This is a genomic window from Taklimakanibacter lacteus, assembly GCA_003576695.1.
GTDB classification, from domain to species: Bacteria; Pseudomonadota; Alphaproteobacteria; order Rhizobiales; family Aestuariivirgaceae; genus Taklimakanibacter; species Taklimakanibacter lacteus.
This window is the reverse complement of the sequence record QOZQ01000017.1, coordinates 1-56803: the sequence shown is the minus strand read 5'-3', so window position 1 is coordinate 56803 and position 56803 is coordinate 1. Positions and strand designations below refer to the sequence as shown.

52 protein-coding genes are annotated in these 56803 nt (G+C 64.2%); 18 read left to right on the top strand and 34 right to left on the bottom strand.

The genetic code is table 11. The features are described 5' to 3' along the window. Position 1: 1 nt before the first annotated feature. The 4 genes from DT068_RS27035 to DT068_RS27020 form a co-directional block, all read right to left on the bottom strand. A complete protein-coding gene (locus DT068_RS27035; RefSeq protein WP_162914493.1) occupies positions 2 to 451 on the bottom strand; it encodes an EF-hand domain-containing protein in 450 nt (149 codons plus the stop codon). Positions 452 to 739: 288 nt separating this feature from the next. Next, positions 740 to 3616 (bottom strand): bifunctional [glutamine synthetase] adenylyltransferase/[glutamine synthetase]-adenylyl-L-tyrosine phosphorylase, encoded by a 2877-nt coding sequence (locus DT068_RS27030; RefSeq protein ID WP_119393016.1) that lies wholly within the window; start codon positions 3614 to 3616, stop codon positions 740 to 742. A gap of 30 nt (positions 3617 to 3646) precedes the next feature. Continuing rightward, positions 3647 to 4441, bottom strand: coding sequence for a class I SAM-dependent methyltransferase (locus DT068_RS27025; protein ID WP_119393015.1), 795 nt, complete (start codon positions 4439 to 4441; stop codon positions 3647 to 3649). Positions 4442 to 4622: 181 nt separating this feature from the next. Beyond that, the gene (locus DT068_RS27020; protein ID WP_119393014.1) at positions 4623 to 5615 is read right to left on the bottom strand and encodes a substrate-binding domain-containing protein; all 993 of its coding nucleotides are present in this window, start codon (positions 5613 to 5615) and stop codon (positions 4623 to 4625) included. A gap of 248 nt (positions 5616 to 5863) precedes the next feature. Between DT068_RS27020 and DT068_RS27015 the strand changes: the two genes are divergently transcribed. The 3 genes from DT068_RS27015 to DT068_RS27005 are packed head-to-tail and all read left to right on the top strand — an operon-like array spanning position 5864 to position 8427. Further along, positions 5864 to 6604, top strand: coding sequence for an ATP-binding cassette domain-containing protein (locus DT068_RS27015; protein WP_119393013.1), 741 nt, complete (start codon positions 5864 to 5866; stop codon positions 6602 to 6604). Positions 6605 to 6629: 25 nt separating this feature from the next. After that, complete coding sequence (locus tag DT068_RS27010) at positions 6630 to 7628, top strand: ABC transporter permease (protein WP_119393012.1); 999 nt, start codon at positions 6630 to 6632, stop codon at positions 7626 to 7628. 1 nt (position 7629) lies between these two features. Then, complete coding sequence (locus DT068_RS27005) at positions 7630 to 8427, top strand: FadR/GntR family transcriptional regulator (RefSeq protein ID WP_119393011.1); 798 nt, start codon at positions 7630 to 7632, stop codon at positions 8425 to 8427. Positions 8428 to 8442: 15 nt separating this feature from the next. Here DT068_RS27005 and DT068_RS27000 read toward each other — a convergent pair whose 3' ends face one another. The 9 genes from DT068_RS27000 to DT068_RS26960 form a co-directional block, all read right to left on the bottom strand. Beyond that, positions 8443 to 9450 carry a sugar-binding transcriptional regulator gene (locus tag DT068_RS27000; RefSeq protein WP_119393010.1) on the bottom strand — a complete coding sequence of 336 codons (1008 nt, stop codon included), beginning with the start codon at positions 9448 to 9450 and terminating at the stop codon, positions 8443 to 8445. Further along, positions 9440 to 10966 carry an FGGY-family carbohydrate kinase gene (locus DT068_RS26995; protein ID WP_119393009.1) on the bottom strand — a complete coding sequence of 509 codons (1527 nt, stop codon included), beginning with the start codon at positions 10964 to 10966 and terminating at the stop codon, positions 9440 to 9442. The genes DT068_RS27000 and DT068_RS26995 overlap by 11 nt, the downstream gene beginning before the upstream one ends. 36 nt (positions 10967 to 11002) lie before the next feature. Further along, a complete protein-coding gene (locus DT068_RS26990; RefSeq protein WP_119393068.1) occupies positions 11003 to 12019 on the bottom strand; it encodes a galactitol-1-phosphate 5-dehydrogenase in 1017 nt (338 codons plus the stop codon). Positions 12020 to 12059: 40 nt separating this feature from the next. Next, positions 12060 to 13205: a glycerol dehydrogenase gene (locus DT068_RS26985; protein ID WP_119393008.1), complete on the bottom strand. Its 1146-nt coding sequence runs from the start codon at positions 13203 to 13205 to the stop codon at positions 12060 to 12062. 2 nt (positions 13206 to 13207) lie between these two features. Beyond that, a complete protein-coding gene (locus DT068_RS26980) occupies positions 13208 to 13966 on the bottom strand; it encodes an SDR family NAD(P)-dependent oxidoreductase (RefSeq protein WP_119393007.1) in 759 nt (252 codons plus the stop codon). Between the two features lie 22 nt (positions 13967 to 13988). Beyond that, positions 13989 to 15494, bottom strand: coding sequence for a xylulokinase (locus DT068_RS26975; protein WP_119393006.1), 1506 nt, complete (start codon positions 15492 to 15494; stop codon positions 13989 to 13991). Between the two features lie 20 nt (positions 15495 to 15514). Further along, on the bottom strand, positions 15515 to 16525 hold the full coding sequence (locus DT068_RS26970; RefSeq protein ID WP_119393005.1) for an ABC transporter permease: 1011 nt from the start codon (positions 16523 to 16525) through the stop codon (positions 15515 to 15517). Continuing rightward, entirely contained in the window at positions 16522 to 18033 is a 1512-nt protein-coding gene (locus DT068_RS26965; protein WP_119393004.1) for a sugar ABC transporter ATP-binding protein, read from the bottom strand. Before DT068_RS26965 ends, DT068_RS26970 begins: the two co-directional genes overlap by 4 nt. An 85-nt stretch (positions 18034 to 18118) precedes the next feature. After that, positions 18119 to 19084 (bottom strand): sugar ABC transporter substrate-binding protein, encoded by a 966-nt coding sequence (locus tag DT068_RS26960; protein WP_119393003.1) that lies wholly within the window; start codon positions 19082 to 19084, stop codon positions 18119 to 18121. 242 nt (positions 19085 to 19326) lie between these two features. Here DT068_RS26960 and DT068_RS26955 point away from each other — a divergent pair, with 242 nt between their 5' ends. Genes DT068_RS26955 through DT068_RS26935 form a run of 5 tightly spaced genes read left to right on the top strand, consistent with a single transcriptional unit; the run spans position 19327 to position 23654 of the window. Continuing rightward, positions 19327 to 19947, top strand: a complete 621-nt coding sequence (locus DT068_RS26955; protein WP_119393002.1) for a glucose-6-phosphate isomerase — start codon at positions 19327 to 19329, stop codon at positions 19945 to 19947. Positions 19948 to 19952: 5 nt separating this feature from the next. Then, on the top strand, positions 19953 to 20918 hold the full coding sequence (locus DT068_RS26950; protein ID WP_119393001.1) for a shikimate dehydrogenase family protein: 966 nt from the start codon (positions 19953 to 19955) through the stop codon (positions 20916 to 20918). Continuing rightward, complete coding sequence (locus DT068_RS26945) at positions 20915 to 21844, top strand: phosphoglycerate dehydrogenase (protein ID WP_119393000.1); 930 nt, start codon at positions 20915 to 20917, stop codon at positions 21842 to 21844. Before DT068_RS26950 ends, DT068_RS26945 begins: the two co-directional genes overlap by 4 nt. Before the next feature lies 1 nt (position 21845). Continuing rightward, positions 21846 to 22709 (top strand): MBL fold metallo-hydrolase, encoded by an 864-nt coding sequence (locus DT068_RS26940; RefSeq protein WP_119392999.1) that lies wholly within the window; start codon positions 21846 to 21848, stop codon positions 22707 to 22709. A gap of 39 nt (positions 22710 to 22748) precedes the next feature. Beyond that, positions 22749 to 23654, top strand: coding sequence for an SIS domain-containing protein (locus DT068_RS26935; protein WP_368905288.1), 906 nt, complete (start codon positions 22749 to 22751; stop codon positions 23652 to 23654). A gap of 2 nt (positions 23655 to 23656) precedes the next feature. On the opposite strand, the gene DT068_RS26930 is transcribed toward DT068_RS26935, so the two are convergent. The 8 genes from DT068_RS26930 to ccmI form a co-directional block, all read right to left on the bottom strand. Beyond that, on the bottom strand, positions 23657 to 25090 hold the full coding sequence (locus DT068_RS26930; protein WP_368905287.1) for a HAMP domain-containing sensor histidine kinase: 1434 nt from the start codon (positions 25088 to 25090) through the stop codon (positions 23657 to 23659). Continuing rightward, positions 25080 to 25754: a winged helix-turn-helix domain-containing protein gene (locus DT068_RS26925; protein WP_119392997.1), complete on the bottom strand. Its 675-nt coding sequence runs from the start codon at positions 25752 to 25754 to the stop codon at positions 25080 to 25082. The genes DT068_RS26930 and DT068_RS26925 overlap by 11 nt, the downstream gene beginning before the upstream one ends. 204 nt (positions 25755 to 25958) lie before the next feature. After that, positions 25959 to 27455, bottom strand: coding sequence for a Do family serine endopeptidase (locus DT068_RS26920; protein ID WP_119392996.1), 1497 nt, complete (start codon positions 27453 to 27455; stop codon positions 25959 to 25961). A gap of 103 nt (positions 27456 to 27558) precedes the next feature. Further along, complete coding sequence (locus DT068_RS28235) at positions 27559 to 28035, bottom strand: hypothetical protein (protein ID WP_162914492.1); 477 nt, start codon at positions 28033 to 28035, stop codon at positions 27559 to 27561. Continuing rightward, the gene (locus DT068_RS26905; protein WP_119392993.1) at positions 28032 to 28493 is read right to left on the bottom strand and encodes a cytochrome c-type biogenesis protein; all 462 of its coding nucleotides are present in this window, start codon (positions 28491 to 28493) and stop codon (positions 28032 to 28034) included. The genes DT068_RS28235 and DT068_RS26905 overlap by 4 nt, the downstream gene beginning before the upstream one ends. Before the next feature lies 1 nt (position 28494). Continuing rightward, a complete protein-coding gene (locus tag DT068_RS26900) occupies positions 28495 to 30474 on the bottom strand; it encodes a heme lyase CcmF/NrfE family subunit (protein WP_119392992.1) in 1980 nt (659 codons plus the stop codon). After that, positions 30471 to 30932, bottom strand: a complete 462-nt coding sequence (ccmE, locus tag DT068_RS26895; protein ID WP_119393066.1) for a cytochrome c maturation protein CcmE — start codon at positions 30930 to 30932, stop codon at positions 30471 to 30473. The genes DT068_RS26900 and ccmE overlap by 4 nt, the downstream gene beginning before the upstream one ends. 11 nt (positions 30933 to 30943) lie before the next feature. Continuing rightward, on the bottom strand, positions 30944 to 32038 hold the full coding sequence (gene ccmI / locus DT068_RS26890) for a c-type cytochrome biogenesis protein CcmI (protein ID WP_162914491.1): 1095 nt from the start codon (positions 32036 to 32038) through the stop codon (positions 30944 to 30946). Positions 32039 to 32192: 154 nt separating this feature from the next. Between ccmI and DT068_RS26885 the strand changes: the two genes are divergently transcribed. Genes DT068_RS26885 through DT068_RS26870 form a run of 4 tightly spaced genes read left to right on the top strand, consistent with a single transcriptional unit; the run spans position 32193 to position 37461 of the window. After that, positions 32193 to 33446: a sarcosine oxidase subunit beta family protein gene (locus tag DT068_RS26885; protein WP_119392990.1), complete on the top strand. Its 1254-nt coding sequence runs from the start codon at positions 32193 to 32195 to the stop codon at positions 33444 to 33446. Between the two features lie 28 nt (positions 33447 to 33474). After that, positions 33475 to 33846, top strand: coding sequence for a sarcosine oxidase subunit delta (locus tag DT068_RS26880; protein WP_119392989.1), 372 nt, complete (start codon positions 33475 to 33477; stop codon positions 33844 to 33846). Further along, positions 33843 to 36857: a sarcosine oxidase subunit alpha family protein gene (locus DT068_RS26875; RefSeq protein WP_119392988.1), complete on the top strand. Its 3015-nt coding sequence runs from the start codon at positions 33843 to 33845 to the stop codon at positions 36855 to 36857. The genes DT068_RS26880 and DT068_RS26875 overlap by 4 nt, the downstream gene beginning before the upstream one ends. Then, entirely contained in the window at positions 36850 to 37461 is a 612-nt protein-coding gene (locus DT068_RS26870; protein WP_162914490.1) for a sarcosine oxidase subunit gamma, read from the top strand. Before DT068_RS26875 ends, DT068_RS26870 begins: the two co-directional genes overlap by 8 nt. A 39-nt stretch (positions 37462 to 37500) precedes the next feature. On the opposite strand, the gene DT068_RS26865 is transcribed toward DT068_RS26870, so the two are convergent. The 3 genes from DT068_RS26865 to DT068_RS26855 form a co-directional block, all read right to left on the bottom strand. After that, positions 37501 to 37968, bottom strand: a complete 468-nt coding sequence (locus DT068_RS26865) for a hypothetical protein (protein ID WP_162914489.1) — start codon at positions 37966 to 37968, stop codon at positions 37501 to 37503. Positions 37969 to 38159: 191 nt separating this feature from the next. Next, the gene (locus tag DT068_RS26860) at positions 38160 to 38897 is read right to left on the bottom strand and encodes a hypothetical protein (RefSeq protein WP_162914488.1); all 738 of its coding nucleotides are present in this window, start codon (positions 38895 to 38897) and stop codon (positions 38160 to 38162) included. Between the two features lie 600 nt (positions 38898 to 39497). Then, positions 39498 to 40352, bottom strand: coding sequence for a methylenetetrahydrofolate reductase (locus tag DT068_RS26855; protein ID WP_162914487.1), 855 nt, complete (start codon positions 40350 to 40352; stop codon positions 39498 to 39500). Between the two features lie 184 nt (positions 40353 to 40536). On the opposite strand from DT068_RS26855, the gene DT068_RS26850 reads away from it, so the two are divergent. After that, a complete protein-coding gene (locus DT068_RS26850) occupies positions 40537 to 41577 on the top strand; it encodes a GlxA family transcriptional regulator (protein ID WP_368905282.1) in 1041 nt (346 codons plus the stop codon). A gap of 118 nt (positions 41578 to 41695) precedes the next feature. Here the strand turns inward: DT068_RS26850 and DT068_RS26845 are convergent, their stop codons facing one another. The 7 genes from DT068_RS26845 to DT068_RS26815 all read right to left on the bottom strand — a co-directional run bounded on the left by DT068_RS26845 (position 41696) and on the right by DT068_RS26815 (position 49271). Beyond that, the gene (locus tag DT068_RS26845; protein ID WP_368905280.1) at positions 41696 to 42664 is read right to left on the bottom strand and encodes a Csu type fimbrial protein; all 969 of its coding nucleotides are present in this window, start codon (positions 42662 to 42664) and stop codon (positions 41696 to 41698) included. Positions 42665 to 42675: 11 nt separating this feature from the next. After that, the gene (locus DT068_RS26840) at positions 42676 to 45144 is read right to left on the bottom strand and encodes a fimbria/pilus outer membrane usher protein (protein WP_119392981.1); all 2469 of its coding nucleotides are present in this window, start codon (positions 45142 to 45144) and stop codon (positions 42676 to 42678) included. Continuing rightward, positions 45113 to 45838, bottom strand: a complete 726-nt coding sequence (locus DT068_RS26835; protein ID WP_162914486.1) for a fimbrial biogenesis chaperone — start codon at positions 45836 to 45838, stop codon at positions 45113 to 45115. The genes DT068_RS26840 and DT068_RS26835 overlap by 32 nt, the downstream gene beginning before the upstream one ends. 9 nt (positions 45839 to 45847) lie before the next feature. After that, a complete protein-coding gene (locus DT068_RS26830; protein ID WP_119392979.1) occupies positions 45848 to 46342 on the bottom strand; it encodes a Csu type fimbrial protein in 495 nt (164 codons plus the stop codon). Positions 46343 to 46876: 534 nt separating this feature from the next. Continuing rightward, a complete protein-coding gene (locus DT068_RS26825; RefSeq protein WP_119392978.1) occupies positions 46877 to 48256 on the bottom strand; it encodes a sensor histidine kinase in 1380 nt (459 codons plus the stop codon). Beyond that, complete coding sequence (locus DT068_RS26820; protein WP_119392977.1) at positions 48243 to 48914, bottom strand: response regulator transcription factor; 672 nt, start codon at positions 48912 to 48914, stop codon at positions 48243 to 48245. The genes DT068_RS26825 and DT068_RS26820 overlap by 14 nt, the downstream gene beginning before the upstream one ends. A 36-nt stretch (positions 48915 to 48950) precedes the next feature. Beyond that, positions 48951 to 49271 (bottom strand): hypothetical protein, encoded by a 321-nt coding sequence (locus tag DT068_RS26815; RefSeq protein WP_162914485.1) that lies wholly within the window; start codon positions 49269 to 49271, stop codon positions 48951 to 48953. A gap of 315 nt (positions 49272 to 49586) precedes the next feature. Here DT068_RS26815 and DT068_RS26810 point away from each other — a divergent pair, with 315 nt between their 5' ends. Next, positions 49587 to 50036, top strand: a complete 450-nt coding sequence (locus tag DT068_RS26810) for a GNAT family N-acetyltransferase (RefSeq protein ID WP_119392975.1) — start codon at positions 49587 to 49589, stop codon at positions 50034 to 50036. Positions 50037 to 50296: 260 nt separating this feature from the next. Here the strand turns inward: DT068_RS26810 and DT068_RS26805 are convergent, their stop codons facing one another. Together DT068_RS26805 and DT068_RS26800 are read right to left on the bottom strand one after the other, a co-directional pair. Further along, complete coding sequence (locus DT068_RS26805; protein ID WP_368905276.1) at positions 50297 to 50770, bottom strand: YcgN family cysteine cluster protein; 474 nt, start codon at positions 50768 to 50770, stop codon at positions 50297 to 50299. Then, entirely contained in the window at positions 50767 to 51891 is a 1125-nt protein-coding gene (locus DT068_RS26800; protein WP_119393065.1) for a gluconeogenesis factor YvcK family protein, read from the bottom strand. The genes DT068_RS26805 and DT068_RS26800 overlap by 4 nt, the downstream gene beginning before the upstream one ends. A gap of 135 nt (positions 51892 to 52026) precedes the next feature. Here DT068_RS26800 and DT068_RS26795 point away from each other — a divergent pair, with 135 nt between their 5' ends. From DT068_RS26795 to DT068_RS26780, 4 genes are all read left to right on the top strand, one after another. Continuing rightward, entirely contained in the window at positions 52027 to 54405 is a 2379-nt protein-coding gene (locus DT068_RS26795) for a transglycosylase domain-containing protein (protein WP_119392974.1), read from the top strand. A gap of 29 nt (positions 54406 to 54434) precedes the next feature. After that, the gene (locus tag DT068_RS26790; RefSeq protein WP_119392973.1) at positions 54435 to 55001 is read left to right on the top strand and encodes a DUF1214 domain-containing protein; all 567 of its coding nucleotides are present in this window, start codon (positions 54435 to 54437) and stop codon (positions 54999 to 55001) included. Then, complete coding sequence (locus tag DT068_RS26785) at positions 54998 to 55570, top strand: hypothetical protein (protein ID WP_119392972.1); 573 nt, start codon at positions 54998 to 55000, stop codon at positions 55568 to 55570. The genes DT068_RS26790 and DT068_RS26785 overlap by 4 nt, the downstream gene beginning before the upstream one ends. 85 nt (positions 55571 to 55655) lie before the next feature. Further along, positions 55656 to 56381, top strand: a complete 726-nt coding sequence (locus DT068_RS26780) for an SDR family oxidoreductase (RefSeq protein ID WP_162914484.1) — start codon at positions 55656 to 55658, stop codon at positions 56379 to 56381. 22 nt (positions 56382 to 56403) lie between these two features. Here the strand turns inward: DT068_RS26780 and DT068_RS26775 are convergent, their stop codons facing one another. Further along, a complete protein-coding gene (locus tag DT068_RS26775; RefSeq protein ID WP_119392970.1) occupies positions 56404 to 56604 on the bottom strand; it encodes a hypothetical protein in 201 nt (66 codons plus the stop codon). Positions 56605 to 56803: the final 199 nt, after the last annotated feature.

Below are 56803 nucleotides of genomic sequence, written 5' to 3'. Positions count from 1 at the left end.
GTCAATTTGCCTTGGCGTCGCCTTGCCTGCCGCGTCTCGGCGCGCTTTCGCGCACTTCCGCCAGCGTCAGGCCGCCATCCTTGTCGCCATCGGCGCCATTGAACAGAGCATCGATATAGGCGTCAACCTCGGCGCGGGTTACATCGCCGTCCTTGTTCTGGTCAAGGCGGCTCAGAATGCGCTCCTTGCGCCGCTCGATGCCCTTCTTGAGCCAGGTGTCGATCTCGGCCGTGGTGACGGTGCCGTTCTGGTCATCGTCAAGACGCATGAACCGTTTGACCGCCTTGGGCTTCCATTCATTGATCGTCACCTTGCCGTCGCTGTCGGCGTCGAGGCGCGCAAAGGAGCGCTCGCTCCTCGGCAGGGTCGCCTCCTGGGCGAAAGCGAGATGGGTGGTCGCGAGCGTAAGCAAAGCGGCTGCCGCCGCAACACGGATTGTGTCACGTCTCATGGTCGTCTCCATTTTCCTGGGAACCAGCTCCCTGAAACAAAGACGGAACGGACTGGGGTTTCCGTCGCGGGATTCTCACGAAAAATTCAGAGGCATCCCTTCACCCCGCTTCAGCGGGGAGAAGGAGGGGCCCATTGCGAAGCAATGGGAGGATGAGGGGCTTGCGGGGGAGTTCGCAGGGACTTCGAAATCACGACAGACTTCACCGCCGGTTGCCCCTCACCCCTCCCGCCGCTTCGCGTCGGGTCCCTCCCCTCTCCCCGCTGTGCTTCGCTTGCAGGGCGAGGGTTAGAGCGGTCCGACGAGCCGGGCAAACAGACCGGCCACCCGGCCCTGGGTCTCGCCCAGCAGCGCCTCGGCCGAGCCGATATCGGGCATGGCGGAGGCGCTCGCCACGATGCGGTTCAGCCCCGAGGGCACGGATCGGGGGTCATAGGGACCGCTGACGCAAAGGCGCAGCACTTGGGTCAGGCGCTGATAGAGAAGACAGGCCTCCCTCAGGATCCGCCCGTCCTCCTCGGGCAAAAGCCCAGCGCCTTGCAGGCGCTCGAGAGCCCGGAACGTCGTCACATTCAGGATGTCGGGCAGCCTTTGGGCATGGGTGATCTGCAGATACTGGGCGATGAACTCGATATCGACGAGCCCGCCCTGCGCGCGCTTGATGTCCCACACGCCATAGGGGGCGTTCTCCCTGAGCATCAGCCGGCGCATGTCGATGACGTCGGCGGTGATCTTCGGCGTGTCGCGGGACCGGCACAGAGCTTCGCGGATGACGCCGCCGATCTTCTCCGCCAGAGCGGGATCGCCGGCGACGACACGCGCCCTGGTCAACGCCAGGCTTTCCCAGGTCCAGGCCTGGTCGCGGTGATAATCGGTGAAGCTCACCAGGCTCGTCGCCACCGGTCCCTTGTTGCCGGAAGGCCGCAAGCGCATGTCGACTTCATAGAGCACGCCTTCGGCGGTCGGCGCCGTCACGGCCGAGATCAGGCGCTGGGTCAGGCGGGTGAAATATTGCCCCGCCGCCAGCGGGCGCTTGCCGTCGGAGGGCTCGGCATCCTCGTCATGATCGAAGATCAGGATCAGATCGAGATCGGAGCCGGCCGTCATCTCACGCCCGCCGAGCTTGCCCATGGCGACGATGGCGCTGCGCCCGCCTTCGACCTTGCCATGGCGCTCGACCATCTCGCGGATCACCGCCTCATGAAGGCGGGAGAGCACGACATCGGCAAGATCGGAGAAGGCCCCGCCCGCTTCGGCCGCCCCCACCGTTGCCGACAGGATGCGCACGCCGATGCGGAAGGCCTGTTCCTTGGCCACCACGCGCACCCGGTCCACCACTTCGTCGATGATCGTCTCGGGCGGGGTGGCGGCGTTGACGAGATGGGTGATCTCCGCCGCTTTGGGCAGCGATCCGAAGAAGCCCGGATCGAGCACCGCATCGAGAACCTTCGGGCGCTGGCTCAACTCCTGGGCCAGGCGCGGTGCGGTGCCAAGGATGATGCCGATGAGGTCGAGCAAGGCGGATCTGGTCTTGAGCAGCGAGAAGAGCTGCACGCCGGCGGGAAGACCGGCCAGGAAGCGGTCGAAGGCGATGAAGGCCTGGTCGGCATCACCGCTGCGCGCCAGCGAGGTCAGGAGCGCCGGCATGATCTCGGTCAGGAGCTCGCGCGCCTTGGCGCTGCGTGTCGCCGCATAGCGGCCGAAATGCCAGCTGCGCACCATCGCGGCGATCTCGCTCGCCCGCTTGAAGCCCATGCGCGTCAGGGTTTCGAGTGTCTCGGGATCGTCCTCGCCGCCGGTGAAGACGAGGCTGCCGGATTCGGTGCCGAGCTCTTCGGCATCCTTGAACAGCGCCGCATAATGGCCCTGCACCAGCTCGAAGGTGGCACGCAGGCGCTGCTCGAAGGAGGCCGCGTCGGCGAAGCCCGCGAAGCGCGCCAGGCTGGCGAATGCCGCTTCGTCCTCGGGCAGCGTCTGGGTCTGCTCATCCGCCACCATCTGGATGCGGTGCTCGATCTCGCGCAGGAAGCGATAGGCCTGGGTGAGCTCCGCCGACGCCTCAGGCGTTATCCATTTCGCCTCGGCGAGCGCTGCCAGCATGTCGACGGTGCGCCTGCCTCTGAGCTTCGGGTTGCGGCCGCCGGCAATGAGCTGCTGCGTCTGCACGAAGAACTCGATCTCGCGGATGCCGCCGCGGCCGAGCTTGATATTGTGGCCGAGGATCGCGATCGTGCCATGGCCCTTGACCGCGTGGATCTGGCGCTTCAGCGACTGCACATCGGCGATGGCCGCGAAGTCGAGATATTTGCGCCAGATATAGGGCGTGAGACGATCGAGGAATTCTGTCCCCAGCGCCAGGTCGCCGGCCACCGCGCGCGCCTTGATCATGGCGGCGCGCTCCCAGTTCTGGCCCTGGTTCTCGTAATAGATCGCCGCCGCCTCGATCGAGATGGCGATCTGGGTGGCGCGCGGATCGGGCCTGAGCCTGAGATCGACGCGGAACACATAGCCGTCCTCGGTCACGTCCTGCAAAAGGACCACCAACCGCTTGGTGAGGCGGACGAAGAAGGTCGAGGGATCGACGCCCTCCGCCAGTCTCGCGGTTTGCGGGTCATAGAGAACGATGAGATCGATATCGCTCGAGTAATTGAGCTCATGGGCGCCGAACTTGCCCATGCCGAGGATGGTGTAGCCCGGATCGGCCTCGTCGAGCGTGGTGAGCTTGCCGGTGCGTAGCGCATCGCGGAGCAGCCAGTTGAGCGCCGCATTGAGGGCGGCCTCAGCAAAGCGCGTCAGCGCGTCCGTCACCTCATCGAGCGACCAGGCGCCGCCAATGTCGGCAAGCGCTATGATGAGGGCGGCGCGGTTGCGGCTGCGCCGCAACAGGCGGCGCAATTCCTGCTCATCGTCCGCCTCCGCTGAAAGACCGGCAATCACCTCGTCCAGCAATGGCTTCGGATCGGCTGAAAGGATTCGCGCGGCGAAGGCGGAATCGCGCAGCATGAGATCGCGCAGAAAGGGCGAACCGCCGAAGACCGCCTCGACCAGCGGCCGCTTCGCCTCAAAGGCCACGAGATCCGCGCCGGCGCCGCGCAATTCCACCCAGGCGCGAGCCGCCGCTTCAGGATCGGCGGGCGGCGGCAGATTCGGGGAGGCCGTGGTCATGCGGCGCTAGTTCTAAAGCGCCGAAGCCCCTTATGGAATTGGTTTCCTTACCCGGAAATGCAGGAAGATCGGCGCGACGCGGGTGTCGGCCACGGTGGGCCAGGCCTCGGCGACGGCCGGATCGGCGCAAGGTTCGCCCAGCGCCTCGATCGCGAGGCCCGCGCCGCAGATGAACGCCACCCACTGGCTCAAGGTCCGGTGGAAGCGCGGCACCGCGAAGGGCTCGACGCTTTCGCGCTCTTCGGCCGGGGCGTTCGAAAACCGCCAGCGCTCGACCTCGCCGTCGACAGCGTCGAAATAACGGCCGACCTCGATCGCCCGCACAGTTCCATCCGGCTCCCGCAATGTCTTGCGGTAGGGCGGCACGAAACAGGGATGGAGGATCGAAAACTGCAGGAAGCCGCCGGGCTTCAGCACCCGGGCGATCTCGCCCAGCGCCTTGTCCTGGTCCGGCATGTCCATAAGGGCCATGAAGGATGTGGCGAAATCGAATGACGAGGCGTCATAGGGCAGGTCCATGCCGTCGCCGACCCGATAGGTGATCCCGAGCGGACGAGCCGCCTCCTCGGCCTCGGCATGGCGGATGAAGGTCGGCGCGATGTCGATCGCCTGCATCTTCGCACCGAGCTTCGCAAGGTTGCGCGTGTTCGATCCCTCGCCGCAGGCGACATCGAGACCGACAAGACCTCGAATGGGCGGCAGCATCGCGAGAAAAGCCGGCGTGTTCAGCGCGTCGCGATAGACGTCGTAACCGGCGCGGGCATGTCTGGTCCAGGTCTCGGCATTGGCTTCCCAGTGCCTGGCGACCTCGGTTCGTTGGCTCATCGGCGCCTCCATCGGCTGGGGGCGCGCTTTCTACGCGGATTCGAGCGGAAGTAAAGGGGGCGCAAAAAGAAAGAGAGAGCCAAATAACTGGAGGAGATACTGGCTCTCTCCGCCCCGATCAGCGCCGCCGCGCTTGCGACGCGGCAGCTCCGGGTGACGGGCGTTCAAGTCCGGGAGTAGCCTACTTGCCGATGCAAGTCGCCGCCGTCTCCTGGGTGCATTCATCGAGGCCAGTATAGATCACGGGATCGAGCGCCTTGCCGGCGATGAGATCGAGCATCACGCTGGGGGCGCGATATCCCATCTCGAAGGGCCGCTGGCCGACCTGGACATGGCTTTGCCCGGCCTTCAGCGCTTCCATCTGCGGCGGCAGCGTGTCGCCGGCGACGATGACGAGCTTCATCGATGCCATCTTATCCTTCACTTGCCCGGTCACCTGGGCATAGGCCTGCGGCGCGAATTGCGCCCAGCCGCCCTCAAGCACGAAGGCATCGAGATCGGGATTGGCGGTGAAGGTGTCGGCCATCTGCTGGTTGGCGAGATCGGCCTGGTCGTTGGTGAAGACCGGGCAGCCATTGATCTCGGTCCAGCTATTCTGACCGGTAAGGCGCTCGGTGCCCTTCGCACCCGCCAGCGTGTCGCGGGTACCGGCGGCGCGCGCATTGATGTTGTCGGCCGCGACATTGCCGAGCTGCAGGCAGATCGAGCCACCCTTGGGCTTCAGCTTCTGCAGATGCTCGGCGAATTTGACGCCCATCAGATAGTTGTCGGTGCCGAGATAGGTCTTGCGCAGCGATGCATCGTCCTTGCCGAGATCGGCATCGATGGTCATGACCGGGATCGCGGGCTTGCGCTCACGCAGAAGCTTCGCCATCAGCGGCGCATTGGACGGCGATATGGCGATCGCCGCGATATCGGGCTTGTTCAGAAGATCGTCGACGATCTGAATCTCGCCCGCCTCATCTGCGCTCGAGGCAGGTCCCGTATAGAAGCAGCTATAGCCCTTGCCGGCATTCTCGGCGTTCCATTTCTCGCAGCCCAGATGGATCTGCTCGAAGAACGGATTGTCGAGGCCCTTGACCACGATCGCCAGAATCTTGTCGGCGGCCAGCGAAGGTGCGCTCATCAGTCCGATCGCGGCGGCGGCCAGCAGTCCGCGCATCAATGTCACCATGTCATCCTCCCTTGCGATTTTACTTGTGTCCGGGGCGACGGAGCCGGTGCAGCGCTCGCGCCCTGCCGCGCCTCGCGGCCTTCGCCGCAGGGCCTGGCACCCGTCGCTTAAGCCGGCACAGCTAAGCCCATCGTCCGGTTGCCGTCAATCTATTTGTCGGACAAATATGATAATACTGATTAAAGAGCGATGGACATTGCCTAAAGGCGGCGGTAGTGGAATTCTCGATACGTCCCCACGGAGTTGCCATGGCGATCCTGAGCTTGAGCGGAATTTCCAAGAATTTCGGCGCCATCCAGGCGCTGGACGGCGTGTCGCTGGAACTGAACAGCGGCGAGGTTCTCGGCCTGATGGGCGACAATGGCGCCGGCAAATCCACCCTGGTGAAGATCATCGCCGGCAATTTCAAGCCGACCAGGGGCACGATCACGATCGACGGCCAGGAGGTGGAACTCCATCGCCCGGTCGATGCGCGCAACCAGGGCGTCGAGATCGTCTATCAGGATCTCGCGCTGTGCGACAATCTCTCGGCTGCCGTCAATGTGTTCCTCGGCCGCGAGCTGACGAAGGGGGTCGGCCCCTTCAAGGTGATGGACTATGCCGCCATGAATGCCAGGGCCGGCGAATTGTTCAGGGATCTGCGCTCGGAAACGCGCCCGCGCGATATGGTGCGCGCCATGTCGGGCGGGCAGCGCCAGGCGGTGGCCATCGCCAGGACCCGGCTGGCGCAAGCCAAGATCCTCCTGATGGACGAGCCGACCGCGGCGATCTCGGTGCGCCAGGTGGCGGAAGTGCTGAACCTCATCCGCGAGCTCAAGCGGCAGAATCTCGCCGTCATCCTCATCAGCCACCGCATGCCCGATGTCTTCGCCGTCGCCGACCGCATCGCGGTGCTGCGGCGCGGACGCAAGGTCGCCGACCGGCCGACGGCGAGCACGTCGCCCGAGGAGATCACCGGCCTGATCACCGGCGCCATTGAATCACTTTGACCATCCCGGACATGGAAGCCCCGACATGAATGCCGCACTCGATGACGCCATAAAGCAGGAGACCCACAGCCTCTCGAGCTGGATCATGTCGCGGCCGGCCTTCTGGGTATTCCTTGCCGCGGTGATCGCCTGCCTGGTGCTGACCGCCCTCACCGACACCTTCGCGACGCCGCAGAACCTGTTCAACGTCACGCGCAATTTTGCCTTCGTCGCCATCATCGCGCTCGGCATGACGGTGGTCATCATCTCGGGCGGCATCGATCTCTCGGTTGGCTCGACGCTCTGCCTGTCCGCCATGGTGCTCGCCATCGTCATGAATGCCGGCTTCGGCCTCGCCACGGGAACCGTGGCGGCGCTCGCGGCTTCCCTGCTGGTCGGCGCCATCAACGGCTTTCTCATCGCCTATATAAGGATCCCCGCCTTCGTCGTGACGCTGGGCATGCTGTCGCTGGCGCGCAGCATCGCGATGGTGCTCTCCAACAACCGCATGATCTATCAGTTCGGGCCGGACGAGAAAGCGCTGTTCTGGCTGGGCGGCGGCTCGACGCTCGGCATCGCCAACCCGGTCATCGCGCTCGTCATCCTGGCGATCATCACCGGCCTGATCCTCAAGTGGACGCGCTGGGGCACCTGGGTCTTCGCGATCGGCAGCAACCAGCATGCGGCCCTCCTCACCGGCATCCCGGTGCGCCGCCTGAAAGTCAGCGTCTATATGTTTTCGTCGCTGATGGCCGGCATCGCCGGCGTCCTCGAAGCCGGCTGGCTCGGGGGCGTTACCACCAATCTCGGCCAATCGATGGAGCTCAGCGTCATCGCCGCCACCGTCATCGGCGGCGCCAATCTCATGGGCGGGGCCGGCACGGTGTTCGGGGCGGTGATCGGCGCCGCCCTCATCGAGGTCATCCGCAACAGCCTGACCCTTCTCGGAATCAGCAGTTTCTGGCAAGGGGCATTCGTGGGGAGCTTCATCATACTGGCCGTCGCCTTCGACAGGCTGCGCGCAGACCCCGAACTGGAAGACTGAAATGCGCGCCAAGACGCCGAACGGACCGAAGAAAGAGACGACCTCCGATTCCGGAAATGCCGCCGCGAGGCGGCATACGGCCATACCCGTCCTGCCGCGCGGGCGCGGCAATATCCATACAAATATCGCCGAAGCGATCGGCCGGAGCATCGTGCGTGGCGACATCCCGCCCGGCACGATCCTGCCGAATGAAGCGAGATGGGCTTCCGAGTTCAAGGTGAGCCGCTCGGCGGTGCGCGAGGCGATCAAGATCCTCATGGCGAAGAACCTTATCGTCTCGCGGCCCAAGATCGGCAGCCGCGTCGAGGCCAAGGACAAATGGAGCCTGCTCGACCATGACGTCCTGTCCTGGTATGCGACGGCGCCCGACCGTGCCGGCTTCCTGAAATCGCTGCAGCAGTTCCGTCACATCATCGAGCCGGAAGCAGCGGCGCTTGCGGCGGAGTACCGTACCGAAGAGCAGATGGAGGAGATCACCGCGGCCTGCCACGGCATGGCGACGGCGCCGACTTTATCCGATCGCACCCAGGCCGATGTCCGCTTCCATCTCGCCATCCTCAAGGCGTCGAACAACGAGCTGCTCGTGCCCATGGGCGTGATCATCAATTCGGCGCTCGACAATCTCTTCGTCTTCATCACCCGCGAGGCGAACGACCTGCGTTTCGCGCAGGACCTGCACAACAACATCGAGCGCAACATACGCCTGCGCAAGGTGGAAGGCGCGCGCAAGGCGGTGCGCAAGCTCCTCCAGCATTCGGACGATTTCATCGGCGAGCACCTGCCGCGCAGGCCGCGTTGAGGCTGCCGGGCGGGATCACTCAGGCGGATCGCGCTGATCGTCATTGAGCAGCCAGACTGCCGTGTCCTGATCGGTCACAAGCACATTGATATAGCCTGCCCTGAGGCAGGCCAGGATGATGGCGCGCTTGCCCTCGCCCGCGGCGATGCCGATCGAGAATTCGCGCTGCCGGCAGAAGCGCAGCTCGAGGCCGATGGTGCGGGCATCGAGATCTTGATCGACGATATTGCCATGGGCGTCGACATAGCGGCTCAATATGTCGCCGACCGCGCCCTTTGCCTTCAGGGCGGCGACCTCGGCCTCGGAGACGAAGCCCGATTGCAGGAGAACCGAATCCGCGGCAAGCGAACCCATGCCGAAGCAGATCACCGGCGCCCGGCGTCCCAATGCCAGCACGCTGGCAATGGTCGGATCCTCCTCGAGCGCGACGCGCGTCGCCGCGTGGCCCAATATGGCGGGGACCGGCAGCAGGGTCGCCGTGCCATTGGCGGAGCGGGCAAAGAGCTCGGCCACATTGTTGGTGCGCACCGAGGGTGAGCGGATATTCATGGCGCCGTTCAGCAGCACGACCTCGACGCCGTCATTCCAGAAGGGCGGCAGGCGATGCGCAACGGCGCTCATGGTACGGCCCCAGGACACGCCGATCAGCGGAAACTTGCCGAGCCCGGCAAGGAGGCGCCCGGCAGCCAGGGCCACTGCGTCGAGCAGCAACTCCCCGTCGCCTTCGGCGGTGACGGGAACGACGATGGCATCGCGCAAGCCATAGCGGCGCTGCAGGCGGCTTTCGATATCCGGCCGGCGGGGGGCGCGCGGCACGATCTCGATGCGCACCAGTCCGGTTTCGCGCGCTTCGCTCAACAGGCGGCTGGCCTGCCAGCGGGTGAGCCCGAGCTCCTGGGCCAGATCGCCCATCGTCATGTCGAGCTCGTAATAGCGCTTGGCCACCTGGATCATCAGCTGCTCGCGCTGCTCGCTCGACAGGCCGCGCAATTGCGTGTCGCGTTCGCGCGTGTCAGTGGGCATGTTGGCCGCTCCGCAGCTGGCGCTCGGCGAGACGGCGCGACAGCGGCGCCAGAAGCTCGCTCGCTTCCAGATAGTCCTCCAGCAGGTCGCGGTATCTGGCATGCGCCGCGGGATCCGGCTCGATGGTGACGGCAGGCCCCGTCACGGCGGCGGCGGCCGCGAAAAGATCCGGGACCAGCCCGGCGCCCGTCGCCGCCGAGGCCGCAGCGCCGATGATCGACAGATTGACATCGGGCTGGAGCTCGACCGGCAGGCCGATGGCATCGACCGTCGCCTTGAGCCACAGGCTGTTCTTGGCATAGCCGCCGGCGCTCACGATGCGCCGGCACGGAATGGCGAGCTCGGCCATGCGCCGGATCACATTGGCGGAAGCGAGCGCCACGCTTTCGATCGCCGAGCGGTAAAGGGCGGCGCGATCATGGCCCAGCGACAGTCCCAATACCGCGCCGCGGCGCAACGGGTCGCGATAGGGCGTACGGTTGCCCATGAAATAATCGAGGGTCAGAAGGCCGGTTTCGCCCACGGGGAGAGATGCGGCCTCTGCCTGCAGCTTCGCCGCCGCGGCGGCATCGAGAGCGAACATGTCCTGGGCGAACCATGAGAGGACCGAGCCCGCCGAAACCTGTCCCGCTTCCACCAGCCAGAAATCATCGACCAGCGCGTGCGGATAAGGTCCCCAGAATCCATCGACCTTCTTTTCGCCCGCCAACTGGAACAGATGGACGACCGAGGTGCCGCCGATCATCAGCAATTCGCCGGGTGCCAGCGTTCCCGCCCCCAATATGCCGATATGAGCGTCGATGCCGCCCTGCGCCAGCATGGGACGGCCGGTGAGGCCGAGATGGTTGGCGGCGGCGGCGGTGATCGGACCAATCGGCGCACCGACCGCGATGATTTCGGAAGGCAGCTTGCCGGCAAGGTCGGGCACGCCCAGCTCGGCATAGAGCTCGGGATGAAATTTCCCGGCGACCGAATCATAGTTCCACTTGCAGGTGGCGTTCATGCGCGACCCGACCCATCGGCCGGCCAGCTTGAAATTCACATAATCGAGGCATTCGCAGATGATATCGGCCTCGGCATAGGTATCGGGCTCATTGTGGGCCATCCACATGGCCTTGGGAACAAGCCATTCGGCGGCATCGCTGCCGCCCGCAAAGGCAAGAACCGGGTGGCTGGATTTGGCGGTCCGGTCGGCTTCCGCCGCCGCGCGGCAATCCATCCACAGCAGCGCCGGGCGCAGCGGAGTGCCGTCGCGCTTGCAGGCGACGACGGTGGAAGCGGTCGTCGCCGTGCAGATGCCGTCGATCCGGGGCGATCCGAGCTTCGCCATCAGATCGCGCGTCGCCACGCCCAGCGCTTCCCACCAGTCGATGGCCGATTGCTCGGCCCAGCCCGGCCGCGGGTAATGCGTCGGATAGCGCGCCTCGCTCTCGCCCAGCAAGGCGCGGCGCGCGAGGTCGAAGACCCCGACCCTGACGCCCCCGGTGCCGAAATCGAGTCCGAGAAGAAGTCCCATCACCTAGCTCCCCGGGCGGAAATCATTCCACATTTCCTAGGGCCTGAACATGATCTTGGCGAAGAACTCGTTCTTCTGGCGTAGCTTCTGGAACATCGCCGGAAGCTCGGCGAGACCCAGCTCATGGGTGATCATGAACTCCCAGCGCAAGGCGCCGGAGCTCAGGTTCTCGAGCGCCACCTGCCATTGCTTGCCGGGAAAGGGCGCGCCGAAGGAATTCCACGCGCCATGGAGCGAGATCTCCTGGCGCAGGAAGTGATGGAAGGTCTTGTTCTCAAGCGTCACATCGCCAACCGGAATGCCGATGAAAGAGACATGGCCGCCGGGCGCCGCGAGGCGGGCGGCGAGGTTGATCGAGGACGGATGGCCAGCCGCTTCGACGATGATGTCGCATTTCAAAGCTGCGGGTATCTCATCGCTCACCAGGAAGGCATGGGTGGCGCCGGCTTCGCGCGCCTGATCGAGCTTCTGCCCGGAAATGTCGACCGCCACGATTTCGCGGCAGCCCATGAGCTTCATCCACTGGATGGCGAACAGGCCGATGGGTCCGCAGCCGATGACGCCGCCGCGATCGCCCATCGTCGGCGCTGCCTTCCAGATGGCATGAAGCGCAATCGAGGCCGGATCGGTCATGGCGACGGCGCGCGGATCGGTGCCCTTCGGCGCCTTGAGCAGGTTGCGCTGGGGCACGGCGACATATTCGGCATAGGCGCCGTCGCGGCGGCTGCCGAAATAATCATAGTCGCGGCAGCGCGAGAAGTTGCCGGTGACGCACTGGTCGCAGACGCGGCAGGGTATCAGCGGCGCCACGCCGACGAGATCGCCTTCGCTGAAATCCTCGACCCCCCTGCCGACCTCCTCGATATGACCGGAGAATTCATGACCGCAGATGATCGGCATGTTGTGGGCGCCCTTGGTCAGCATGCGCGGTATGTCGGAGCCGCACACGCCGACGGCGGCGACGCGCAGGAGCACCTCACCCGCATCGGCGCGGGGCTTGGCGACCTCCTCGAGGCGGATGTCGCCCGGCGAATACATGACGGCTGCTTGCATTTTCTTGTCCTCTTGGTGGGCCGCGGGGCGAATGGCGAGATCAGGCGCGGGCATGGCTGGTCAACTCACGGGTGAAGGCATCGAGCGACAGGATCGCGTCGCGAACGATCTCGGGCGAAAGCGGCACGGCGACCTTGTAGATCGACGAACCCGGCTTGAGGGAGGCCTCGGCGACCCGCCCGATATCGGCCGGACTTGCATCGGCGAGCCCCAGATCGGCGAGCCGCGTCGGCAGGCCGAGCGCCGCGCAGAAACGCGCCGTCTCCTCGATCTCGATCAGCGGACGGCCCTCCAGCATGAGCAGGCAAAGGACGCCGAAGGCCACTTTCTCGCCGTGCAGGAAGCCGTGCGTCCCGTGCAGCACGGTCAGGCCGTCATGAATGCCATGCGCCGCCGAAACGCCGCAGTTCTCGAAGCCAAGACCGCTCAGCAGCGTGTTCGCCTCGATGATGTTCTCGACCGCTTGTGTGAGCAGACCTTTCTCCACCGCGATCTTCGCGGCGAGCGCATCGCGCATCAGCACGTCATGACAGGCGCGGGCGATGGCGATGGCGGCGGCGGGCGCCGGCAGGTTCGGCTGCACCAGATTGGCAGAGCGCGAGTCGAGATTGGAGCGCGCCTCATACCAGGTCGAGAGCGCATCGCCGATGCCGGCGACGAGAAAGCGGACCGGTGCCTTGGCGATCACCGCGCTGTCCACGATCACCAGATCGGGATTGCGCGACAGGAACAGCGCCTCCTCGCATATGCCCTGCGCCGTGTAGCGCACCGCGACAGCGCTGCAGGGCGCGTCGGTCGAGGCGATGGTCGGCGCGATCACGATGCGTGCGTCATTGGCGATTGCCGCGAGCTTCGCGGTATCGGCGGTCTTGCCGCCGCCGATGCCGACGACGATATCGGCCTTGGCCGCCCTGACCAAAGCCGTCACGCGCTCGATTTCCTCGGTGCAACACTCGCCGCCGAAACGCTCCAGGCGGATTGAAATGCCGGAGCCGGCAAAGGACCGCTCGATCGCCTGCCCCATTTTCTCGATCACGCAGCCGTCGACGAGCAGGAAGGCGGTCTTGCCCAAGGGCTGCAGGTGATGCGCGAGACGGCCCATCTCGCCGGCACGCTGGATATATTTGCCGGGTCCGCCGAAGGAACGGCCGGACAGGAAGCGCTGGGCGTGTGAGGATTCCGGCATGGTCAGAACCCGCTCACGACATAGCCGCCATCGACCGGCAAGGTCGTCGCGGTCACGAAGGCGGAAGCGGGCGAGGCATAGAAGATCGCAGCGCCGACGAGGTCATCGACCGTTCCCCAGCGTTTCAGCGCCGCCTTGCGGGCAATGGTCGCCGCCGGCCCGGGATCGGACCAGAGGGGCTTGGTCATATTGGTCTTGTGATAGCCGGGCGCTATGGCGTTGACGCGTATGCCGTCAGGGCCGAAGCGGTGCGCCAGCGCCCGGGTCAGTCCGAGAATGCCGGTCTTGCTGGCGCAATAGGCCGGGACCGAATCGTCGACCACATAGCTCAGCATCGAGGCGGTGTTGATGATGACGCCCTTCGAGCGGGTGAGCAGCGGCCGGGCCGCCATCGACAGGCGCATCACGCTGTTGAGATTGACGTCGATGACATCAAGATAGCCTTCTTCGCCGAACTCGTCTTCCGGCTTCACGATGCCGGCGGCGTTGACGAGCACGTCGAGCCCGGGAAGGGCTGAGATGAAAGTGTCGATCGCCTTGCGGTCGCGCACATCGAGCACGGCAAACCTGATTCCCTTGTTGGCCGGATCGGCCTTCGCTCCCGCAAGCTTCGCCTCGGATGTTCCGGTCGCGATGACATCCGCTCCGAGCCTGGCGAAGCCCTGCGCCATGGCGAGGCCAATGCCGCTCGAGGCGCCCGACACCAGCACGCGCTTGCCGGCGAACAGATCGGGCCTGAAGGTTGCGATTATCTCTTCCATCGGCAGGGTCCTTTCGCGTGCATCATGGCTGGGTAAGCTTGTCGAGATCATCATAGAGGGCCTGGCTGTGCGCATAGAGCCGGTCGAACAGCGGCTGCATGCGCGCATAGGTCTCGCGCCAGGCTGGGTCGGGGAGAACCTCATCGGCATATTTCACGTAAGCTGAGACGGCATCCTCGATCCGCGAGTAGCGCCCGGTCGCGGTGGCGGCCATGGCGGCGCAGCCGATGACACCGCATTCGGCCTCGCGCGGCACGACGATCGGAATGCCATAGAGGCTGGCCTTGATCTTGAGCCAGAGCGGCGACTTGGCGCCGCCGCCCGAAGCGATGACCCGCTCCAGCCGGTTGCCCGCGGCCCGCTCCATGATCCTCAGATGACGCGCGGCCGCGAAAGCCACGCCCTCCATCACGGCGCGGTGCAACTCCGCCAGGCCATGGGCGGCGCCGATGCCGAAAAACTGGGCGCGGGCATTGCGATGGGCACCGAGGCGCTCGCCGGCGAGATAGGGCATGAAGATCAGGCCATCGGCGCCGGCTCTCGCCTCCCCGGCCTTGGCCGCGATCTCCTGATAGCTCAACGACTTCTCGTGGAAGGCGCGCCTTGCCCAACGCATCGCATCGCCGCCGGTCTCGAGCAGTACAAAGGGCCCCCAATGGCCTTCGACAGTCGCGACATTGCAGATCTCGGGATCGAGCAATGGCTTGTCGGCGATCAGCGTCAGGATGCAGGATGTGCCGGTGACATCGGAAGCGAGACCCGGACGAAGGGCGCCTGATCCCAAGACGGCGACCGGGTAGTCGGCGCCGCCGACGAGAACCGGCGTTCCCGCGCGCAAGCCGGTCTCGCGCGCCGCTTCCGGCGTGACATGCCCCAGGATCTCGAGTGGTTCGCGTATCGGCGGCAGCTTCGCCTTGTCGAGGCCGAGCCGGTCGATCATCGGCTGCGACCAGGTGCGCTGCCCGGGATCCATAAGGAAGCTGCAGGAGGCATCGCCTGAATCCATCGCGATGGCGCCGGTCAGGCGAAGATTGATGTAATCCTTCGGCATGATGACGGCATGCGCCTTGCGGTAGGCTTGCGGATCATTGTCGCGCAGCCAGGCGAGCTTGAAGCCGGGCCAAGCCGGCGTCGGCGGGTTGCCGCTCAGCGGGAGATAAGTTTCCGGCGCATTGGCCCGCTCGAAGCCGGCCACCAGGTCGATGGTGCGCTTGTCGTTCCACAAGGGCACCGTGGCGCGGGTCGGCTCGCCCGCCTCGTCCACCAGCACGGTCCCATGCATCTGACCGCAGGCGCAGATGGCGGCGATGCGCTCAGGCCCGTTCTCGACCGCGGCAAGTGCGGCGCGCACGGCGTGGACGACACCCGCCCACCAGTCGCCAGGTCGCTGCTCGGCCCAGCCGAAGGCCGGGACGATCTGGTCATATTCGCGTGCCGCGATATGCAGGATGGCGCCTGCCCCATCGACCAGCGCCGCCCGGGCGCTGCCCGTGCCGACATCGATCGAGAGAGAGAGGTCGCGGAGCATGGAGAGGCTTCCCGTGGGCGTCAGGTCTTGAGCGAGCCCGAACCATATTGCAGCAGCATGGCAACGACGATGATGGCGCCCATATAGACCTGCTGGTGGTAGCCCGGAACGCCGGCAAGATTCATGATATTGGCAATGATGCCCATGACCAGAGCGCCGAGCAGCGTGTTGATGACGCCGCCACGCCCGCCCATCAGGCTGGCGCCGCCGATCACCACGGCGGCGATGACATTGAGCTCGGCCGCGACGCCCACTTGCGAGGAGCCGACGCCGGTGCGGCTCGAGGAGATGATGCCGGCAACGGCAGCAAGCGCGCCCGAGATCACATAGACCGCCAGCACATAGCGCGGCACAGCGATGCCGGAGAGACGAACGGCTTCTTCATTGGAGCCGATGGCGGTGATGACACGGCCGAAGCGGGTGAAGTTGAGCACGATGCCGCCGACGATGAAGACGGCGAACATCAGGATCACCGGCTGCGGCATGCCGAACCAGTGGCCCGAGCCGAAATTGGTGAAGGCCGCGCCCTGATCGCCCAGAGTGATGGGGCGGCCGTCCGAGATGATCAGTGAAAGGCCGCGCGCCACCGCCATCATGGCGAGCGACATCACGAAAGACGGCAGGCGCAGATAGGCGACGAAGGCGCCGGTCACCAGGCCGCAGGCGGCGCCCGACAGGATGACGAGGAACGTCGTCATGGCGATGCCGAAGCCGGAAATCGTGCAGAAATAGCCGGTCAGCACGCTGCCCAAGGCGGCGATCGAACCGACCGACAGATCGATGCCGCGCGTCAGGATCACGAACAGCATGCCCACCGCCATGATGCCGGCGCCGGAAGCGACCTGGCGCAGCACATTGAGGATATTGATCTTGGTGAGGAAGGCGTCGGACCACAGCGAGGCGACGACGACCAGGACGAGGAAAATGCCGAGCGTGCCGAAGCGCTGCAGATAGTCGGCAAACCTGAAGCCACCGGCCGTTTCGGACGCGGGTTTCGCATTCGACTCGGCCTTGCTGGTGAGAAATGTCATGACGGCATGCCCTCGTGCGTTTCGGTCAGACGGCCGGTCATTGCCATCGACAACAGGTTTTCCTCGCTGTAGCTCTCAGGTCTCAGCTCACCGCGCAATTCGCCCTCGCCCATGACCAGGACGCGATCGCACAGGCCGAAGAGCTCCTGGTGCTCGGAGGAGATCACCAGCACCGCCTTGTTCGCCTCGGCAAGCTTGTTGACCAGGCCGTAGATCTCGGACTTGGCGCCGACATCGACGCCGCGCGTCGGCTCATCGAGGATGATCACATCGCCGCCGGCATGAAACCATTTGGCGAGAACCACCTTCTGCTGGTTGCCGCCCGAAAGGCTCGATACCGGGGCATCGATGCTCTCGGCCTTGAGCTTGAGGCTCCTGGCGAGGTCGCCGACAAGCCCGCTCTCTTTCGCGGATTTGAGGAAGCCCAGGCCGTTCACCACCTCGGCCAGGCGCGCCATGGTCACGTTGATGCGGATCGGCTTGTCGAGCACGACGCCATGCTGCTTGCGGTCCTCGGGAACGAGACCGATGCCGGCTTTCACCGCATCGCGCGGCGAGCGCGCATGCAATGGCTTGCCGTCGAGAAGGATGGTGCCGCTGTCGAGCGGATCGGCGCCGAAGATCGCGCGCGCCACCTCGGTGCGGCCGGAGCCCACCAGGCCACCAAGACCGACGACTTCACCGGCACGCAACGAGAAGCTGACATCGCGCACCATGCGGCCGGCATTGAGCTTGCTGGCTTCCAGCCTGACCGCGCCGATCTTGCGCTCACCCTTGTCCGGGAACATGGCGGCCAGCGAGCGCCCCACCATCATGCGGATGACCTTGTCGATGGTAACGTCGCGCGTGGCAACAGTGCCCACGACCTGGCCATCCTTCATTACCGTCACGCGATCGGAGATGCGGAAGACCTCTTCCAGGCGGTGGGATATGTAGACGACGCCGACACCGTTGGCGCGCAGGCCCTTGATGATCTCGTGCAGCCGTTCGGCATCCTGGGTGGAGAGAACCGCCGTCGGCTCGTCGAACACGATGATCCTGACATCGCGCGACAGGGCCTTGGCGATCTCGACGATCTGCTGATGGGCGACGGCCAGAGAGCCGACGATGCGCTTCGGATCGATGTCGAAGCCCAAGCGCTCGATGAGCTGGCGGGCGCGGCGATTGAGATCCTTCCAGCCTATGACGCCGGGCAGCTCGCCCAGAAAGATGTTCTCGGCCACCGACAAATCGGGCGCCAGCGCCAGCTCCTGGTGGATGACCGCAATGCCGCGGGCTCTCGCATCGCGCGGATCGCGCAATTCGACACGCTCGCCGCCCAAATGGATCTCGCCGTCATTGGGGATCATCTCGCCGCTGAGCACACGCATCAGCGTCGACTTGCCGGCGCCGTTCTCGCCGAGGAGCGCGTGCACCTCGCCGGCTTTGACGTCGAAATCGGCCTCCACCAGCGCGCGCACGCCGCCGAAAGACTTGCTGATCGCAACGAGCTTTGCGAGTTCTGTCACTGAAGTCCGACCCCGCGAAAACGGCTCGACGGCGGGAGAGGTCCCGCCGTCAGCTCACGCTTATACCTTAAAGGCCAACGCGGTCTCAGAATACAGCGTCGGGACGATAGAACTTGTCGACATTCTCCTGCGTGATCACCGCGGGCGTCGTCAGCTCAAGCTTCGGGAAGTCAGCCGGCAGGCTGCCATCGAGGGCCTTGAGGCCGATATCGACCGCGGTGCGGGCGACGAGATCAGGATCATTGAGGCCGGTGGCGCCGTATTTTCCGTCCTTGATGAGCGCCAGGGCCTCCTTCTGGCCATCGGCGGCGGCAAGCGCCAGCACATCGGTCTTGCCGGCGGCTTCGAGCGCCTTGAGGGCGCCGAGCACCATCGAATCATTCTCGCCCAGCACGACATTGGCGTCGGGATGCGCGGTGAGGAGATCCTCCATCGCCTTCAGGCCGCCTTCATGCGACCAGCCGCCCCAGCCCTGGCCCACCACTTCAAAGCTGGCCTTGCCCTCATTGACGAGCTGGCCTTCGACGAGGCCGCGGAACACGCCGAGACGGCGGTCACGGCCGACTTCGTTGCCCTTGTCGCCCGAGAGCAGGATGATCTTCATCGGCGTGCCCTTCATCTTCTGGGCCAGCCACTGGCCGACGAGATAGCCGTTCTGATCATTGGAGGAGCGCACCTGGGTGACGACATTCGCCTTGGTGCTGATGCTCGAATCCATCACGATGACCTTGGCGCCGGCGGCGGTTGCCGCATTGGCGGTCGGGATCAGGCCCTCGGGATCGCGCGGATTGAGGATGAGGAGATTGACGCCCTTGGCGATCATGTCCTCGACATCGGCGATCTGCTTGCCCATTTCATTCTGCCCGTCGGAGGTGGTGACGGTGCAGCCTGCTTTCTTGGCCTGGTCCTCGGCGGCCGCCACCTGGGCCGCGAAATAAGGCGCTCCCAGCGTATACATGGCAATGCCGACCTTGCATTCGGCCTGGGCTGCGCCGGCCGCGCCAAGCATCAATGTCACCGCTACCGCACTTCCCAGTAAGGCCGTCTTCATCGCTGTTCCTCCTTTGCGATCACGTTTCACGAGGGCGCTTTATCTGTCTGCCCTTTTTGTAGCATAGATACATATTTGGAATTTGGTCAAGCGCACAAAGTTGAAGCAACTGTACATAATTGCGTAAAATCCGGAAAAACTGAGGGTTTTCAGGGCTGTTCGCAGCCAACTTCCTTGCCATCTTGCATCTTCACAAGTCGATATGTAGTATAATTACACAGTTGCTCGAATTGGAGGCCTGAATGCGGGAACCCGGAATCTGTGTCGTGGATGTCGCCAAAGGCGAACTTGTCGGGGCGACCAACCGCTACACCAAGACCCTGGGCGATCTCGCCGGGCTCTATGAGGACGCGGCCGCCTACGAGGCGCTCTTGCGGAAAATGGGCGGGACCGCCGTCTATGAAGTGACCGACTACAAGCCGTCGCAGGATGCCGGGGACATGATCGTCGGAGTGACGAAAATGCTGCCCGGCAAGGTCGGCCGCGAATATTTCCTCACCCGCGGCCATATCCACGCCAATGCCGACCGGCCGGAAATCTATTATGGCGAGAGCGGGCGGGGCCTGATGCTCATGGAATCGCCCGCCGGAGAAATCCGCACCGTCGAGATCGCGCCGCGGACGATCTGCTATGTCCCGCCCTACTGGATCCACCGCTCGATCAATACCGGAGCGGACATGCTGGTGATGACCTTCGCCTATCCGGCCGATTCCGGCCAGGACTATGACATCATCGCCAAGGCCGGCGGCATGCGCAGCCGCATCGTCGATAACGGCGCCGGCGGCTGGATCGCGGTCGACAATGCGAGCTATCGCTACCGTTCGCGCGAGCTTGTCGACAGCATCTTCGCCAAGGCTTCGTGAGCGCCATGGCGACGACCTACCAGCCGGCGAGCGAGCCTACCCTCTATTTCATCGGCGTAACGACGGCCAAAAGCTCGATCATGAATGTGTTCCCGGCATGGGCGGCGCATCTCGGCCTGACGGATGCCCGGATCAAGGGCATCGATTTCCCGCTCCATGCCGACCCTGAGCGCTATCGCGCCGCGGTGAGCTTCATCAAGGACGACCCCTTGTCGCTCGGCGCGCTCGTCACCACCCATAAGATCGATCTCTACAGGGCCTGCCGCGATCTCTTCGACGAGATCGATCCGCATGCGCGGTTCATGGGCGAGACGAGCTGCCTGTCGAAGCGCGGCAATCAGCTCATCTGCCATGCCAAGGATCCGATCTCATCCGGCCTGGCGATGGACGGCTTCATCGCGCCCGGCCATTTCGCCCGGACGCAAGCCGAACTGTTCTCGATCGGCGCCGGCGGGTCGACCATCGCGCTCACCTGGCACATGATGCAGGCGCAACGCGGCGCCGACCGCCCGTCGCGCATCATCGTCTCCAACCGCAGCCCGGTGCGGCTCGACGAGATCCGGCGCATCCATGCCGAGCTCGCGAGCGGCATCCCGACGGACTATGTGCTGGCGCCCGATCCGCGCGACAATGACGCCGTCGTCGCCAGGCTCAAGCCCGGCGCGCTCGTCATCAATGCCACCGGCCTCGGCAAGGATGCGCCAGGCTCACCCTTGAGCGATGGCGTGACGTTCCCCCAGCGCGGCATCGTCTGGGACCTCAATTACCGCGGCGACCTCATCTTCCTCGACCAGGCGCGGGCGCAGCAGCGGATGCGCGATCTCCAGATCGAGGACGGCTGGACTTACTTCATCCATGGCTGGACCCAGGTGATCGCCGAGGTCTTCCATATCGACATTCCAGTCAAGGGACCGGAATTCGATGCGATCTCGGCAATTGCGGCCGTCGCGGCGAAGGCGAAGCCCGCATGAGCAGCATCCTCGTCACGCCACGCTCGCTGACCGAGGCGCCGCACCCGGCGGTGGAAGAGTTGCGGCGCCAGGGTTTCGACATCGTCTATTCGACAGCGGGCAAGCTGCCGGACGAGACCGAGCTCCTGCGTCTGGTGCCCGAGGTCGTCGGCTGGCTTGCCGGCGTCGAGCCTGTCTCGGCCAAAGTGATTGCCGCCGCACCCGCCTTGCGGGTCATCAGCCGCAACGGCACCGGCGTCGACAACCTGCCGCTCGCCGATCTCAGCCAGCGCGGCATCCGCCTGTGCACCGCCGATGGCGCCAATGCATCGGGCGTGGCCGAGCTCACCATCTGCCTGATGCTGACGGCGCTGCGCCATGTGCCGTTCTGCGATGCCGGCATCAAGGCCGGTGAATGGCCGCGCCGGCGCGGCCGCGAGATCAAGGGCCGGCAGGTCGGCATCATCGGCTGCGGCGCGGTCGGCCGACAGGTGGCGCGGCTCGCGGCGGCGCTCGGCGCCCACATCAGCATCCATGATCCGCTGAACCCCGAAGTCGATGTGCCTGAAGATGCCTTGCGCCGGGCCGACCTTGCCACCGTGCTCGGCGAAAGCGAGATCATCACGCTCCATTGCCCAGCACCCGCTGACGGCCGCCCACTCATCGATCAGGGCGTGCTGGCTTCGGGACGCTACGGCGCCATCCTCATCAACACGGCGCGCGCCAGCCTCATCGACGAGACCGCGGTCATCGCGGCGCTCGACAGCGGCGAGCTGTCCGCCTATGCGACCGATGTCTTCAGCGAAGAGCCGCCGCAGCAATTGACGCTTGCCCGGCATCCGCGCGTCATCGCCACCAGCCATATTGGCGGCTTCACCGAGGAAAGCATCGACCGGGCGACCGAGATCGCGGTGAAGAATCTCATCGAAAGCCTGAAGGCGTCCTGAAATGGCGCGGGCGTCGCTCACGGTAACGCCTTTCATCGACTCGCTGGCTGAGAGGCTCGCTGCGTCGCGCTCCCCCGGGATCATACTCCACTGGCTGGGCCAGGCCGGCTTTGTCGTGACCACGCCGCGTTACCGCCTCGTCATCGATCCCTATCTTTCGGATTCGCTGGCGCGCAAATATCGCGGCAGCGCTACACCGCATGAGCGCATAATGGCAGCGCCGGCGACCCCGCAGGAGCTTGGGCCGGTCGATCTCGTCCTGTGCACGCATCATCACACCGATCACATGGATGGCGAAACGCTGAAGCCCCTGGCCGAAGCCCATCCGCAACTGCGCTTCGTCGTTCCCCGCGCCGCGTTGGCACTCAGCCGCGAACGCATCGGCGTCGATGTGGAAAGGCTTGTGCCCCTGAATGCTGGCGAGCGCGTCGAGCCCCTGCCGGGTGTCGTCGTTAGGGCGTTGCGGGCCGCGCATGAGACGCTGGAAAAGGATGCCGAAGGGCATCACCGCTTTCTGGGCTACGGCATCGAGATGGAGGGCCGGTGCATCTTCCATTCGGGCGACACTATACCGTTTCCCCGGCAGACCGATGATGTTGCAGCCATCGCTCCCGATCTGGCGCTGCTTCCCGCCAATGGCCGGTCCGAGAGGCTGCGCGCGCTGGAGGTCGCCGGCAATCTCACCATCGCGGAGGCGATCGGGCTGGCCCAAGCCTGTGCCATACCGGCCATGATCGCGCATCACTGTGGCATGTTCGCCTTCAATACGGCCGATCCGCGGGAAATCGATCACGCCGCAAGCCGTGCCGCGCTGCAGGTGCTGCGCGCCGAGCTCCAGATGGAATACGCGTTCAGCCCGGTATAGACTGGCGACATCGTTCCACTCCGAAGGGTCACCGCTTCCTTGACCGATATCGCAGCCGATCCGCCCTCTTCCGCCCGTCCGCTCCGCGGGACGACGCAGAACATCCTCGAAATGGTGCGCACCCGGCTCGCCGATCTGCGCAAGTCCGAGCGCAAGGTGGCCGATCTCGTGCTTGCCGATCCGCGCCGCATCCTCAACGCGACCATCGCCGAGACGGCCGAGATCGCGGCGGTGAGCCAGCCGACGGTCATCCGCTTCTGCGTCGCGGTCGGCTGCGAGGGCTTCCAGGATTTCCGGCTGCGGCTGGCGCACAGCCTGGCGCTCGGCACCCCGGCCACGCATTCGGTGCTGCTGGCCACCGATCCGCCGCAGGCCGTGCTCGAGAAGATCTTCGACTACACGATCACCAGCCTCGACTGGGCCCGGCATCACATGGACAAGGAAGCGCTCGGGCAGGCGATCCTTCTGCTCGAGAACGCGACGGCCATCGAGTTCTTCGGCTTCGGCGCCTCGGGCATCGTGGCGCGCGACGCGCAACAGAAATTCCCGCTGTTCGGCGTGCCCTGCGGGGCGCAGCTCGATTCGCACCAGCAGGTCATGGCGGCTTCGATGCTGAGGCCCGGCAATGTCGCCGTCGTCATCTCGAATACCGGCCGCACCCGCTCCATTCTCGATGTCGCGCAGACCGCCCGCGAAAGCGGCGCCAAGGTCATCGGCATAACCGGCTCGGATTCACCCCTCGTTGCCCATTGCGATGTCGCGATCATCGCCGAAACGCTCGACAACACGAATATCTACACACCCACTATCTCGCGCATCGCCGCCCTCGTCGTCATCGACATATTGTCGACCGCGGTGGCGCTGCGCCGCACCGATGAGCATTTCCAGCGCTTCGAGATGATGAAGAAGCACCTCAACGAACTGCGTTTCACCGAGAAGGAGTGAAGTCAGACCGGCGATGCGACCGCCAGTTCCCCTTGGTCGTCATCGCTCACCTGCCGCCTGGGCAGGATCAGCTTAACCCGGAGGCCCGGCTCATTGTCCTCCAGCACCACGCGCCCGTCATGGAGCTTCATGACGCCGGCGACGAGGCTGAGACCCAGGCCGTTGCCGGGCTTCGAGCGGCTTTCATCGAGACGCACGAAGCGTTCCAGCACATGCTCGCGATCCTCCGGGGCGACTCCGCTGCCGCGGTCGCTCACCGTGATCACCACATCATCACCCTCGATCCCGCCGGTGACCACGATCTCGGGCGCGCCGGTGACCGGCGTTTCGCCATATTTGAGCGCGTTGTCGACGAGATTGCTGATCGCCTGAGCCAGGAGCTGGCGATTGGCGCGAACATCGAGCTCGCCGAAAATCTCGGTCTTGAGGGTGCCGCCCTGGTCCTCGGCGAAGGGCTCATAGAGCTCGGCAACCTCATTCAGGATGACGGCGGCGTCGACCGGCTGCAGGCCTTCGCGCTGCTGGCCGGATTCGGCCTTGGCGATCGACAGCAGCGCATTGAAAGTCTGCAGCAGGCGGTCGGATTCATCGATCGTCTGCTCGAGGGCGGCCTTGAAGTCGCCCTGGGCGCCCGAGCGCAGAGCCGATTCGGCGCGTGCCTTGATGCGGGTCAAAGGCGTGCGCAGATCATGCGCGACATTGCTCGACACTTCCTGCATGCCGCGCATCAAACGCTCGATCTGGTCGAGCATCTGGTTCAGCGATTGCGCCAGGCGGTCGAGCTCATCGCCGGTGCCCTTGACCGGCATGCGTCCCGACAGATCACCCTGCATGATCGAGCGACTGGCATCGGTGATGGAATCGACACGGCGCAGGAAGTTGCGGCTGGTGAGGAGCCCGCCGCCGATGCCAAGCGCCAGCGCGATCAGCGTGCCGGTGATCAGCGTATTGCGGATGATGGTCGCGAATTGCCGCATATCCTCGATATCGCGGCCGACGACCAGGATATTGCCGCCCGGCAGCTCTGTGTAATAGACGCGCGCCCGGTGCGGCTCCATCCCGGTCGAGGTCTTTACGTTGAAGGCGAACTCCGTCCACCCCGAATCCTCGATGGCGATCTCGTCCGGCACCGACACCAGGTTGCCGGCGGCGCGCACGCCATCGGGCGTCGTCAGCAGGTAGATGGAGCCCGAATCATCGGTGGAACGGCGGCGTACCGTGTCGAGGACGCCGGTCAGCCCGCGGATGCGGTACTGGTCGGCGAGGCCCTGCACCTCGGCCCGGATGGTCTCGTCGGTCTGCCGTTCGAGCAGACCGGCGGTATTCCAGTAGATGTAAGCGAGGATGGCGCCTACCGACAGGACGAAGACAAACAGATAGAGAGCGGACAGCCTGAAGGTCGACGTGCGGAAGAGCTTCCAGAAGCTATGCCGCACGGAGCAGGTACCCAGCCCCGCGCACCGTTTGCAGGATCGGCTCGTCGAATCCCTTGTCGATCTTGGCGCGCAGGCGCGAGACATGCACGTCGATCACGTTGGTTTGCGGATCGAAGTGATAGTCCCAGACATTCTCCAGAAGCATGGTCCGCGTCACCACATGGCCGGCATTGCGCATGAGATATTCGAGCAGTTTGAACTCACGCGGCTGCAGGATGATCGGCCGGCCGGAGCGCGTCACGGTGCGGGTGAGGAGATCCATCTCAAGATCAACAGCCTTGAGGCGGGTCTGCTGCGGCCCCTGATGGCGGCGGCGCGACAGGCCTTCGATACGGGCCAGGAGCTCGGAAAAGGCGTAGGGCTTGGCGAGATAGTCGTCACCGCCGGCGCGCAGGCCCTTGACGCGCTCATCGACATCACCGAGGGCGCTCAGGATCAGCACCGGGGCCGTCACGCCCTCGGCGCGCAACGTCTGGATCATGGTGAGGCCATCGAGCCTGGGCAGCATGCGGTCGACGATCAGCACGTCATGGACCTTTTCGCGCGCCAGCGTCAGGCCCTCCTCGCCGTCGGCGGCGTGGTCGGCCACGTGACCGCTTTCGGTCAGGCCCTTGAGCAGCCAGGTGGCGGCTTCCTTATCATCCTCGATCACCAGGATGCGCATATGTTCCAAGTCATTGGCAAGCGCCGTCGGCTTAGTTGTTCCGTTCGTCATAAGTTGCATGACTCTGTTCTCGGGAAAAGCCCTGAAAAATTCGCCCGAAAGTCAGGTTGCGGAGACAGGGGGTAACCCTGCCTCCGCACCTGGAGCGCCACACGGGAGCGGGGGGAGAGAGTGTGACACTCAAGCGTCGCACGAGACGCTAACTCATCCTTCGCCGCCGGGCAGGGCGACGAAGCGCTGGCTGTCGCCGGAGCGGATCAGCATGACGATCCGCTTGCCGGCGCCCTTGACCGTGGCCAGGGCGGATTTCACGTCGCTCGGCTCGTGAACTTCCTTGCCGGCGACCTCGAGGATCACATCGCCCGGGCGGATGCCCTGCTCTTCGGCGGTGCTGCCCGGCTTCACGTCGATGACCTTGACGCCGGCGCCGTCCTCGGCGGGCGCCAGCCGCACGCCGAGCCCGGCCAGGCTGGAGCGCTCAGGCTGCGTCGCCCTGGTGTTGGACGCCTGGGTGCCGCCCGGCATCTTGCCGAGCTCCACGGGCACGACCATGGTCTTGCCGCCGCGCACCAGCGTCACATCGACCGCCTTGCCCGGCGCATAGCGTGCGACCTTCTTGGCGAGATCGCGCGGGTCGCTGACATCCTCGTCACCGACCTTGGTGATCGTGTCGCCGGTCTTGATGCCGGCCGCCAGAGCGGGCGACTTCTCGGTCACATCGGCTACGAGGGCGCCTTTCTTGTCCTTCAGGTTGAGGCCTTCGGCGATGTCATCGGTCACCGGCTGGATCTGGACGCCCAGCCAGCCGCGCGTCACCGCGCCATTGTCCTTGAGCGAGGTGATCACCTCCTTGGCGGTCGAGGCCGGAATGGCGAAGCCGATGCCGACACTGCCGCCCGAGGGCGAGTAGATGGCGGTGTTGATGCCGACCACGTCGCCGTCGAGATTGAAGGCCGGGCCGCCGGAATTGCCCTTGTTGATCGAGGCGTCGATCTGCAGGAAGTCGTCATAGGGGCCCGAGCCGATATCGCGGCCGCGCGCCGAAATGATGCCGCTCGTCACCGTGCCGCCGAGACCGAAGGGATTGCCGACCGCCATCACCCAGTCGCCGACGCGCGGCTCCTTGTCCGAGAATTTCACATAGTTGAAGGTCTTGCCGCCTTCGATCTTGATCAGCGCCAGGTCGGTCTTCGGATCGGTGCCGATCACCTTGGCACCATACTGCTGGCCGTCGCTGAAGGTCACCTGCACCTTGTCGGCCTTGCCGACGACGTGATTATTGGTCACGGCATAGCCATCGGGCGAGATCACGAAGCCCGAGCCTTGCGCAATGCCGCCATGCGGCTGGCGCGGCGACTGCGGGAACTGGTCGCGGAACTGCGGGAACTGGTTGAAGAAATCGCGGAACGGGCTGTCCGGCGGGAGGTTCGGCTGGGCCTGGCCCTGCCCCATGTCGTCGTCATCGCCGTCATCCGAATTGTCGGCGACATTGGCGAAGTTCACCTCGACGCTGACCACTGCCGGCATCACCCTGGCGGCGAGATCGGCGAAGCCTGCCTGCGGCGCGACCTGCTGGTTGGTTTCGGCGTGGACAGGCAGCGTCGGGGTAACGAGGAAATTGGCGGTGAGCGCGGTCGTGGCCAGGAGGCCGAAGGCCATCAGACCCAACACGCGGTTGCGCACTTTTGTGCTTGTTGTCATGAAAAACTCCTATGTGTCCCAAAGCGAATAACGTGATGCTGAAGCTAGGTGTCCGCGGCTTACGGCGACCTTTCGGCAAGATGAAACTTTCGTAATGTGCGGACTATTCCGGTAACGGTTGCGTGACCGTTGCGAGGAGCGCATTGATCCGTTCGATGTCGCTCGCTTTTGCCGGATCATCAAGGATCATTCCGATCCAGGCTTCGAGAATGCGATACTCGTCGGCCTTCTTGATGTTGCCACGTTTGAGGATGCTGTGAACCTTCTTCTCAATCTTGCCCTTTGCAGCATCAAGCCCGCGGCCAAACTTCTCCCTCAAGAGGCGATCCATTCTCGCCAGATGCTGCGGAGCCAGGCCACTGATTTCTTCAACATAGTCTCGATGGACCATGCGGAGTCCTCTCAGATCACCACGCTCTCGTGCCTTTCTGAGTACATCCAGCTGCATATCCTGAAACTGCCGGAGGGATTTGTTGGACCTCGTCTCATCGTAAAGATCATACGTTGTGTTACAGACAAACTCGCACCAATCGACCAGGTCATTGACTTCCTTCTGACGTTTCGGCGTCAGCTTCCTCATGGCTGATCTGTCCCAAGCCTCTGAGCCAGAGCTGCCCGCTCTTCATTGCTGAGCTCACCTTCAGCTGTTTCTTCTGGTCTCTTTCGCCGCAGATACAGCAAGGCACCCGCACCAAGCAGTAAAACAAAAGGTCCGATCCACAATATCCAGGTCTCAGGCGTGAAGCGCGGGCGCAGCAGGACGAAGTCGCCATAGCGCGCGACGATGAAGTCGACCGCCTGGTCGTCGCTGTCGCCGGCCTTGAGCCTTTCACGCAGGAGGATGCGCAGGTCGCGAGCGAGCGGGGCATTCGAGTCATCGATCGACTGGTTCTGGCAGACGAGGCAGCGCAGATTCGTCGACAGAGCGCGGGCGCGTTCCTCCAATGCCGGATCAGGCAAGATCTCATCCGGCTGCACCGCGCGCAGCGGCGATGCCAGCGCCACGAGCAGGATGAAAGCGGTGAAGAGATTTCTCATCTCATTCCGCCGCCGCGGGCTGCAATCGGCGTGCGGTCTTGGGAGCGCCGACACGGAAGCGCCGGTCGGTGAGCGAGATCACACCACCCATGAACATGATGAAGGTGCCGAGCCAGATGAGCGAGATGAGCGGGTTGAAATAGATGCGCATGGCACGCGTCCCGTCGTTCATGCGATCGCCCATCACCGCATAGAGATCGCCCGACCAGGCCTGCAGCAGACCCACTTCCGTCGTCTCCTGGCCGCCCGGCTGGAAGCGGCGTTTCTCCGAGGCCAGTGTTGCGACTTCCCGATTGCCCGCCATGACGCGGAAGCGGCCTGCATCGCCGGTGTAATTGGGACCCGTCATCGGCGCCTCGCCGAGAAAGGTCACGTCATAGCCCGCAACGCTCAAATGGTCGCCGGGCTTCATCGCCACGATGTGCTCCTCGCGCCAGGTGGTCACCGCGAATATGCCGATGACCGCAAGGCCCAGCCCCGCATGGGCGAATGTCATGCCGAGCGATGAACGCGGCAGGCCTTTCAACCGCGACCAGGAGACCGGGAAAGAGGATTTGAACAAGGCGATGCGCTCGGCGAGCTCGGCGAGCGCACCCAGCACCAGCCAGAAGCCCAGCGCTATGCCGAAAGGCGCCAGCCATGGCCCGCGCCGCGTCGCCACCAGGATCACCATGGCGATGGCGAAGGTGGCAAGGGCCGCCATCCACAGGCGCTGGATCACCGGCCAGGCCTCGGCACGCTTCCAGGTGAGGAGCGGGCCCGCCGGGACGAGCAGCAGAAGCGGCAGCATGATCAGGCCGAAAGTGAAATTGAAATAGGGCGGACCAACCGAGATCTTGTCGCCATTGATCGTCTCGAGCGCCAGCGGATAGAGCGTGCCGATGAAGACGGCCGCACAGGCAGTGCACAGCAGCAGGTTGTTGACGACAAGCCCGCCCTCACGGCTCATCGGCGCGAAGAGGCCACCCGCCTTGAGCATGGGTGCCCGCCAGGCGAAGAGCGTCAGGGCGCCGCCGATGAAGACGCACAGGATCATCAGGATGAAGACGCCGCGCGCCGGGTCGACGGCAAAAGCGTGCACCGAGGTGAGCACGCCCGAGCGCACGAGGAACGTGCCGATCAGCGACAGCGAGAAAGCGAGAATGGCGAGGAGGATGGTCCAGATCTTGAGCGCATTGCGCTTCTCGACGACGATGGCCGAATGGAGCAGTGCCGCGGCGACGAGCCAGGGCATGAAGGAAGCGTTCTCGACCGGATCCCAGAACCAGAAGCCGCCCCAGCCCAATTCGTAATAGGCCCACCAGGAGCCCATGGCGATACCGATGGTGAGGAACATCCAGGCGGCAAGCGTCCACGGCCTCACCCAGCGTGCCCAGGCGGCATCGACCTTGCCGTCGATCAAGGCGGCGATGGCGAAGGAGAAGGAGATCGAAAGGCCGACATAGCCGGCATAGAGAAAGGGCGGATGGAAGGCCAGCGCCGGGTCCTGCAGCAAGGGATTGAGGCCATTGCCCTCGATGGGCGGCGGGTTGAGCCTGAGGAACGGATTGGAGGTGGCGACGATGAAGAGCAGGAAAGCGGCACCGATCGAACCCTGGATGGCGAGCACGCGCGACTTGAGCTCGAGCGGCAGGTTGCCGCCGAACAGCGCCACGCCCGAGCCGAAGAGCGCCAGGATCAGCACCCACAGAACCATCGAGCCTTCGTGGTTCCCCCACACGCCCGAGATCTTGTAGAGCAGCGGCTTCGCCGAATGGGAGTTCTCCCACACATTGGCCAGCGAGAAGTCGGTGGTCACATAGGCATGCATCAAGGCGAGGAAGGCGATGACGATCAGCGAAAATTGCGCCAGTGCCGCAGGCGCTGCGGCGCCCATCAAAGCGCGTTCGCCGCGATGCGCGCCATAGAGCGGCAGCGCGAACTGCACGAGCGCGGTGACCAGCGCCAGGATCAGCGCGAAATGGCCGGTCTCGGCGATCAAGGGCTCGCCTCCTTGCCTTCCTTCCACACACCCTTCTCCTTCAGACGGTCGGCGACGTCCTTCGGCATGTAGGTCTCGTCATGCTTGGCGAGCACGGTATCGGCGATGAAGTTGCCCGATGCGTCGAGCTTGCCTTCGGCGACGACACCCTGGCCTTCGCGGAAGAGATCGGGAAGCTGGCCCTGGTAGCTCACGGTGATCGTCTTGATCGTATCGGTGACATCGAAACGCACGGCCATGCCCCCGCCCTTGACGATGCTGCCGATCTCGACCAGTCCGCCCAAGCGAAAGCGCTGGCCGGCCTGCACATTCTTTTCGGCGAGTTCGCTCGGCGTGTAGAAGAAGACGATCGTGTCCTTGAGCGCATAAAGCACGAGCCCCGCGGCAATGCCGAGCAAAGCAAGGCCGGCCAGGATGAGCGCGGCGCGCTTCTGCTTTCGGGTCGTGCGTGAGGTCATCATCATCGCCATTATTCGATACCGAGCTCCTTCGCCGCTTGCGAGAGAGCGGCCATCGCCGCAGTGTCGGCCTTGAACTGCTCTCTCGCCCGGCCATAGGCCGCGCGCGCCTTGTCGATTTCCCCGAGGACGGCGCGCGCCTTGATCAGGCGCTGCCAGCCTTCGAGATCGGCCGGGGCCGATTTAAGCCGCTCCTCCAGACCGTCAACCATGCCGCGGATCATATTTTCGCGATCCTCGCCGGTCATCGACTGGGCCGCCGCGACCTGCTCGTCCGACAATACCGGGGCGCCCGGAGACAAGGACGCGATCTGCGCTTCGAGCACGCCGCGCCAGGAATCATCGGGCCCGGTATCGGCAAGCAGCCCTTGCCAGAGTGTCAGCGCCTCGGCCCGCTTGCCGTCCTGCTTGAGGGCGAGGCCGGCATAGAAGCGGGCCTTGGGCGAGCGGGCGTCGAGCCTCAGCGCCTCGGCGAAGGCCTGGGCCGCCTCCTTGGGGACGAGGCCCGCATTGGCGATCACCAGCATCTCGCCAAGGTCGGCATAGGTGCCGGCATCAGGTCCCTTGAGACGCAGGATATTTTGATAGGCCCTGGCCGCATCGGCGTAACGTTCGGCGCTGCGGTAAATGGGGGCCACGACCTCCCAGCCACGCAGATCGTCGGGCTTCTCGGCCAGATGCGCCTCGGCCCTGGCCATCAGGGCCTGGACGTCATTATTGGCGACGGCATTGGCAAGCCGCTCCCGGAGCGGCATATCGGGCTGCCCCGGGGCGCCCAGCGCCAGATAAAGCGCCAGCGCAGAGATCGGAATGAAAGCAGCAGCCGCGACGGCCGCCCATCTGCCGGAGGCCCGCGCCCCGGCCGCCGGACTGTCGCGATCCGCCGCGATGAGCCGGCGGGCGATCTCGTTGCGGGCGGCCTTGGCCTCGGCCTCGGCGATCAGGCCGCGGGCGCGGTCGCGCTCGAGCTCCGCCAACTGGTCGCGAAACACCACCTCATCATAGTCGGCACGGCGCGGCCCCGCCGTGCTGCCCTTCAGCACGGGCCAGCAGACGCCCAGCACGACGCCCGCCGCAAGTACCGCAAAAATCAGGAAATTCAACATGCTCAATGGGAGTTCCGGTGGTCGCCTCGATACTAATATCCCGGGCTCGCAAAAGGGTCCGTCGCATTGTCGCATGGCAGCAATGGGGCGTCGGAAACCGGTGGAGCCCCCATGTCCCATTTGATAAAGAGCGGGCATCACTCAGAGGGGTGGCATGAAGTCCCGCTATTCGATCTTTTCCCTCGCGCGCAACGCGATGAATTACCACAAGGACTGGGAGCGCGCCTGGCGCAGCCCGGCGCCCAAATCCGAATATGACGCGGTGATCGTGGGCGCCGGCGGCCACGGCCTCGCCACCGCCTATTACCTGGCCAAGAACCACAAGCTCGCCAATATCGCGGTGGTCGAGAAGGGCTGGCTCGGCGGCGGCAATACCGGGCGCAACACCACCATCATCCGCTCGAACTATCTGCAGGATCCCTCGATCGCCATCTACGAGCTCGCCCGCTCGCTCTATGAGGACCTGTCGCGCGACCTCAATTTCAATGTGATGTTCTCGCCGCGCGGCGTGATGATGCTGTGCCAGACCGAGCATGAGTTCCGCGCCTTCAAGCGCACCGCCCATGCCAACCGGCTGGCCGGGCTCGATTGCCGGATGATCTCAGCCGAAGAAGTGAAGAAGATCGCCCCCATCATCAATGACGACCCCAATTGCCGCTACCCGATCCTCGGCGCCTATTATCAGCCGCGGGGCGGCACCGGCCGGCATGATGCGGTTGCCTGGGGCTATGCCAGGGGCGCCGACAGCCTCGGCGTCGACATCATCCAGAATTGCGAAGTCCTCTCCATCCGCCGCGATGGCGGCAAGGTGGCCGGCATCGAGACGTCCAAGGGCTTCATCAAGACGAAGAAGATCGGCGTGGTGACCGCGGGCCATGTCTCGACCATCGTGCAGACGGCGGGCTTGCGGCTGCCGATCGAGAGTCTCTGCCTGCAGGCGCTGGTGTCCGAGCCGATCAAGCCGGTGCTCGACTGCGTGGTGATGGCCAATACCGTCCATGGCTATCTCAGCCAGTCCGACAAGGGTGAGCTGGTGGTGGGCGGCGGCACCGATCCCTACAACAATTATTCGCAGCGCGGCTCTTTCCCGGCGCTCGAGCACACCGTGACGGCGCTGGTCGAGACCTTCCCGATCATCTCGCGCTTGCGGATGCTGCGCATGTGGGGCGGTATCGTCGACATGACGGGCGACCGCTCGCCGATCATCGGCAAGACCGATGTGGAAGGCCTTTATGTCAATTGCGGCTGGGGCACCGGCGGCTTCAAGTCCATACCGGGCTCGGGCTTCGTCTTCGCCGATACGATCGCCAACGACCGCCCGCATCCGATCGCCGAGCCCTTCGGCCTCAACCGCTTCATCGAGGGCCGCCTGATCGACGAAAGCGTCGCGGCGGCGGTGGCGCATTGATGACGACAACCCTGAGGAGCCAGCGCCCATGCTGATCGTTCACTGCCCGGTCTGCGGCGCCGAGGGCGACGAGACGGATTTCCATTATGGCGGCGAGGCGCATATCAGGCGCCCGGCCACGCAGGATCCCACGACGGTCAGCGATGCGGCGCAGCGCGACTATCTCTTCATGCGCCGCAATCCCAAGGGGCTGCATTTCGAGCGCTGGCGCTGCGACCGCGGCTGCGGCAAGTGGTTCCATGCGGTGCGTGATACGGTGACCATGGATTTCAAGGCCACTTACGGCATCACCGAACTGCCGCCGCGCGAATTGATGGAAGCGGCAAGCGGGGAATGGGCGGCGTTCTTCAAGGACAAGCTCGACGCGGCGAAGCCCTCGCGCAAAGGAAAGTCATCATGAGCGGCAAGCCCTATCGCCTGGCGCAAGGTGGCCGCCTGATCGACCGTTCGAAGAAGGTGAGCTTTACCTTCGATGGGCAAAGCATGACGGGCTTTGCCGGCGACACGGTCGCCTCGGCCGTGCTCGCCAATGGCCAGCGCGTCTTCGGCCGCAGCTTCAAGTATCATCGCCCGCGCGGCGTCGTCGGCCTCGGCTCGGAAGAGATGAATGCGCTGGTCGGCATCGGCGAAGGTCCGCGCCACGAGCCCAATCTGCGCGCCCCCCAGGTCGAGCTGCATGACGGGCTTATCGCCCAAAGCCAGAACCGCTGGCCGTCGCTCAATTTCGATATCGGCGCGCTCAACAGCAAGCTCTCGCGCTTCATTCCCGGCGGCTTCTACTACAAGACCTTCATGTGGCCGCAGGCCTTCTGGAAGCATGTCTATGAGCCGATGATCCGCCGCGCCGCCGGTCTCGGCAAGGCGCCCGCCGGAAGCGATCCCGACACCTATGAGCATATGCACGCGCATTGCGACGTGCTGGTCATCGGCGCCGGCATTGCCGGGCTCGCCGCCGCCGAAGCGGCGCAGGCCGCCGGCGCCCGCGTCATCATCTGCGATGAGACCCCGCGTTTCGGCGGCGTCGCCGATCTTTCCGCCGGCACGATCGATGGCGCGCCGCAGCTCGACTGGGTGCACACCCGCGCCAAACTCCTCGCCGAAGCCGGCAATGTCCATGTGATGACGCGCACCACGGCCGTCGGCCACTGGCACCACAATCACCTCATGCTGTTCGAGCGGGTGAGCGACCACGACCCCGAGGGCCTCGCCAGGGGCACGCCACGGCATCGCTTGTGGAAGGTGCGCGCGAAGCACGTCATCCTCGCCACCGGAGCGCTGGAACGGCCGATCGCCTTCGCCAATAATGACCGGCCGGGCATCATGCTCGCCACGGCGGCGCGCGGCCTCGTCGAGCGCCATGGCGTGGCGCCCGGCATGAAGGGCGTGGTTTTCACCAATAATGACGATGCCTATCTGACGGCCCTTTCGCTCAAGCGGGCGGGCGTCGCCGTCGCCGGCATCATCGATGTGCGCCAGGGAACCGACAGCGCCGCGGCGCGCGATGCGCGCAATGCCGGCATCGAGATCATTCCGGGCCATGCGATCGCCGGTGTCGAGAGCGGCTATGGCGGCTTGAGCCTCAGCGGCGTCAAGATCGCGCCCTGGCGCAAGGGCCAGGGCCGCGTCGTCAATGAAAGCCGGCTCGCGTGCGATTTCATCGCCATGTCGGGCGGCTTCAATCCGGTGGTCAATCTGTGGTGCCACAATGGCGGCAAACTCACTTTCGACAGCGGGCTGCAGAGCTACCGGCCCGGCAAGCATCACGACCGCATCCAGGCGGTGGGTGCCGCCAATGGCACGATGGATCTCGCAGCCGCCCTTGCCGAGGGCTATGCCGCGGGCGAAGCGGCGGTAAAGGATGGCGAGCCCAAAGCGGGCCGGTCCAAGGCCGAGTCCGCGCCGCAGAGGCCGCTGGAGCCGATCTGGTTCTCGCCCGCCACCGGCAAATACAATGAAGGCAACAAGCACTTCATCGATTTCCAGAACGATGTGACGGCTGCAGATCTCGAGCTCGCCCAGCGCGAGGGCTATGAATCGGTCGAGCATACCAAGCGCTATACGACCTTCGGCATGGCGACCGATCAGGGCAAGACGTCCAATCTCAACGGGCTCGGCGTGCTCGCCGAAGCGACCGGCAAGACGATCCCCGAAATCGGCATCACCACCTTCCGGCCGCCTTACACGCCCTTCTCCTTCGGCTCGATCGCGGGCTCGCTCACCAAGAACCTGTTCCTTCCCGTGCGCCGCACGCCGATCTTCCGCTGGCACAAGGCGCAGAACGCCGTCTTCGAGCCAGTCGGCCAGTGGCGGCGCGCTTACACTTATCCGCGCGCCGGCGAAGACAAGCACCAGTCGATCAACCGTGAGATCCTCGCCGTGCGCAACAAGGTCGGGCTGCTCGATGCCTCGACGCTCGGCAAGATCGAGATCAAGGGTCCGGATGCGGCGGAGTTCCTCGACCGCGTCTATACCAACATGTTCTCGACGCTGAAGGTCGGACGCTGCCGCTATGGGCTCATGATGAACGAGCTCGGCTTCCTCATCGATGACGGCGTCACCGTGCGCCTCGGCGACGATCACTTCCTGATGCATACGACATCGGGCGGCGCCGACCGGATCGCGGCCTGGCTCGAAGAATGGCTGCAGACGGAGTGGACGCAGTACAAAGTGTTCGTGACGCCGGTCACCGAGCAATGGGCGCAGTTCGCCATTGCCGGACCCAAGGCGCGCGAGGTGCTGTCCAAGCTCGGCCCCGATTTCGATATCTCGGCCGAGGGCTTCGCGCATATGGCGATGAAGCAAGGCAAGCTCGGCTCCCATCCGGTGCGCATCTACCGCATCAGCTTCTCGGGCGAACTTTCCTATGAAGTGGCGACGCCGGCCAATCTCGGACGCGGCCTGTGGGATGCGATCCTTTCCGCCGGTGCTGAATTCGGTATCGAGGCCTATGGCACCGAAGCCTTGCACGTTCTGCGCGCCGAAAAGGGCTATATCGTCATCGGCGATGAGACCGACGGCACGGTGACGCCCGGCGATGTCGGGCTCGACGGGCTGGTGTCGAAGAAGAAGGCGGATTTCATCGGCAAGCGTTCGCTCGAGCAGTCTTTCCTGAGAAGTGCGGGCCGCAAGCAGCTGGTCGGCCTCCTGACCGAGGATCCGAAGGACGTGCTGCCCGACGGGGCCTATGCGGTGAGGGCCGTCAAGGACAAGCCACCGATGGAGATGATCGGCCAGGTGACGTCGACCTACTACTCTCCCACCCTCGACCACTCGATCGCCATGGCGCTGATCGAGAATGGCCGCAGCCGCATGGGCGAGACGCTCTCCTTCCCGCTCGATGACAAGGTGGTGAAGGCAAAGATCACCGATCCGGTCTTCTATGACAAGGAAGGGAGCCGTCAGAATGTCTGAGGCCCAGCTCGAAACGGCGCTCACGGGGCGCGAGGCTCCGGGCGACCTCGCGATCGAGATCCGCGAGCTCACCACGCGCGGCATGATCGATCTCAGGGGCGATGCCGGCGACGGCAAGTTCATGGCCGCGGCCAAGGATGTGCTAGGCCTCGATCTGCCGACGGCACCGCGCACCAGCGCCGCCTGGGGCGAGGTGCAGGCTTTGTGGCTCTCGCCCGACCAGTGGCTCATCCTGTGCCCCAGGGCCAGGACGGAGGAACTCCTGGCGGCGCTACGCCAGGCCCTGGCCCAAATCCATTCCTTCGCCGTCGATGTCTCCGACATGCGCACGATCATCCGGCTGGAAGGCCATGCAGCCCGCTCGGTCCTGCTGAAAGGATGCTCGCTCGACCTCCTGTCGCCGGATTATGCGGCCGGAACGGTGCGCCGGCTGCGCTTCGCCGAGATCGCAGCCCTCCTCCACATCGTCAGCGAGAGGCCGGACGTCCTCGATCTCTATGTGTTCCGGTCCTATGCGGATTATGCGTGGGAATGGTTCCTCGCCAATGGCCGCGCGGTGGCGGCCATCCAGCCTTTCGGGCAGCAAGCGGTTCCAGCGGTCTAGCCGCCTCCCTTAAGCCCGCCGCACGGATGCGGTGGGCTGTCATTTGCGGGAAGCTCGCGCCTCCTCGCGTGGGAGCCTGCCTCCCAATTCGATCTTGCCGAAATGCCCTCGCCCACGCATCGGGAGAGCCGTCGCCTCGCCGATAATGCCGGCCTCGTACAAATAGAACTTGCCGGCGGCCTGGAAGAAGGCTTCGGCGTCTTCCCCGGTCAGGAAGAAGATATCGGCCCGGCGCGTCTCACCGGCCCGCACGGGGTATTTGTTATAGAAATTGATGCGGCATTCGCAGGCAGACGCTTCGTCCGGCTTAACCTTGCAGCCACAGCCATAGCCGATATCGGTAATCGGCTCCTTCCTGCCCCCCGCCGCTTCGGCGTAGAGCACCACCTCGACCGTAAGCATCACGCTTCCCCCGTGATACAGGCTGCGCTCCGGCATACACCCAGGCAGCCGCTTTCCAAGAGCGCTATTGATTCCGCGGTCAATAACCGAGGTCAAGATAACCATAGTCTAATACTGCGCGTATCCTTTATGACGGCGCACGCCACGATTGCACGCTGACCGCGAGTACAAAGGCCGGCGGCACCGCCAAAAAAAACTGCACGGTTCCGAAGAACCGCGCAGCTTGCGTCACACCTCAGATCCAAATCGGAGCGTTTTCCGTGTCGCCAGGGTCCGAAGACCCGAGCGGAAAGCGCTTAGAGACCCGCGAGCTGAGCGAGGACACGGCAGACTTGCACCGCGTCACGGCTGTAGCTGGCCGGCGAACTCAGGACAGAGCCACACTTCTTCTTGAGCTGGCGCCGCTCGTAGGACGACAGGCTGGCAATCTCGTTGCCGATGCCACCGTTGCTGCCGCCGCCATTGCCGCCGCCGCCACCGCCGCCACCGCCACCGCCACCGCCGCCATTGCTGCCGCCATTGCTGCAGCTACCGACGCACAGGCCGACATTGACGCCGCTGGTGCCAACCTTGGCCTTCGTCTTGACGTTAAGTCCAAGAGCATTCGCCTTGGCCTTCACGCCGACGAGCTGGCCATTCTTGTTCAGCAAACCGACGCCGGCCTTGGCCTTCACCGCGTTGAGCACATTGGCCTTCACCTTGATCTTGAGGCCCTTCTTGGTGGAGAGGCCGACGCCCACTTTGGCGACACCGGCATTCACGCCAATGCCCTTGCCATTGTTGTTGTTGATAAGGCCGCCACCGCTGCCGCCCAGAAGGCCGCCACCGCCGCTGGCCGTTTGACCGCCAGTCAGGCCGCCGCCGGTAACGCCGCCGACCACGCCGCCAACCGCACCGGTCACGCCGCCCACGACGCCCCCGACGGCTCCGGTAACGCCGCCGACCACGCCGCCGACCGCGCCACCGAGCCCGCCGAGCCCGCCGCCGCCACTAAGTCCGCCGTCACTGTTGCCGGCCTGAGCCGGGACAGCCATGCTGGCCAGCACAATGATTGAAGCAGTCGCCGCCAATATCTTAATTCTTCCTGCCGTATTCATATTTCACCTCGCCGTTTTGAGAGATTAACTTTTTGCTACGTCCACTCTCATCTTCAGTTTCAGACGCGTGATCGAGACTATATGCGCATCTGAGGCGAAAACTATACTTAGGTTAACTTACTATTAACAAATCTATATTTGAGTATATTAGAATTTTATTTGCGTTTTATTGTAGTTAATATTCCCTTACCGCGATGACATTCCCTATTGCGGAAAACATTGTCGCGAAATCGCAACAAAAGGCCTCTTCGTCAGGAAAGAACGAGGAATGCTTTGCGGAGACCGGAAAACTGTCCAAGAAATCCAGGCCTGATTCAGGGCCGGAACGTGGAAAATATTTTAGGCGGGCAGGGAAATGGCCGGAGTCCCCCGATTACCGGGTGCTTACCGACCCCGCGAATCAGAGATTCATATCGAATAGGTTCACGCCGACAGGAGGAATTGAATTAAATCCTCGGGAATCGAAACACTTCCGGGACACCGGATTGCAGAGAATTTTAACTGAGGCGTTAAACAGTCACGGCACGAGAGCCATTTTCAGGCAGAGCGCGACGAAACCCAGTCGAGAAGCTTGTCGAAGCCGCCGAACGGATAGAGATGGGGTGCGGCAATGCCGAGCTCCGGCTTTTCAAAATGGAGCTTCGCCAGATTCTCGACAAAGGTATCCGGGCTTGAAACCGTCAGCAGCTTGGTCACATTCAGCGCCTGCTTGCGGATGAAGCGGGCCGAATTGCCGACGCCGCACATGGCGGCATATTTGACCAGGGTCTTGATGGTCGCCGGCCCCGGCACGCCGACATGGACCGGCAGGGTGATGCCGGCATCACGCAGGCCCTTGGCCCAATAGGCCACCGGCCCCGCCTCGAACAGAAACTGGGTGGCGATATAGCCATCGATATTGTGGGCGGCGAGATAGGACTGCTTCGCCTGGAGCGCCTCGATGAGCGTCGCCTCGCCCTTCGCCTTGATGATATCGGGATTGCCTTCCGGATGGCCGGCCATGCCGATCCTGCGGATGCCATGTGCCTGGAAGAGGCCGGTCTCGAGCAACTGGATCGCCGCATCATAGATGCCGAGCGGCTGCGGGGCGCCGCCGCCAAGGACAAGGGCTTGGCGAACCTGGCCGCGCTCGGCCAGCGCCGCGAGACGGCTGTCGAGATCATCCCGGTCACGCACGAAGCGGGCGGGGATATGCGGCACGGGCTCGAGACCGGCGGCGCGGATGGCGGCCACCGCGTCGATCTGCAAGGCGATGTCCGCCGGGTCGATCAAAGCCACATAGACGCAGGTGCCCTGCGGCAGCCTGTCCCTAAGCAGGCCAATCCTTTCAACCTGCTTGGGGGTGATCTCGATCGAGAGCCGCGCCAGAAAAGCCGCAACGAGGGCCGGCATGCTGCTCTCTTCAACCTTGAGCTTCGAGAACATGTTCAAAGCTTTAACTCCGGATGGGCGGGAACGGGACTGGCCAAGCATTAACCGCCCTGCGGCCCGGCGCATGAGAATTTGCGACACGGGCAATCTCGGTTGCGACCGACCATCCCCGCCCTTGTCGTATTCGTGCCTCGCGATGACGCTGATGGACAAAGGCGTAGATTGGTACTATGGGGCCAGAACCAAGGTACGGATCCCCATGTTTGGCGACAAGCCCCAGGAATGGCCGCAGAAATTTGCCTTCATCATGGTGCCGGAGTTCACCATGATGCCGGCGACCGCGGCCATCGAGCCACTCCGGCTCGCCAATCGCTGCGCCGAGAAGCCCCTGTACAAATGGGCGATGCATTCGGTCGACGGCAAGCCGGTCGCCGCATCCAATGGCATCCTCGCCATGGTCGACGGCGACCTCGACCAGATCAACGAGCATGACACAGTCATCGTCTGCGGCGGGCTCAACATCCAGCACCATGTCGACAAGCGCCTCGTCAACTGGCTGCGCAAGGCGGCGCGGCGCGGCATGGACATCGGCGCCGTCTGCACCGGCGCCCATATCCTCGCCGAGGCGCACATACTCGACGGCTACCGCTGCACCATCCACTGGGAGAACCTCCCCGGCTTCTCGGAAGCCTTCCCGGAGATCGAGGCGACCGGCGGGTTATTCGAGATCGACCGCGATCGCTTCACCAGTGCGGGCGGCACCTCGGCGCTCGACATGATGCTGGCGCTCATCGCGAGCCAGCATGGCCCCGACCTCGCGGCCAACGTCGCCGAGCTGGTGCTGCATTCGCCCATCCGCCACCACAGCGAGCATCAGCGCATGTCGCTGCCGGCGCGCATCGGGGCGCGCCATCCCAAGCTCGTCGGCATCATCGAGGAAATGGAGAGCAATCTCGAAGAGCCCTTGTCGCCCAGCGTGCTCGCGCGCCAGGCCGGCCTGTCGGCACGCCAGCTCGAGCGCCTGTTCCGGCGCTATCTCGACCGCTCGCCCAAGCGCTACTATCTGGAATTGCGGCTCAAGAAGGCGCGCTCGCTTCTCCTGCAGACCGATATGTCGGTGATCAACGTGGCGCTGGCCTGCGGCTTCTCCTCGCCGTCGCATTTCTCCAAATGCTATCGCGCCTTCTATGGCCGCACACCCTATCGCGAGCGTGGCGTGCCGGTCCTCGTCGCGACCGGAAGCTGACCGCGCCGTTACTCAGCGCATAGTCGCCTGAGCAGGTCCTCGCAGCGGCGCAGTTGCTCTTCGGTCACGAACTCGTCCGGCTTGTGCGCGACCGCGATGTCGCCCGGACCGCAGATGCTCAGTAGGTGATCGTGACGACAACCGTGTCGCTATAGGTGCCGGCTGACGGCGTGGCTTGCGGCGCGACGCGGCCATAGACGGTATAGCTCTGTGTGACGCCCGAGCCCGTCCCGGTCGGCATCGTGCCTGCCGTGTCGCCCCAGCCTTGCGTCCTGCCGACATCGCGATAAAGGCCATAGGTGATGAATTCCCCGCTTTTCACCATGCGCCGGGTGGTCGGGGTGAAGCTTCCTACCGAAAGGCCGGCGCTGTAGTCGGTCGACTGGGTGCAGGTCACGCTCACCTGCCCCGTTGCATCGACATTGGCGCCGAGCACTCCGACGGTGCCGAAATTGACGCTCTGAGTCGTCACCGTGCAGTTCTTGGCAAAGGTCGCCTCGACGGTGAAGGGCGCCTGCGGGGAAGATGTGATCAGATAGAGTCCCGGACAGCCGAGCAGGCCGATACCGGCCCGGATCAGCGTATGGGATCCGGCAAAGCTCGACGTGTAAGTACCGGGCGGCGAGGCCTGCTGCGATCCGAAGAGACGGAAATAGACCGGTTGCGATGTCGACGTCGACGCTGTGCCAAGCAGCGGGACCGTGACACTCATGGTCAGTGGCGGAACCGTGCCCAGTGCCGGGAAGGACACATGGCCCCACGGAACGGTACGCGCCGCGTCCTGATAGATGTTGTAGTTGAGCGTACCGCCACCGCTGCGCACAAGCTGGCGGGTGCCCGACACCGATCCGCCGCTGCCCTCGCCGATATTGGGGCATACCGTGATGTTGAGCAGCGCCCCGACCGCGCCGTCGAGCGTGTTGACGGTACAAGTGACATCGAGCGTCGATGACGCGTCGACGGGGCCGCCCGAGAGAATGTCGATGCCGGAAAATACCACCGGCGAACCGATGCTGGCGGTGCAGGTCATGGCGTCCGCCCGCCCGGCGGTGAGAACCGTCATCAGGGCCAGCAGTATGAGCCACATGCCTGTGCACCTCATTGGCAGAGGACTCCCGATATCAGCTTCTGCTCGCCTGCGGCTTTGTAGAAATCGAAGCGCGCATGACACGTGCTCCCATCCATGAGATCGATGGTGACGGCGTTCGAGGGTGAGAGGCCGGTGAGATAGGCCTCGCCGTCATAGCCGACGATGAACTCCTCGCCGCCCTCGGCGCTGCGGCCCGCCAGCCCGGCATCGAGAGGACGACCGCCGGCATCGATGAACCGGACGAGGGCGGCACGGCCATCCGCCTTGGCCCTGAAGGACACGACGATGCCGGTCTTGTCGGCCGGCACGACGATCCGGCTGGTTTCCGGAATGTCGGCGTCGACCGGAAGATTCGCGGGATCGATGGCGATCCGGTTCCTTTCATAGGCGCTGAGACGCGGAACAATCACCTTGCCCGAACGGCCCGACCGGCCGACGGGCCGATTGGCGGCGCTGACCTCCACATCCGGCGCGCCGACATCGACAACGGCAAAAGAATCATCGATCTCGCGCGCGAAGAAGACGTCGCCGCCGGCGGCGATGACGGAGCCGCGCAGCTGGGCGGCCAGGTTCACGCTCCTGCCATATTGCCGGGCGCCGGCCTCCAGCCGCGCATGGCGGCCCACATAGCTTGCCGCGGCGCGTGAATTCACTTCCTCGCCAAGGCCCGCGTGGATGCGCCAACCGACGCTCCCCTCGATATCCTGGTCGGGCTTAACCGCATCGACAAAAGCATTGGTGTGGCCACCTGCATATTCGAGACCGGCGCCGGCACTGATATTGCCACCCAATTGCATCGAGATGCCGGCATAGACGCCGACCTCATCACTGTCGCCGAGATCGGCATAGGCGGTGGCGAAGAGCGTGGAGTCGGCGAAGAACGGCCGATCATAGGACAGGCCGACAATCTCGGATTCATCGGCAGCGTTCTTGATGTGGGTAAAGCTCAGATTGAGCGAGGATGCATCGACAAAAAGCGGGATCGAGAGGGAGATCTGGTCGAGCGCGCGGGGCGGGGTGGCCGAGAAGAAATGCAGGTCCTCCTTGAAGCCGTCGGCAGTCACCGACGCGAGGTCATTATAGTCCTCGAAGCTGCGCTGGCTGCGCAGGAAGAGCCGCCAATCGCCAAAGGCGGTTTCGAGCGAGCCGGCGATGAGGAAGCCCTGCTCGCCATCGACGCCACTCCAGGCGCCGGCGATGCTGCCGACGCCCCAGCCGCCGAGGCCAAGGACGATGCCAGCGCCGCCGTTCAAAAGACCGGCGCCACCTTCGCCATGGGCCTCGAGCGTCAAACGGTCGCTCAAGCCATAACGCCAGCTGGCGCTGGCGATCGCATCACCGTCGTAGGAGTCGGACGAGATGCCGTAGTCAGTGCGCGCAAAGCCCGCTTCGACGGCATAGTCGGCAAGCCCCGGCCGCAGCAGCCGCGCGGAGGCGTAGAATGCAACCTCGGTCTCTGTCTCCTGGCCCGTGGCTGTGTCGCGCACGACGACGCGCGCAAGGCCGGGACCGGTGACGGCGGGAAGATTGTCGACCACGAAGGGACCGCCGGGTATGTCATTTGCATAGCTCCTGACACCATTGACATAGATCTCGAGCGCGGAAGGCACGGCCGCGGATCCGGAGAGCTCCGGTATCGGCAGCGTCACCAGGTCGGGCCGCAGGGCGAAATTGCGGCGGACCTGCAGGCCGCCCATGCGGATCGGCCGCGTCCAGGCAAGGCCGCTCGAAATGAAGTCGCCCGCGACATAGGTCCTGAGGCTGCCGGGGTCGGAATAGACCCAGGCCGTGTCCAGCCGGGTCACATATTCACCGGGCTCGCGGGTACTGCGCGCCGAAAAGGAGCTGTCGAGCGTTCCCCAGGGCGTGAAGACGCGGCCATCGAAATATCCGAAGGCGCCACTATAGTCCGGCAGATGCGTATAGTCGGTGGTGTCGAAATTGGCCGTCAGCGCATAGTTCACCAGCGCGCCAAAACCGCGCTCGGCCGCGGGGCGTGTTTCATCGCGGCTTTCCGCCCCGAGCCGGCGGGGAATGCGCTGCCTGTCGCCCGCCGTGAACCTGATCGCCTGGGCGGCCTCGTCATATTCATGGCTAACGCCCGGAAGCCGGCCAAGCTCGATCATGCCATCCGCCGCACGCGCGGCATCCACCGGCACGAGTCCCAGCTCGCTCAGCTCGTCTGCAGTCGCGCTGAGCGCGCCGTCCGGTGCGCGCCGGAACGACCCGATCAGGCCCGTCGAGACACCATTGATGAAGGTTTCAAGCTGCAGCAAGACAGGTCCTTCCACAACAGGAGACGCTGCGAGAGGCTGCATTTCGGCGGCCTTCGTCCATGAGCTCTCCTGCACATCGGCCGGCGCCAATCGATCGGCCTTCGCCAGCTCGTTCGATTGAGCGGCGGTCGTCGACAGGCCCAGAACTGCAAGTCCGACGGCAAGAGCTTTATGGAGACGGCTTGACCAAGCTCGTTCCATGGAAGGGTCCACCCTCTCCCAGTCCTGCGATCTCAAGTCCGCTGCCCGCCGCCACGTTGCCGGGGATCGTCCAGCTCATGGCCGAATGGCCAAGCACGTAACCGGCCAGGCCGTTGATGCGGCGAAGCACCTTGCCTGATGTCGTCTTGACGACGAGATTGGCCAGCTTGAAGCGGCGGTCGCCGTCATTGCGGGCGGTGATCACCAGCCCACGCTTCGTTCGCGCCGCCGTCCACCCGATCACCGGCGGGCGTTCATCGCCCATCCGGAAGAACACCGGGATCGAATGCCGGATGACGAGATTGACCTGGTTGGCCTTCCTGGCCCTGGGCTCCGGCAGCTGATCTATCAGGAGCCGGTAGCTTTCCTCGCCCGCCGCCGGGCGCTTCAGCAAGCGCACGACACGCACGGTATAATCCGTACCCGGAGCAATTCTGAGCATGGGCGGACTTGCCACCACATCGCGCGTCGGCTCCAGCTGATCCTTGCCGTCAACCTGGGTCCAGCGGAAAACCCGCAGCTGGACCCGCACCGGCTCGCTGCCCGGCGTCTGCAAGGTCACCGCGGCGGTGTTGCCGGAGGCCGCCCTGTCGATCAGGATGGGCGACACGCTGATCGACGCGGCATCTGCATCCGGCCGGCCGGCAAGGCACGCCGTGGCGAAAAGGACGAATACCCCGAAATGGCGCAACATGAGCAAGGATCAATAGCTGACCGTGACCAGCACGGTATCGTCATAGGTTCCGGCCGGAGGCGTCGTCTGGCTGGCGACGCGGCCATAGACGTCGATGGTCTGGGCGCTGCCCGTGCCCGTGCCGGTCAGGGTATCGCCGCTGGCGAGGTCGCCCCAGTTCAAGGATCGACCGGAATCTCGGTAGAGCTGATAGGTGACCGTGGCGCTGCCCGGCCCCGTCATCTTGCGGGCGGCAAGAGTGGCGCCCGAGCCGGTGCCAGCGCCCAGGCCTATCGTATAGGGTGCACTGGTGGTGCAGGTGACCGAGATGTTGCCGGTGGCATCGAAATTGGCGTTCAACACGCCATGGCTGCCGAAATTGACCGGCGATGTCGCCCCGGCGGTGCATTCATTCGTGATGGTGATCGTGACGCTCAGATTGCTGGTCACTTCAGCGGCCTGAATCGCCGTCGCAAAACCGGCAAGAGAAACCAGATATGCCAGGCACCGTGATGCTTTCCACATGACACCCTCCCGGGAAATTGGATTTCCTTAGGGCGAAATATGAATCAGCTTTGTTATCAAAGTATTTCTGCAAGAAACAGCAATCTAACCTTCTCTCACCGAAGTATTTCAGAATACAGAATCACCAACAGCAATGAGAAATACTTCACGCTGGATGAATCGCGCCCGGAATGTGGAAAGGCCTAGGCTGACCGGTCATGCCAAATTCAAAAGGGAGCGGGTCCCTTAGAACCCGCTCCCCCGATAGGGGTGCGCCCGCGACCGGGGGCAATTTGCAGACAGCACCCTACCGAACTTGTCTGTGCGACCAAAAATTGAAACGTCCGTCCCTGTCCTGAATTTTGTGCATCTGCTGCTCTCTGGATAGGGGTCCAACGAAAATATAATACATATTCCCAAAATCAAATAATTTTCAGCATTTTACGCCAATGGCTCCCCCTCCAGCGCCTGACCTTGCCCTGTTTTCGGCGCGCAGTTCAGGCACTTATGACAATAGAAATTTGCGCAGGGGCAAATGTAGACTTTAGTCGCAAGCTAAACCACAGCCGGAAGTCGCAGCTTGACTGCAAGACCACCCAAGTTTGACTTATCTAATCTTATGCCGCCACCGTACATTGCAGCCGTCTCGGCCACGATGGAGAGCCCCAGTCCGGAACCCGGCTTTGTCTCGTCAAGGCGCCGGCCCCGCACCGGCGGCTCTTTCAGCTTCTCCGGCGGCAGGCCCGGACCGTCATCGCCCACCACCACATCGATCCACAAACGGCCATCGGGTGGCGCATCCATGCTGGGCCCGACCGCGACATTCACCTGTCGGATTGCCCATTTGCAGGCATTGTCGAGCAGATTGCCCGCCATCTCTTCGAGATCTTGCTTTTCACCGCGGAATTTGGTGCCGCGCGGAACCTCCACCGTGATCTTGACGCGCTTGTCGAGATGGATGCGTTCCAGCGTGCGCGCCAGTGCGGCCAGCACCGGCTCCACCTCGGTAATCGATCCGAGCGTCTGGGCGCGCGCGGCGCGCCTCGCACGATCGAGATACATGCTGACCTGGTCACGCATCACACTGGCCTGCTCCGACACCTTGTCGGCGAGGGCGCCCGGCTGCAGTTTCGCCTCGTTGTTGAGAACGCTGAGCGGCGTCTTCAGCGCATGGGCCAGATTGCCGACCTGGGTGCGGGCGCGCTCGACGATCTCGGAATTGGCCTGGATGAGAAGATTGAGCTCGTCCGAAACCGGCTGGATCTCTTCGGGGTAGGAGCCTTCCAGCCTTTCCGCCCGGCCCTCGCGAATCGCCGTCAGCTTGGCCTGCAGGGTGCGCAGCGGCCGCAGGCCGAAACGGACCTGGACAAGGATGGCCACCAGAAGGCCAAGCCCCAGCAGCGTCAGCATGGCGACCAGCGTCTGGCGGAAGGCGGTGGCCTCGGCCTTCAGCTCGTCGAAATTGCCGGCGACCAGAAAGGAATATTGATCGGCCTTGTCGAACAGCTTGTAGCGCTGCTCCATGACGCGCAGCCGCGTGCCATTCACGTCATCCAGATAGAAATGCGCGATACCATCGGAGTCCCGCATGGCCAGGTTTTCAGCGCTCGGCACCAGACGCTTCTCCAGAAGCGAAGGCGAGGCCAGATCGGCCATGCCCCGCTTGGGCGGCGTCACCTGCCAGTACCAGCCGGACAGCGGCAGCGTGAAGCGCGTGTCGGCAAGCTCGCTCTGGATGCCGGGCGAGCCGTCGCGCTTGACCTCGACATTGGCGAGAAGGCCATCCATCACGGCGCGCAGCCTTGCGTCGAAATTGCGCTCGAGCGCTGCCTGAAACAGGCTCGCCAGCAGCACGGCGGCGCTGACCAGCAGGATGATGGCGACGATGGCGGAAGAGACGACGAGCCGGAAGGCGAGTGAGTTACGCCGCATCATCCGGCTCGGACACGCAATATCCCATGCCGCGGATGGTCCTCAACACGTCGACGCCGAGCTTCTTGCGCAGACGGCCGACGAACACCTCGATGGTGTTCGAATCACGATCGAAGTCCTGATCATAGAGATGCTCGACGAGCTCGGTGCGTGACACCACCTTGCCCTTGTGGTGCATGAGATAGGCGAGCAGCCGGAATTCAAGCGAGGTGAGCTTGATGGCGTTGCCGTCGACGGTGACGCGGGCACTCTTGGTGTCGAGGAGCAGCGGACCGCAGGCAATCTCGCTCGAGGCATGGCCGGCAGAGCGGCGCAGCAAAGCACGCACCCGCGCCAGCACTTCTTCCATGTGGAAGGGCTTGGCGACGTAATCATCGGCGCCGGCATCGAAGCCCTGCACCTTGTCGCTCCAGCGGTCGCGGGCGGTCAGGATCAGCACCGGCATCTTCTTGTCGTTGCGGCGCCATTTCTCGAGCACGCTCACCCCGTCGAGGACGGGGAGGCCCAAGTCGAGGATGACGGCGTCATAGGGCTCGGTCTCGCCCAGATAATGGCCTTCCTCGCCATCCTTGGCGGTATCGACGACATAGCCCGCATCGGTGAGCGCCGTCACAAGCTGACGGTTCAGATCAGGATCGTCTTCAACGACGAGTAGCCTCATGGTTATCCCCTGCTCACACCAGGCTCGAATCCGGGCTCAGTTCTGCACCGCGCCCGTCTCGCCATCAACTCGAATCTTCCTGACCCTGTCCTCGACCCTGATCGTGGCAACGAAGTCTCCGCTCGGCAAAGTCACCAGCTTGAGAACCTTGGCGGTCGGCATTACTGCCATGATATTCCTGGTTATGATGGAGGGCGGGACGGTCGGGCGAATGATCGGCGCCTTGTTGACCTTGGGCTGGATGCGGAGCTGCGGCGGCTTCACCTGAATCTGGAGGTTCGGAGACTGCGCGAACGCAGGCTCTCCGCCAGCCAGCATCATCACCGCAAGGGCGACTATGGTGAGTTTCCGACGCATCCTCGATCCTTCCTGCGCCGAAACTACGCGCTGCAACATGAACCTCGCATGAATAGTTGAGCTGTCTGGTCAGCCGCCCGTAAACCCGCGCAAAATAGGGGGTTTTTCGAGATTTTCTCACGCTTGCGTGAAGCAGTTCGCAGCCCGCAGATAAGCCGCTCCGGGCACCGCAAAACGGTATCCGCTGCGGTAAATCCAGGCAAATTCGACTGAACCTGCCGAAGCGCGAAACAGCGTGGCGAAAAGCTCCTTCCCGGACGTCCGGTCGCTATCCGAAGAGCGCAATGCCGCTCTGCGTTCGTGCTATGAGGGAGCATGCCCCCGTCATCGCCCTACCTCCTGATGCCCCTTACGCCCGCGGCGCCGGGATTTGGCGATCTGCTCGCGGAAAGCCGGCGCGGCGGGTTCCGGATGCTGGAGCGCCTCAGGGACGGATGGGCAAGCGGCAGCAACCGTTTCGAGCAGCGCGGCGAGATCCTGCTCGGCGCCTTTACCGGCACCAGGCTCATCGGCGCCGGTGGGCGGACGATCGATCCTTTCGCAGGCGATCGCGAGACCGGCCGCGTCCGTCATCTCTATGTAGCGGAAGCGTTTCGCAGGGCGGGCATCGGCCGCTTGCTGGTGGACGGCATTCTTGCCGATGCCGGCGCCTATTTCAGGCGCCTGCATGTGCGGGCGCCGGCAGACGCCTTCGGCTTCTACGAGCATCTGGGTTTCAGACCTGTCATGGGCATCGACACGGTCACCCACGAGATGATCCTGTGACAGAAAAAGGCGGCCGCCGCCGGCCGCCTTCAGTCCCCTGCTGTTATTGCGCAATCACGTGAGTCGGGGATGAAGGTTAAGTCATAAAGCCGGGTCGGGCCAGCCGCTTGATGCGGCGCTGGTATTTGCACTATCCCGGCACACATTCAGCAAATGACTGAATTTGCTTGATTCTCACCATCACAGAAGAAGGGACACTGTGACCTTGGCGCAACAGGCGCGGAAAAACTGATCGCCGCCGCCCACGCCGAGCCATGGGATCAGGAGGAGACCGGCTTGCGCGCCCGCGGCAATTTCCACAGATGATCCTCGTACTCGCTCTCGCCGACGCCTTCCTCGGAGCGAACCTGGCCCCGGACTGAAATACCGGCCTCGGCCACGCTCGCCTTGCGGCCCGAAACCAACGGATGCCACCAGGCGAGCGTCTGGCCCCGCGCCAGTCGGCGATAGGCGCAACTATCGGGCAGCCAGTTGAGCTCGCTGACATTCTCAGGCGTCAGGCGCACGCAGTCAGGCACGCGCGCGCTGCGGTTGGCGTAGTCGCTGCATCGGCAGGTCTGCCGGTCGAGCAGCTTGCAGGCGAGATTGGTGAAGTGAATCTTGCCGGTATCTTCGTCCTCGAGCTTGACGAGACAGCAGCGCCCGCAGCCGTCGCACAGGCTTTCCCACTCCTCGGGGCTCATTTCGGCCAGCGTCTTTGTCTTCCAGAAGGGCGCGCTCATCGGCTGTGTCATAAGCCCTTCCGCAGGAGATGCAAAATCGTCGCGGTCAAGAGCCCGGCATCGTGCTGGCCGCGATGCCAGGGGTCTTCGAAGTCGCGGGCGATGATATCGGCACCAGTCGCGGGCACAGGCGCACGCGCCACGAAGCGCGAGGCCCCAACGACCCGGGCGACCGGCACCGCCCCTTCATGGGCGAGGATGTGGGTCAGGACGGGCGCCCCGTCGGCGATGCCGAACAGGCGGCGCGCCATGTCATCGAGCGCAAGCCCACGGGTCTCACTATCTTCCAGCATGTTGCCGATGAGTATCTTCGGCACCTGTGCCTTGGCAATCGTCGTGGCGATGTCGCCGACAAGCAGATGCGGCAGGATGCTGGTATAGAAGCTCCCCGGCCCGTAAATCACGCCATCGGCGGCGCGGATCGCCACGAGCGCCTCGGGATTGGGATGGGCTTCAGTGAGTGCCACAGAGGCGATACCGACGGCGGCGTCGGCCGGCGCCATGCCGGTGATCCGGTGCTGGCCTTCGATGCGCCGCATGTCTTTGAGTTCGGCCACGAGCAGCAGATCAGGGTCGCGCGACACCGGCCATACGTGACCCGAGATGCCGCATAGCGACCGGAAAGCGCGAATGGCGGCATTGATGTCACCCTCCGCAGCAAGCAGCGCCCCCGACAGGATGAAATTGCCGATGCTGCCGCGCCTCAGGTCGAAATCCTTGCCGGCAGCGGCCATGAAGATGCCGAGATAGCGCAGGATGGCCTCGGCAAGGCCCGGTTTCATCGCCTTGAGGGCCGGATGGGTGCCTTGCGAATAGAACGCCAGCTCGCGCACAAGCTCGGCCTGCGATCCCGTCTCGGAAAGCCTGGCGTTGCATATGCGCACGACATCGCCGGAATGGCCTTCGGCATAGGCCATGGTCATCAGGGCCTGGCGGATGTCGCCGACCGGCAATATGCCCAGGCGCTCGCGGATGAGCTTGGAGGAGCCGCCCGAATCCCAGGCGGGCACGATTCGCGTCACTCGCGCCCCCTGGCGGGTCAGCGCGATGGTGACATTGCGCGAGGCAGTGCCGCCGGCAAGGATGACGATATGAGGCCCGGGCCCTCCGGCCGGTAACCGCTTTGTGTTCATGGCGGCCGGTTTTGCCATGGAAATCGGGGGGCGACCACCAGACTTTCCGGCCCCATTCCGTCATAATTTTGAAGTAGGTGGAAACCGCCCGGCGACCAGTGATAAAAGCCTGGCACAGGACAACGGACGTCGATCTTGGCCAAAGCTCCCAAAAAAGGTTCCTACCAGACGATGATGTGGCTAGACTCCTATGTGAGTTCGGCCGTCTACGAAACATTCGACTGGCTGCGCCGCAGCGTGTCGGCCTATTCCTCCTTCGTCTATCGCTTCCGGCTCTCCGGCATCAAGCGCGTCGTCATCGACCTCACCGACGACATGGCGACTTTCGGCACCGTCGCCGCCTTCGGGCTTCTCGCTTTCGCGCTGCCGCCCTTCTCCGGCACCGGCGATGTCTGGAACAAGGGGCGCGACTTCGCCATCACCTTCACCGACGACAATGGCGAGATCATCGGCCGGCGCGGCATCCGCCAGGACGACGCCATCCCGCTCGAGGATATCCCGCCGCATGTGATCAAGGCGGTGCTCGCCACCGAGGATGCGCGCTTCTACCAGCATTTCGGCGTCGACGTGCTCGGCACCTTCCGCGCCATCATCCAGAATGCACGTGCCAATGACGTGGTGCAGGGTGGCTCGTCGATCACCCAGCAGGTGGCCAAGAACCTGTTCCTGAGCCCCGAGCGCACGATCCAGCGCAAAGTCCACGAAGCGTTCCTCAGCATGTGGATCGAGGCCAGGCTGTCGAAGGACCAGATCCTCAAGCTCTATCTCGACCGCTCCTATCTCGGCGGCGGCAATTACGGTGTCGAGGCGGCGGCGCAATATTACTTCGGCAAGTCGATCCGCGACGTCAACCTGGCGGAAGCGGCGATGCTGGCCGGTCTGTTCAAGGCGCCGTCCAAATATGCGCCGCATGTCAGCATGGAACAGGCCCGCGCCCGCGCCAATGTCGTGCTCTACCGCATGCTCGATGCGGGTTTCATCACCCAGGGCCAGCTGGTGCAGGCGCGGCGTGAACCCGCAGACCTCGTCAATTCGCCGGCGATCGCCAGCCCCGACTGGTTCCTCGACAAGGCCTATGCGGACACGCTTGCCGTCATCGATGCCAAGCACATCACCGGCGACTATGTGATCGAGGTCAAGACCACCATCAATGCGAAGCTGCAGGAAACCTCCCAGCGCATCATCAACAAGGTGCTCGACACCGAAGGCCCGCAATATCACGCGACCCAGGCGGCGGTGGTGACGATGGCGACCGACGGCGCGGTCAGGGCCATCGTCGGCGGACGCGACTACGAGAACAGTCAGTTCAACCGCGCCACCGACGCGATGCGCCAGCCAGGCTCGTCCTTCAAACCCTTCGTCTATCTGGCCGCCCTGCTCAATGGCTACACACCGGACACGGTCGTGCTCGACGGCCCGGTCTCGGTCGGCGGCTGGGCGCCGCGCAACTATACAGGCAAGTATGGCGGACGTGTTTCGCTGACCACCGCGCTGGCGAAATCCTACAATTCAGTCCCGGTCCGCCTGTCGATGGATTTCGGCCGGCCTGCCATCATCGAAACGGCGCATAAGGTCGGCCTCAAGGCCGAGCTCGAGACCTGGCCGCCCATGGTGCTCGGCACCAGCGCCATGACGCTTTTCGATCTCACCACCGCCTATGGCACTTTCGCCACCGGCGGTATCGTGCCCAAGCCCTATACGGTCCTCGAAATCAGACGGCCGAATGGCGATGTTATCTACAGCCGCAGCAAGGAGCCGAAGGAAGAGCCCGTCCATGCGGTGCCGGAAGAGAAGATCGCCGAGCTCAATCACATGATGAATGCCGTCGTCGAAAGCGGCACCGGCCGGCGCGCCCTTCTCGGCTTCACCCCTCAGGCCGGCAAGACCGGCACCAATCAGAGCTACCGCGATGCATGGTTCATCGGTTACACCGCCCATTACGTGACGGGTGTTTGGTTCGGCAATGACGACTTCACGCCGATGAAGAACGTGACCGGTGGCCTCCTGCCCGCCGCCGCGTGGAAGGAAGTCATGCTCAGGGCCGAGCAGCAGCAAGTCGGCGCCGCCTTGCCGGGCGTCCCGATGGAGTCGCGCTATGCCCAATATGCGCTGGAGAATCCGGCGCCGCCACTCGACGATGTTCCGGACATGAGTGCCGACGATACGATCGCCGATACCGAAACCCCGCCGGATGACGGAACGGACCAGGTGGCGGTCGTGACGCCCGAGACCAAGTCCGATCCCGCCGTGAAAGTGACCAAGCCGGCCAAGCGCCAGAAGGCCGCTCCGCCGCCCGATGAAGATGTCGCCATCGTCAGGCCGCGCGAATCGGACGACCCTGTGGTCAACGTGCTGAAGGACATGTTCAGCATCTTCGGCAATGATGATGACGGCAACCGTAAGGCCAAGCGCAAGAAGAAGGATGCCGTGCTGGTGCTGCCCGATGCCAATACCGGCAAGAAGAAGCGCGGCTCCAACGTGAAGTTCATGAAGATCAAGCCGCGTGACCGCTGACCTCAAATGACCACCGGACGGCATCGCATATGAGGCTCGGATCCTTAATCAAGGGCGTCGGCGTCCTTTTCCTCGGCGGTATCATCGGCATTGTCAGCGCGCAATGGTCGGTCGAGAAGACGGCGACGGCGATGACGGCAGGCGGGGGGCCGTGGAAGTCATGGTTCTCGGGCACCACCTCGATCCGCAATCCCTATGTGAACGCGCATTATCTAATGTTCGGCCGCCTGCCGCCGACACTCGGCCAGGAACTGTTGTTCGAGGCCCGCTACGATGACGAAGGCGCCGCGCTCGATGCGTCCTGCGACTATGTCATCGAAGGCCCCCGCCTCACGGCACGCTGGTGGCATCTGGCGCTGGCCGACGAGGACAACAGCCAGCCGGCCGCCATTTCCCTCACCTCATCGCAGCTCATCGGCGAACCTGACGGGAGCATGCGCATAACCATCTCGCGCCAGCCCAAGGCCGGCAACTGGATCAATCCGCGTGACCTCTCGCGCTTCGAACTGGTGCTCAAGCTGCGCCCGGGGTCGGGCCTCAATGCCGGCGCCGCCGTGGTGACGCTGCCGCATATCCGGCGCGAGGCCTGCACATGAGAGCCTGGCTGTTCTGGCTCGCCGTCGCCCTCGTCATCGGTGCCGTGACGCATCTGAGCTATGTTCTCATCGCGCCATCCTTCGCCATGCAGCGCCTCATGGTCGGCGAGAGCGAGGATGCCCCGGTCAACCGCTTCGTGCTGCTCGACGCCGCTGCGCAGATGCGCCTGCTCGGCGAGACGGAGAATGAGGCGGTTTCAGCCAAATGTGTCTTCGATATCGGCGACGGCGAATTGTCGATCGCCGCGGAGATGCCCGATACTTTCTGGTCGCTCACTCTTTATTCCAACAAGGGCGCTGACCTCTACACGATCAACGACCGCCAGGCCGGCATCGACAGGTTCAAGCTGACGGTGAAACGCGCCCCCGATCTCTCGGACATCCTCAGCAGCGAGCAGTCGGAAAATGCCCGGGCACTGAGCGATGGGTGGTCGGTCGAGGTGCCCGAGCCGCGCGGCATCGCGGTGTTCTGGATGGCGCTCGACTATCCCGAGCAGCGCAAGCTCTTCACGGACATCCTGTCGCGCTCGGCCTGCACCTTTACCGCGAGCCAGAACGCGCTTCCGTGAAGCTTCGGCGATTCGTCGCCATTGACAGGCCCGCCGCAGCCACGCTCTCATCAGCGGACAGTCGTCCAACTATCGGGGGAGAACAATGATGGCCGACAAGCCGCTGGTCATGATCACGGGTGCGGGCACCGGTATCGGCAAGGCCACAGCGCTGGCCTTCGCGCAAGCGGGATATCCGCTCCTCCTGATCGGACGCCGGATCGAACCGCTGCACGAGCTGGGGCTCGGCAAGTCCGTCTGCCTTTCGGCCGATGTGCGTGACCGCGCTGCCGTCATCGCGGCCATCGCGGAGGGCGAGGCCCGGCATGGCCCGGTGGATTGTCTGGTCAACAATGCCGGGATCGCGCGCCTCGCCAGGCTGGAGGAACAGAACCCCGAGGAATGGCGCGATCTCATCGACATCAACTGCACCGGCGTCCTCAACTGCATGCATGCGGTGATGCCGGCCATGCAGGCGCGCCGGCACGGCACCATCATCAATATTTCCTCGATCGCGGGGCGAAAATCCTATCCGAGCCACGATGTCTATTGCGGCACCAAGTATTTCGTCCATGCGGTGAGCGAGGGCGCGCGCCGCAACATGGCTCCCTTCGACGTGCGGGTGATCGTCGTGTCGCCCGGGCTCACCGAATCGGAGATCGACAAGACCATGCTGAACGAGGCGGCGCGGGAATTCTGGAGCAAGGGCAAGGAAGCGGTTGGCGCCATCGCAGCCAAGGATGTCGCCGACACGATCCTCTTCGCCTATCAGATGCCGCAGAACGTGATCCTGCAGGAGCTGACGATCACCCCGACACGGCAGGAATACTGAAGAGCAGAAGGCAGGTGGCGAGCTAGTCGCCGCGCTCGAAGTCGAGCGCCTGCATGCGCGACGGGCGGCCGCGGCGGCGCGGCGGCGGCAAACGGTCGGCCAGGCTGAAATCATAGCGTTCGATCCGGACACCCGGAAAGATCACGATCTCCGCCGGCCCTTCATGCGCAGTCCCTGTCCCCTGCCGCAGGCGGTCGCGCGGAAATGTCAATATCGTCCCCATAGCCTTCACCTTCGAGCACGGCGCGCTCGCAGCGCGACCCGGCTTCGCCATTACGCTCCGGTGTGGTTAATAAAGAGCTAACCCGGATTTCTCACACGGCCATTGGATATTGCCAAACGGAGTGTCGGTCTGTCTTGGGCTTCTCGCGTTATGAGCATTTCAGCGATTTCAGCCGCCCTGCGGGCGAGCTTGATCAGCT

Excerpts from the sequence above, each read along its gene's own strand:
- ccmI (WP_162914491.1), bottom strand. The coding sequence starts at position 32,038 with ATGTTGAATTTCCTGATTTTTGCGGTACTTGCGGCGGGCGTCGTGCTG.
- DT068_RS26960 (WP_119393003.1), bottom strand. The coding sequence starts at position 19,084 with ATGAAGACGGCCTTACTGGGAAGTGCGGTAGCGGTGACATTGATGCTT.
- DT068_RS26995 (WP_119393009.1), bottom strand. The coding sequence starts at position 10,966 with ATGGGACTTCTTCTCGGACTCGATTTCGGCACCGGGGGCGTCAGGGTC.
- DT068_RS26865 (WP_162914489.1), bottom strand. The coding sequence starts at position 37,968 with ATGGTTATCTTGACCTCGGTTATTGACCGCGGAATCAATAGCGCTCTT.
- ccmE (WP_119393066.1), bottom strand. The coding sequence starts at position 30,932 with ATGACCTCACGCACGACCCGAAAGCAGAAGCGCGCCGCGCTCATCCTG.
- DT068_RS26825 (WP_119392978.1), bottom strand. The coding sequence starts at position 48,256 with ATGATGCGGCGTAACTCACTCGCCTTCCGGCTCGTCGTCTCTTCCGCC.
- DT068_RS26905 (WP_119392993.1), bottom strand. The coding sequence starts at position 28,493 with ATGAGAAATCTCTTCACCGCTTTCATCCTGCTCGTGGCGCTGGCATCG.
- DT068_RS26835 (WP_162914486.1), bottom strand. The coding sequence starts at position 45,838 with ATGTTGCGCCATTTCGGGGTATTCGTCCTTTTCGCCACGGCGTGCCTT.
- DT068_RS27035 (WP_162914493.1), bottom strand. The coding sequence starts at position 451 with ATGAGACGTGACACAATCCGTGTTGCGGCGGCAGCCGCTTTGCTTACG.
- DT068_RS26975 (WP_119393006.1), bottom strand. The coding sequence starts at position 15,494 with ATGCTCCGCGACCTCTCTCTCTCGATCGATGTCGGCACGGGCAGCGCC.
- DT068_RS26845 (WP_368905280.1), bottom strand. The coding sequence starts at position 42,664 with ATGTGGCTCATACTGCTGGCCCTGATGACGGTTCTCACCGCCGGGCGG.
- DT068_RS26885 (WP_119392990.1), top strand. The coding sequence starts at position 32,193 with ATGAAGTCCCGCTATTCGATCTTTTCCCTCGCGCGCAACGCGATGAAT.
- DT068_RS26970 (WP_119393005.1), bottom strand. The coding sequence starts at position 16,525 with ATGACATTTCTCACCAGCAAGGCCGAGTCGAATGCGAAACCCGCGTCC.
- DT068_RS27000 (WP_119393010.1), bottom strand. The coding sequence starts at position 9,450 with ATGCCCACTGACACGCGCGAACGCGACACGCAATTGCGCGGCCTGTCG.
- DT068_RS26800 (WP_119393065.1), bottom strand. The coding sequence starts at position 51,891 with ATGAACACAAAGCGGTTACCGGCCGGAGGGCCCGGGCCTCATATCGTC.
- DT068_RS27015 (WP_119393013.1), top strand. The coding sequence starts at position 5,864 with ATGGCGATCCTGAGCTTGAGCGGAATTTCCAAGAATTTCGGCGCCATC.
- DT068_RS26810 (WP_119392975.1), top strand. The coding sequence starts at position 49,587 with ATGCCCCCGTCATCGCCCTACCTCCTGATGCCCCTTACGCCCGCGGCG.
- DT068_RS26830 (WP_119392979.1), bottom strand. The coding sequence starts at position 46,342 with ATGTGGAAAGCATCACGGTGCCTGGCATATCTGGTTTCTCTTGCCGGT.
- DT068_RS26780 (WP_162914484.1), top strand. The coding sequence starts at position 55,656 with ATGATGGCCGACAAGCCGCTGGTCATGATCACGGGTGCGGGCACCGGT.
- DT068_RS26920 (WP_119392996.1), bottom strand. The coding sequence starts at position 27,455 with ATGACAACAAGCACAAAAGTGCGCAACCGCGTGTTGGGTCTGATGGCC.
- DT068_RS26880 (WP_119392989.1), top strand. The coding sequence starts at position 33,475 with ATGCTGATCGTTCACTGCCCGGTCTGCGGCGCCGAGGGCGACGAGACG.
- DT068_RS26855 (WP_162914487.1), bottom strand. The coding sequence starts at position 40,352 with ATGCCGGCCCTCGTTGCGGCTTTTCTGGCGCGGCTCTCGATCGAGATC.
- DT068_RS26955 (WP_119393002.1), top strand. The coding sequence starts at position 19,327 with ATGCGGGAACCCGGAATCTGTGTCGTGGATGTCGCCAAAGGCGAACTT.
- DT068_RS27030 (WP_119393016.1), bottom strand. The coding sequence starts at position 3,616 with ATGACCACGGCCTCCCCGAATCTGCCGCCGCCCGCCGATCCTGAAGCG.
- DT068_RS27025 (WP_119393015.1), bottom strand. The coding sequence starts at position 4,441 with ATGAGCCAACGAACCGAGGTCGCCAGGCACTGGGAAGCCAATGCCGAG.
- DT068_RS26850 (WP_368905282.1), top strand. The coding sequence starts at position 40,537 with ATGGACAAAGGCGTAGATTGGTACTATGGGGCCAGAACCAAGGTACGG.
- DT068_RS26790 (WP_119392973.1), top strand. The coding sequence starts at position 54,435 with ATGAGGCTCGGATCCTTAATCAAGGGCGTCGGCGTCCTTTTCCTCGGC.
- DT068_RS26820 (WP_119392977.1), bottom strand. The coding sequence starts at position 48,914 with ATGAGGCTACTCGTCGTTGAAGACGATCCTGATCTGAACCGTCAGCTT.
- DT068_RS26785 (WP_119392972.1), top strand. The coding sequence starts at position 54,998 with ATGAGAGCCTGGCTGTTCTGGCTCGCCGTCGCCCTCGTCATCGGTGCC.
- DT068_RS26980 (WP_119393007.1), bottom strand. The coding sequence starts at position 13,966 with ATGGAAGAGATAATCGCAACCTTCAGGCCCGATCTGTTCGCCGGCAAG.
- DT068_RS26840 (WP_119392981.1), bottom strand. The coding sequence starts at position 45,144 with ATGGAACGAGCTTGGTCAAGCCGTCTCCATAAAGCTCTTGCCGTCGGA.
- DT068_RS28235 (WP_162914492.1), bottom strand. The coding sequence starts at position 28,035 with ATGAGGAAGCTGACGCCGAAACGTCAGAAGGAAGTCAATGACCTGGTC.
- DT068_RS26990 (WP_119393068.1), bottom strand. The coding sequence starts at position 12,019 with ATGCAAGCAGCCGTCATGTATTCGCCGGGCGACATCCGCCTCGAGGAG.
- DT068_RS26950 (WP_119393001.1), top strand. The coding sequence starts at position 19,953 with ATGGCGACGACCTACCAGCCGGCGAGCGAGCCTACCCTCTATTTCATC.
- DT068_RS27020 (WP_119393014.1), bottom strand. The coding sequence starts at position 5,615 with ATGGTGACATTGATGCGCGGACTGCTGGCCGCCGCCGCGATCGGACTG.
- DT068_RS26875 (WP_119392988.1), top strand. The coding sequence starts at position 33,843 with ATGAGCGGCAAGCCCTATCGCCTGGCGCAAGGTGGCCGCCTGATCGAC.
- DT068_RS26805 (WP_368905276.1), bottom strand. The coding sequence starts at position 50,770 with ATGACACAGCCGATGAGCGCGCCCTTCTGGAAGACAAAGACGCTGGCC.
- DT068_RS27010 (WP_119393012.1), top strand. The coding sequence starts at position 6,630 with ATGAATGCCGCACTCGATGACGCCATAAAGCAGGAGACCCACAGCCTC.
- DT068_RS26985 (WP_119393008.1), bottom strand. The coding sequence starts at position 13,205 with ATGCCGGAATCCTCACACGCCCAGCGCTTCCTGTCCGGCCGTTCCTTC.
- DT068_RS26945 (WP_119393000.1), top strand. The coding sequence starts at position 20,915 with ATGAGCAGCATCCTCGTCACGCCACGCTCGCTGACCGAGGCGCCGCAC.
- DT068_RS26940 (WP_119392999.1), top strand. The coding sequence starts at position 21,846 with ATGGCGCGGGCGTCGCTCACGGTAACGCCTTTCATCGACTCGCTGGCT.
- DT068_RS26775 (WP_119392970.1), bottom strand. The coding sequence starts at position 56,604 with ATGGGGACGATATTGACATTTCCGCGCGACCGCCTGCGGCAGGGGACA.
- DT068_RS27005 (WP_119393011.1), top strand. The coding sequence starts at position 7,630 with ATGCGCGCCAAGACGCCGAACGGACCGAAGAAAGAGACGACCTCCGAT.
- DT068_RS26925 (WP_119392997.1), bottom strand. The coding sequence starts at position 25,754 with ATGCGCATCCTGGTGATCGAGGATGATAAGGAAGCCGCCACCTGGCTG.
- DT068_RS26870 (WP_162914490.1), top strand. The coding sequence starts at position 36,850 with ATGTCTGAGGCCCAGCTCGAAACGGCGCTCACGGGGCGCGAGGCTCCG.
- DT068_RS26860 (WP_162914488.1), bottom strand. The coding sequence starts at position 38,897 with ATGGCTGTCCCGGCTCAGGCCGGCAACAGTGACGGCGGACTTAGTGGC.
- DT068_RS26815 (WP_162914485.1), bottom strand. The coding sequence starts at position 49,271 with ATGCGTCGGAAACTCACCATAGTCGCCCTTGCGGTGATGATGCTGGCT.